Raw genomic sequence first — 57671 nt, forward strand, 5'->3', positions numbered from 1 at the left:
ATACTTGTCGTCTTAGACGTTTTGTGGGAAAATTTACGGACTATAAGTATAATTAATTAGATACAAGTAAGTTACATGCGAATATAAGAGCGGGAGATTTTTCTTTTTAGAGGAAAGGTAAACAAAAAGATTCAGAGTACCAAAAAGCAGACCCATTCTCTTCCATTCCCTATCCTGTCATTCAGGTTTTTGACTGAGCAGTTGGATGGATTCTGTAAACTCAGCTATAATCTCCGTCAAATCAGGATTGTCATTACGGAGAATTATCGTTGCAAAGTTTACGACACCTTCTTCATCAACAATCGAAGATGAAATCATTGTAAACAGAGCCTTCCGATTATAAGTGGAAAACCAATACTCAAACAACCGGTTACGCATACTTTGCCTGCTGTCACCAGTCTCGCAGATATAGAGCAATGTTGAGTTGCTATTTCTGAAAAATTCATCAACGATGGCAATAATCGTGTCACGTACTTTACGGTCACGGGGAGACTTATGGTTATTGATATTGGCTATAATCAATTGATATGAGTTCCGTGACAGTAAAATATCATCTTCCATAAAACCTACGGAATAATGTACTCCTTCATCCGTAAAGAACTGATAAAATCCATCTTCTCCAGCAGTTTCTACCGGATATGAAGAATTTTCGTTAATGTGTTTCAGTGAAAGAAGCTGTTTCATAATGCAAAAAAAGTATCTGCTTCCTTACCGGTACGTTTTTTATAGGTCTTCTTCATTGATTTTTCCAATTTAGCGAGACAAACACGTTTTTTTTCTCTTGCTGCCTGAAATTTGGCTAAAGTCTCTTCTTTCGTTGCTTTTGTTTTTACCATAACATCTGTCCTTTCCTTCTGCAAAGATAATACTTTTTATTGAGAATCAGAGGCTTTTACAGAGTCTTATCCAATATATACTTTCTCCATTTTCAATCCCCTCAAATCCTTATATATGATAAAAAGCTTGGAGCATTATTCAGCACTGCAATGAAGAGTGCGTTAGCTTCAAGCATTAATGAAAATAAATAATTACCGGGTTAACTCTAATTTCAGATAATGGTTAGAAATTTAATTCGATGGCTAGGAAATCGGGAGTAGTTGTAGCAGCTTTAGTCTCTATATACAAAACCGAACGGAATAGCGGAAAGTCAAGTCAGAGCGAGGAACTGTGACGACGGCTTTTCATTTTTTTTCTTCTCCTCCCTTCCTTGATTTCCCCTCAAAGCCTTATATATGAGAAAAGTATATAAGAGAAATAGAGAATAGAAACATAATAACTAACAATTTAAAACTAAGAGACATGGGAAATTTAATTAAAGGATTGAAGGTCGCAGCTTATGTGGCCGAGATTATCGTGGCAGGTTCCGTAGTAATCGAACTTGCAGAAAAGTATGGTGGCAAATTCGGAAAAGAGAAGATTGCCACGGGTGAAGTCAAGGCCGTTGACGCTGCGACTGAAAACTGATAGAACGTCTGTGAATGGATTATGACAAGAAAGCGGACGTGATAATAACGGTATTGGAGGTAGCAACTTCAATACTCAAAGGAATAAAGAAGCTAAGAGGTATATTCATAAAAGCAAAGAAATGACCCCTCTTGGCTTTTTGTTTTTTCACCGCATTTTATTAACCGACTAAAAAATAACAAGAGTATGGAAACAATGACTAATGAACTTACTGTCATTCCAAGAACAATCGGAATGGTAACAAGAATGATGGATGCAGTTAATATCGAAGATGCTGTAATCGTATCGGAAGAAGAACAGAAAGAGCATCCTAATTTTATTGAGAGTAATACTTCCGGCATCACACTTGAAGAACTTGAAAGGAACTGTATTGTACCCAGCTTCGGAGACAACCGGCTAACAATCAGCCACCAGAAATTTATCCACCAGGTAGAAGATGCCGCAAGAATGTATTTTACCGGTGAGAACTTTGGAAACACAGAAATCAGAGTATCACATAAGATTTTTGGCAGAGTACCAAGTGCATTGACCAAGAGGAAGGAGGAACTTAAACCTGAAGACGAGACCATCTACTACCAGAGAATGGTCTTCTGTTTTCATATCCGTTCCATGAGCAGAATGATGAACGGAGAAGAAGTACATTTATGTATCGGAGGTGTAAGAAGTCTGAATGAGGAGAACTTATATGCCCAAAAATCCCCCGAGAAATTCAAGATCTTTATCGGATGGAGAGTAAAGGTTTGCAGTAATATGATGTTGACAAATGATGGCTTGACCGGACGACTGGAAGTGATGAGTGATGCAGATATATACAGTTCAGCACTCAGACAATAAAGGGACTGTGGATGCTTCTTTTATTGAGATAACAAATTCAGATTATGAGGGTTCTAACCAATTATATAAATACCCAGGAAGTACAGCTAGTGGTGAAATAAGTCCTGACATTAAAGAATATGGTGTCGGCTTTACTGTTAATAAAATAGGTCAGACGACTCAGCGTACTTGGGGGGAAATTTATACGACAACTGCAAGAATTAAAGATAAAGATGAAGCTATAGAATTTTATCCAATGACAGGAACGAGATATAATTCAGCAGGTGGAGATAGTGGTGGCATTGTTTATTCGTATGTAAGCTCAACAGATACACGATACACAGTGGGTATTCATAAAGGCTCTATGTTAGATGCGAGTGGTAACAAATGCTCTTTTTATGTTAAAGCCAATGATATTAAAAATGCTTTAAATGTTACACGGTACTAACCATCATCTCCTTTTATGTAGCAAATAATATCTGTAATAAAAAGAGTCAAAACCGATTTACTTGGTAGCCTCTTTCATTAATTGTTCGAGATGCTTCACGATATCGGGATGCTGTGCAGCTACATCATGTTCTTCCCTGATGTCATTCTCTAGATTATAGAGTTGCATCTGTGTATTGCCTTTCCGTGTATTCGTAATGATTCCCTTCCATTTTCCCATGCGGATTGCTTTGTTTCCGATTCTGGGATTGGGATATTCCCAATATAAGTATTCGTGTTGCTTTTGCTCTTCTTTTTTACCGAGTAATGTAGGGAGGAAACTGATACCGTCTGTCGGTGGACAAGAAATCCCTGCTATCTCAGCCAAGGTAGGCATTACATCCTGGAAAGCACAAATATGATTACTTTCCGTACCAGGTTTGATATGTCCCGGCCATGTCATGATTGCCGGAACCCGGATTCCACCCTCATGCAGGAAACATTTGCCCCATCCATATTCCGACTTGAAAAGACCGCCACTGTTGAACCAGGGCGAATCACTTCCACCGTTGAATGTGGCTCCGTTGTCGGAAGTGAAAACAATAAGTGTATTCTCATATAGATTTTCTTTTTTCAATTTTTCTATCAATCCGCCTATTTGTTCATCAAAATAGCTGATCATTGCTGCATAGGTGGCGTGTGGATAACGGCAGGGCAGATAACCCGCTTTGCCAGTATAGGGTTCTTCGTCACCGAACTTTTCTACATAATACTTCACCCAACGTTCAGGAGCCTGTAGGGATACATGTGGTAGGGGAGTAGTCCACATCAGGAAGAAAGGAGTGGATTGATTGGTACTGACGAATTTTAGAAGTTCATCGAAGATTAAGTCGTTGGCATATTCTTTTTGCGTATATTTGGCATAACTGGCCGGATCGTTCGGGTCAGCATTTTTGTCTAAGGGACTTCGGTGCGGGTCGGTCACCTTGTTGGATAAATAGATACGTTCTTCATTCTTATATAAAAATGGTGGATAATACGTATGTGCCTGGCGCTGGCAGTTATATCCATAAAACTGATTGAAGCCCTGCTTGCCGGGCGTTCCTTCGGATCCCGGATAACCAAGTCCCCATTTTCCGAAACATCCGGTAGCATACCCTGCCTGTTGCATCATTCGTCCGATAGTCATCGTGTTGGCTTGCAAGGGGAACTGTCCTTCCAGTTCTTTATGCACATATACGGAATCATAGTTGTTGACGGCTCCGCGTTCGGTCATTTCATTATTGAAACGGATTTGTGCGTGTCCAGAGTGCATGCCCGTCATTAATACGCAACGTGCCGGAGCTGATACAGGCGAACCGGAATAATGCTGTGTCAGTTTGATGCCTTCTTTGCATAAACGGTCGATGTTGGGTGTTTCTATTCTTTGTTGTCCGAAACACCCAATATCCCCATATCCCAGATCGTCCATTAAAATATAAATAATGTTGGGTTGTGTATGTAAAGTCTGCCCTTGTAGATAACTGCCGCATAGGGCGGAAACACCGATAAATAAGTTCCTTTTATTCATGATATTCTTTTTTTAATCCCATTTGTAATCTTGCGGCACTTCGCTTTTTAAAGCCGGCCCGAATTCATATCCTTGCTGTTCGAACCATTCTTTCTTTTGAAGCACGTGCTCATAGAAACGGGTAAAGTCCAGTGGCTCTCCCTGATACCACATCTGTTCTGCCAGTCCGATGATGCGGGGAAACAGGCGTTGGTCTATCATGCGTTCCGTCACTACGTCGTCTGTCCATAATGCGCAGCTCATGCCGAGAATCAAAGGATTCTTTTCATTGCAGGCCTTGTTTGAAGGATTGTTCAAATACAAGTCTTTCAAGTCGAACGTGCGTTCTTTTGCATATCCCCGCCACGGAGTGAGCGGGAAGTTGAGATACGTATAGTAGTTGGAGCTGCAAATGACCGGGTAGTTGTGTTTGAGTGCATTGCGGAGCGCTAAGTCTTTATGTCCACGGTAGTTCCACCATTGGATGACTGTATTGTCGGGCAGCGGATATCCGTCCTGATATACGACATCTCCCCAGAAGATGGCTTTGCGTCCCTTTTGCTTCAAGTGGTTTGCCATCTGTGCGGAGAACCATAGTTGGAGGTCGTGACTGTCTTTCAGATTCAACGCTGCTATTCTCTTTTGGCAGTCTTCACATTTGTTCCAATTCCCCTTCGGTGCTTCGTCTCCTCCCAAATGGATGTAGGGGGAGGGGAATAGTTCACATACTTCGTCCAATACGTTTTTCAGGAAAGTCAGCACCTCATCTTTTCCGGCACAGAATATGTTTTGGGTGAATCCATGTTGAGGCACTTCGACGGGCAGCCCGAAGCAGCCCAACTCCGAATGGGCGGAAAGAGCAGCTTCCGCGTGTCCCGGCATATCTATCTCGGGCACGATGGTGATATTGCGCTGGCTGGCATAGCTGATTACTTCACGTATCTCTTCCTGTGTGTAGAATCCGTGTTGTTCTTCTGCCTTTCCTACCGAACCTCCTATTTGGGCAAGGCGCGGATACCGCTTGATTTCTATCCGCCATCCCAACCCTTCCGTCAGGTGCCAGTGGAAGTAGTTCATTTTAAGCAGGGAAGCCATGTCGATGTACTTTTTGATGGTGGATACCCGTTGGTACTGGCGTCCGGAATCCAGCATAAAACAGCGCCATTGCATACTGGGGGAGTCGGTGATGTCGGCATAGGCAAAGGTAAGTTTCCCGGCCGGGCCCGAAACCCATTGACGCAAAGTCTGCACGGCGTAGATGAATCCTCTTTCGCCGGAGGCGGTTATGGTCATCTGTTTCGGATTGATGCTTATCTTATATCCTTCGGGCGGAAGCGACGGGTCGTTCATCCAGCAGATGTGAGCGGTCGATGCGTTGGACTGCCATTTGACGGAAGAGTTGCGGAGCACTTCGCTACGCAAAAGGCTTACGTAAAATGCGGTGGTGTCCGCAGTGTACATGGAAATGTTCTTTCGTAAGGTGAGTTTGCCTTTTTTCATTTCCACTTGGTTGGGAGAGGGAAAGACGATTTGACCGCATGTGATGGCTGCATAGGATACAAGCAGGAGAAGAATGGATAATCGGTGTTTCATACAGGTTATCTTGATAATGGTTATTTGTAGGTAAAGTTAAGAATAAACTGTCCAAAGTGGCAAACACTTTGGACAGTTTTAATTGATTAAGGTCTATTTATTAATTCTCACTTTCCCAACCGGGGTTTTGTTCGAGTTGAGGGTTTAACACTCGTTCGTTGCGTGGGATGGGGTTGAGGTAATAATAGTCGGGCCACAGATGAGTCTGTTGGGGATGGAACTCAAGATACCCTTCACTACCTCCACCGTCGATGGTGACACTGACGCCGGGGAAGTCGGATGAACGTACAAATTGTCCGAGTTTCTTTTTCAGTGCATAGTGGCATTTCTTCCATCTTCTCAGGTCGTCGAAACGGAAACCTTCGGAGAAGAGCTCGATGCGTCGCTCACGGCGAATCTCCCACAACAGGGGATTTACTTCGTAGTCGCCCGAATAATCGGAGTTTCCTTTGTCACGCTTCGGGTCGAAAGAAGCATTGATATTCGTAACAATCATCGGTGCTACATTAGCACGTGGGCGCAACTTGTTGATGGTAAGGTTGGCTACGGTCTGGTCGAATTCGCCCAATTCGCACATGGCTTCCGCATAGTTCAGCATCACTTCTTCGATGCGGAAGATAGGCATATCCGTCTCCTCATTTCGTTGGCTACCCATGTCTAAGTAGCAGCAATAGTATTTCCAGTTGTTGTATCCGAAAGCTGATTTATACCACGGCTGGTTGTTCAAGAAGAAGTCGAAGTGTGGCGAGGCTCCTAAGATACCGCCGATATATCCTTGACGGAACGGTAACGTTTTCTGCCGCTCTTTGGAAGTGCCGTATCCTATTCCTATACGCGTGCTGAGGCTGTCGATGAAACTTCTGTCTTTAGGATTGTCGGTAAATTCCCATTTGTTGTCCCATGCGTCGTTCGATTTGCTACGGTCTACGGTGTAAGGCGGAGTGACGTGCAGCCATAGACGGTGGTCGCGGTTGCTGAATTCATCGTACAGGTCTTCATCGCCTTTAAACAGAACGCTTGTCCAGCGTGGCTTACCATCCGAGCAAAGATAGCTGTCTACCAAATCACGGGTAGGATTGTAGAACGATGTGGCAGTGGTTCCGCCGATACTTACAGCGTGTACCACACCGACGGTGTTCGAGTACTCTCTGTATAAAATTACACCTGGAACGTCTTTCAGTTCCAGCGAGCAGAATAAGTCGTCATAGCAGTCGGCTACGTTGGGATACTTCTCTATCAGTTCGGCAGATACCCGCTTGCATTCTCGCAGGTAGGTTTCAGCATTACCCAAACCGTGGTATTTACGCCATGTACCTTCAAACAGACAGAAACGCGACAACAGTGCTTGCACGCAGGCTTTGTTGATGGTATTTGCCCCTTCGCCGTCTACATTGATATCCCTTTCGGCATCTTTCAAATCGTTCAGGATATGTTCGGCTATTTCATCTCTCGATGCTCTCGGGCCTTCGATTAATTCTGTCTCATCATCGCTCAATACGTGGTCAATCCAGGGCACACCGCCATAGGCCGACAGGAGAGAGAAGTAGCGGTAACTGCGGAAGAAATATCCCACAGAACGCCAGTGTTTTTTCTCCGTATCCGTCATATCGCTGCCTTCGATGCGGTCGAGCATTAAGTTCACACGGCGGATATAGCTGTAGTAACTCCATACAGTATTGTCTTTTGTGTCGGGAATAGTCACTAATTTCCGAATCCAGTTACTTTCGCTCGAACCTCTTGTCTGGTTGTACGAGATGTCGTCCGTAGAGTTTTCCGAACCGTATCCCAATGAAGGCAAGGTTTCGTACAGTCCCCAGGCGTAAGCCTTGAAGTTGTCGTATGTTTTAAAAGCTGTTTCGGCGGTCGGGTCTCCCAAAGGATACCTTTCCAGGAAATCATTATTAAGACAGCCGGTTAATAAAACCGTACATATCAGATATAAATATTTTCTCATAATGCATGGGTTATTAGAATGTAACATTGATACCAAGAGAGAATTTTCTCATAAACGGATATTCCCAAATGCCTTTTTGCAACATATCGGTTTCCAATCCTTCGGGCAAGTGGTCCCAAGTATAGAGATTTTCTCCACTGAAGAATACTTTCATTTCATCAAAATAGATGCGTTGCGACCACGTTTTGGGCAGCGTGTACGAAAGTGTGATATTCTGTAATTTCAAGTAAGATGCATCTGCCAGATACTTGGTTTGTTTCCAACGGTTGTAGGAGGTATTTACTGCATCGTTGGCATATACGCGCGGAAAGTGTGCGTTCGTGTTTTCGGGTGCCCAGAAGTCGAGCGTTTCTTTAAACAAGCTACCCCAGTTTCCGGTAGGCCATGCAATCTGGTCGGTACGCCAGTAATCGCGTTTGCCCACACCGCGTAGGAAAATAGACAAGTCAAATCCTTTCCAGCTTATTCCTGCGGTGATACCGTAGTGGAAGCGCGGTGTTGAGTTACCGATGATGCGTTGGTCACCTGGGTTGTCTGCCGTTCCCCGTCCACTCCAGATGGTTTCTGTATCATCGTCGAAGTTTTTGTATAGGATATCTCCTGGATACACTTTTCCGGCTCCTTGCGGTTTAGGAATACCGGCTTTCAATGTTCCGTCTTCGTTGAAGTCGTCTACGGTGTAGAAACGGTCGGTGACGTATCCCCATATTTCTCCCATTTTCATACCTTTACGATAAATGTTGTCACCCAACAGGTTGGTTTCGTTGTTGTACTTCGTAATCTCGCTTTGTGAGTCGTATAGGTTGAAGCCAATCCGGTAACTCCAGTCTTTGTTGATGCGGTCTCTCCAGTTCAATTCCAATTCCCAACCATAGGTTTTCAGGTCGGCGGCATTCTGTTTGGCGGCAGTAGCACCGATTACCCACGGAAAGTCCATACCGGGAGCCAACATTCCTTTGGTGTCGCGGCGATACCAGTCGAAAGTACCGTTCAGGCGGTTATTGAAGAATCCGAAGTCGACACCGAAGTCCAGTGTATATACTTTCTCCCATGAGAAATTGTTGCTTACCATTACAGGAACTGCCAATGTAGTGGCTTTCTGTCCGTCTACTAACCATTCTGTGAGATAAGGCGCCATGGAAGGAATGTACGGATAATTGTCGGGGGTATTGTTAGGCTTCAGGATAATTTGGTTTCCGATAGAACCCCACGAAGCGCGCAGTTTCAGGTTGGAAAGAATGTCTCTTGTTTTTTCCATAAATGGTTCTTCAGAGATTCTCCATCCGGCTGAGAAAGATGGGAAGAATCCGAAACGGTTCTTCTTCGGGAAACGGGAAGTTCCGTCGTAACGTCCGTTGGTTTCCAGCATATATTTGCCGGCATATGCGTAATTGACACGGTAGAACAAACCTCTGATGGCATATTCGTCAAAGCTATCGCTGACAGAAGCCGTACCGGTCGAGCCTGAAAGAGAAGGCAGATTTTCCAACAATACGTCCGTACGTTGCGACCATTGGGACTCCTTGTGGCTCTCTTCCTGGTTATATCCTCCCATGATGGCAATGTCGTGTTTGCCTATGGAGAAGTCGTAATTGGCAAATACGTTGATGGCATTGTAGTTGGTGGTTCCTTGTGTCAGGGCATAACTAGAGTTTTCCACATTGTTCAGGACTCCCGTAAAGTTGAAACCGATGTATCGGTATTTGTTGATATACATCCGGTTGTATTCGGTAGTGCGGTTAAATGTATATTCACCCGTTATTTTCAATCCTTTTAACGGAGATATGATAACACGGCCCAATGTGCGCAGGTCATTTTTCTTGATAACTCTCGGTTCGCCATAACGTACATAAGTAGCCGATGTTTCGGCCGGATATACTACACCGTCTTGTTCATACGGCAGGATGTTATGGTAAGATGGCAAAGCCATCGCACTTCCCCACACACCGTTGCGGCCGCCTTGCTCTACTTTATTTTGAGTAGAGTTGGCATATCTGATATCCAACTGAGTGGTAAGCCATTTGTTGACATCCACGCTGAGGAAGCTGGACATATTGATACGGTCAAACTTGTCTTTGTCTGTTATCAAAATTCCGTCTTCACCGGTATATCCTAAACTTAAGCGGTAATTGGTGCGTTCGCTACCTCCCGATACGGAGAAACTGTGGTTCTGCATGAAGCCGAATTCTTCCATCATGTCGGCAAACATATCGTTTTCCCGCATTAAAAACAAATTGCCTTTGTCGTCAAATATATAACCGTTAGGATATTTGGAAGGGTCGCTTTGGTAGTCGCGTATGTATGATTCCCACTGGGTGATGTTTTTTCCGTCCACATACGTGTCATTCGCCCATCCCATCTCCTTGTAGGCCAATACCGACTCCAATGGACTGGCTTTTTGCGGCAACTCCAATGCTTTCGAGAAGGAGAAGTTGTTATTATAGTTGAATTTGGGAGCCATATCTTTTTTACCTTGTTTTGTCGTTATCAAGATAACACCGAAAGCGGCACGCGCTCCATAGATAGCTGCCGAAGCGGCATCTTTCAGGATAGATACGGTTTCAATATCTTGTGGGTCAATCATATTGATATCCATCGGTACGTTGTTGACCAGCACCAAGGGCTCACCTCCGTTGATGGAAGTTGTTCCACGGATATTATATGTCATATTATCGCCGGGAGCACCTGTGGCCGATTCAATTTTCAAACCAGGCACAACACCTTGCAAAGCTGCCGATACATTGGTTATAGGACGGTCACCTAAGGATTCCTTAACGTTTACGGCTCCTACGGCTCCGGTCATATTCACTTTTTTCTGTGTACCGAATCCGATAACTACAACTTCCTCCATTATTTGTGTGTCTTCCTGCAACTGTATGTTGAAGGATGTCTGGTTTTTCACAGGAACTTCTTGTGTGGTGTATCCGATATAAGTGATTCGGAGTTTACCATTTGCCGGAACTTCCAATGAGAATTCTCCGTTGAAGTTGGTAATAGTAGCTTGCTTGCTACCCTCTACAAGAACGTTGGCACCAATCAAAGGCTCGCCTTGCATATCTGTGACGATCCCCCTTATTTTTATATTCTGTTGAGTTGTATTATTGGAAGGCATTTCCGCTTTTGTCGGAACAGGGACTATGATGATATGTTTCCCTTCCGGTCTGTAAGTGAATCCGGTTCCTTTTAATATCGAGTCCAGAACAGAAGAAACTGTTTCTTTGGTGAAATTGACGGTTACCTTTTGTTTGACGTCCAGTTTCGTCTGATTATAAGCAATACTTAAATCTGTCTGGGCTTCAATACTTTCAAATACTTTTAATAGAGATTGGTTTTTCATAGATACCGTTATTTGCTGTTTTTGCCCGAAGGCTGTGTTATAAAAACATAAAGCAAACAACAATATATAAATTTTATGAATTTTTACGGGGTAATTCTTACCCGATAACTTATAAAGTTTCATACTTTTGTGAGTTAATCATTAATACTAATTTAAGTGTATGCTACAAATTGAATCAAGTAATTTTGATTGATTTAGGGGAGTTGGTATCCGCGAAGTACCGGCTTCCTTTTTTCTGCCTATCTGCCTCCTTTCTTGTTTTGAGGTGAATAAATTAAAAGCACGTTCTCGTCCTCTACTTTATAATCGATGCTTCCTATCGTTTTTGTTACAATATTCATGATATCTTTGATAGGAACTTTATGTTTGAATTTAATCGTATATACATCCGTAGTGGCTAGATGTGGAGGAACGATGATATGTATATTATATATTCTTTCTATTGTAGTGAAAATGTCTTTGAGAGTCATTCCGGCAAAGTTTAATTCACCTTTGGTCCAACCGGAGTATAAGGAAGCGTCAATGATTTTTTTATTGAATTCTCCGGTTGGATTCTCATATTCGAGTTGCTCATCGGGTGACAGAGTAATGATGTCCTCATCGTTCGATTTCTGAACAACAATTGAGCCTGATTCAAGAGTAGCGATTGTTTTTTTATCTTCCGGATAGGCGTGTACGTTGAACTTGGTTCCCAAAACTTTAACTTTCAGATGGCTGGTCTTGACAATGAATGGATGTTGGCTATCTTTCTTTACATCGAAATTTGCTTCTCCCATCAGATATACGGAACGCATGTCATTAGCAAATTTCTGTGGATATATTAACAATGTCCCTGAATTGAGATGCGCTATGGAACCGTCGGGCAAAGTGATTTGCCTCTGTTCTCCCTTAGGCACAAAGTATTCTACCAATTCTACAGGTTTTTCGTCGGGTTGTATATACAAGTAAGCTATCCATATGGACAGCAGGGGGATGAGTAATGCTGCCGCTACTTGTCCCCATTTGCGCAACGTATAAGAAATGGCTGTTTTTTGTGAATGCGGCAACTTCTTGCGGAAATTCTGATAAGAGCATATGGTGCTTGCATCGGTTTTGAATTCTTGTTCTTCCCATACCTGCATCATTGCTTCTTCCTTCTCGTCCTGTCCTGCGGAGTCAATGAGCCATCTCCACATCTTTTCCTTAAGTTCGGGACTGAACTTGTCGGAAACAAAATTTTTAATTATTTTATAGGTATTCGACATATTAATGTTTTTATGGTGATGGTTTCTTATATAAGATACGTAACTGGTCAACTACGCACGGTCTGAATTCATATTTTTTTTAGAAAAATAGAATAAAGGCAATAAATAGCACTTTCCGTATGTCTGTGAGGGCTTGTGAAAGATGGTTCTCGACAGTCCGTTTATTGATGCCTAACGTTTGGGCTATTTCATCGCTGCTCATTCCTGATTCCCGGCTCATCTTATATATTTTCTTCCGTTGCGGAGGCATTTTTTCCACAACCATTGCTACCAGTAGTTCGAGTTCCCTAAGTTGTATCTTGTTGTCAGTTTCGTTGTTTTCCGGTGTGGAAACAATCTTTTCGGCTTGTTTTTGCTGGTAGTTTTTGAATAGTAACGCACGTTCGATATGCCGGTATGCCGCATTTTTGCAGACACGGAAAAGATAAGATTTGAAGTTGTTGATTGTATTGAGGGATGAGCGGTTGCCCCACAGCATTAGAAATATATCCTGCGATATATCTTCCGCTTCTTCCGGTGATTGTAATAATCCGGTGATAAATCCTTTGACTTGTGGGTAATAGTGCAGGAAGAAAATTTCAAAAGCCTTTTCGTTTCCTTTACTGATAGCCTCTAAAAGTTGTTTTTCATTAAAAGGTTGCATGCAGTTGAGATTGGGTGAATACTATCAATTGTGCAAAAATAACCCGTTGGCGGAATTAAATTGATAAAAGATTTATGTATAAAAAATTGTGCATATTGTTGATATTTGGTAAATTAAAGGTGACCAGACTTTTAATAGACAAATATCGTATGCACAACCTATATGCAATATTCGCAAAATTTCTGAACATATGCAAGCAAGTAGCCGTTAATTAAGTCAATGAATCAGGGAATGTGCCAAGAAGAGGAGTAGTTTCCAGATTCTCAGACATTGGAATAGTGGCATTGAATATGGCGTCAGAAGCTGTTGGTATTGACAGTGAGTCATTGTTGTTTGCACAGTTACAAGAGTATAAGATTGAAATTCCCAATCTTATATCCCGCAGACAATACACAATACAATGACAGACGTAAAATCACTTCATCCCTCTGCAATACAATCCGGGAAAGAATGGCCGCGGAAATGGATGGAGGCGAAAATTGTTTCTGCATTGACTTGAAGCCGATAGAGGTATGTCGTTTTTTCCGTTCCAAGCGTTGCGGTATGGGGAAGAAGGATTTTGAGAAAGCACCGGGGTAGGATACTGTGCGTCATAAGGAGTGTATTATTGCGGATATAAATTCCATGCATTCTGTGGATTAAGTGGAGTCATCCATTCCTTTGACCTCACCAAGGCAAGTGTACATGATATTCATTATCTGAAGGATGTGAAGGTGGACTATAGTAATCCGGTTTTTGCAAAAGCTAGAAAAAGAATTGAAATCCTATTTTCGCAGTTGTGTGACCGGTTTATGATTATAAGGAATTATGCGAAAGATACAGACGGATTGTTTACCCGGATTGTCGGGAAGATTAGCGCACTTACAATACTGCAATATATTAACTGTAAGAATGGAAGCCCCATTGGCAGAGTCAAATATGTGCTAATTTAATTCCGCCAACGGGTTTTGATATATATTATACTGATATTGGGTCGGGAATATAGCGCAGGCATACCTTTTAAAGATAGAGAAGAACATGAATGACTGCATGGATTCTTATTTTTTAACTAAGCCTCCCGGTTGGCTTCTGCTGCACAGTCCGGACAAATGCCTTTCAGTACATAGTTGATGCTGTTCAGCGTAAATCCTTGAGGCAGTTTCACCACCGGAGTGGGGCTGTTGGTGAAGCAGAAGGTTTTGTTGCATTTCTCGCAATGGAAATGGGTGTGCAGGTCGCTTACGGCGCAAGAGCAACTGTCGCTGCACACAGCATACTTGAAGGAGCCCGTCCCGTCATCTATACTGTGTATCAGATGATGGGAGAGGAATAGGGTAAGGGTACGGAAGATGGTGGATTTGTCTACCGTATCCAGCATGGTTTCAAGGTCGAGCAATGAGACGGAACAGCCTGCCTGCATCATGGTGCGCAATATCAGGATGCGGATAGCGGTGGGTTGTATTTCTCTTTTTGCCAATAGGTCCAAATATTTCTTTTCTTCCATTTTTTCTATTTAATAAGTTTCTGTATGCGTATGGCGTTCACTATCGCAATGAGGGCGACGCCTACGTCGGCAAAGACAGCTTCCCAAAGTGTGGCGATTCCACCGGCACCGAGGATGAGGACAAGCAGCTTCACTCCGAAAGCCAGCGAGATGTTCTGCCAGACAATCCGGCGGGTTTGCTTGCCTGCACGAATGGCGGTGGCCACTCTCGAAGGCTGGTCTGTCTGTATCACTACATCGGCGGTTTCGATGGCGGCATCGCTGCCAAGTCCGCCCATGGCAATGCCCACATGGCTAAGAGCAAGAACTGGGGCATCATTGATGCCGTCGCCCACAAAGGCTATCCGGTTGGCAGGGTTGCTGCGAAGTGCTTCGATGTGCTTCACTTTTCCGTCCGGCAGCAGGTCTCCGTATGCCTGGGTGATGCCTAGCTTTTCTGCAAAGTTAGTAACAATGGCTTGTTTGTCTCCCGATAATATCTGAATATTATTGATATTTAAAGCTTTTAATTCTTTGACGGCATTGACGGCGTCTTCTTTTAATGTATCTGATAATAACAGATAACCGACATATTTTGTTCCGATGGCGCAGACCACAATCGTATCGACAATTGATGACAATTCATCAGGATATTCTATCCCGAATTTAGTCAGCAGGCGTGTGTTGCCTACCAGGACGCGCGTTCCATCCATAGTGGTTTGCAGTCCGTGGCCGGCAATTTCCATAACGTCCGTTGTGGCAATCAGCTCTATATTTCTTTGTTTGGCATAGCTTGCGATGGCTTTGGCTATGGGGTGCGTACTGTTTCGCTCTGCCGAGGCGGCAAGCTGTATCAACTTCTCTTCCGGAACTCCCGGTTGTGTCTGGCAGGATTGTACATCGAAGGTGCCTTTGGTCAGCGTACCCGTCTTGTCGAATACCACCGTGTTGACTTGGGTGATGGCATCGAGGTAGTTGCCGCCTTTGAAGAGTACGCCAAGGCGGGAGGCGGCGCCGATTCCTCCGAAGTAGCCTAACGGAATACTTACGACGAGGGCGCACGGGCAGGAGATAACCAGAAAGACCAATGCCCTATATAGCCAGTCATTGAGGATGAACGAGAATTGTGTATTTGCCAGCGAATAGAGGAAGGGGAACAGTACAATCAACGTCGCCAGTCCGGTGACGGCGGGTGTGTAGATACGGGCAAACTTACGAATGAAAAGTTCTGCCGGTGCTTTGCGCTCGGCAGCATTCTGCACCAGTTCCAATATGCGGGAAAGAGCACTTTTCTCGAAGGGTCTGGCGACTTGGATGCGTACGACCTTGTCGGTCGCAATCATTCCGGCAAGCACTTCTTCGTCCTGGCGGATGTTGCGGGGAACACTTTCTCCCGTCAGTGCGGAGGTGTTGAAGGCGGCAACTTCGTCCAGCATCGTTCCGTCCAGGGGGACGCGCTCTCCGGCTTTTACTTCGATGGTTTCGCCTACCTGTACGCGTTGGGGAGCTTCGACAAGCGTACTGCCGTTTCTGATGACCGTTGCCGTTTCGGGACGTACGTCGAGCAGGGCGCTGATGTTACGCTTGGCTTTGTCTACGGCTTTGTCCTGAAAGAGCTCTCCCAAGGAGTAGAAGAGCATGACGGCAACGCCTTCGGGATATTCGCCTATATAGAAGGCGCCGAGGGTGGCGATGGACATAAGGGTGAATTCGCTGAACACGTCCTTTTGCAGGATGCTTTCCCAGGCTTCCCTCATCACCGGGAGGCCTACGGGGAAGTAGGCGAGTAGGTACCATATCAAAGATACATATTCTCCCTTGAAGAAGGTAGCGTCAGTAGCATTCAGGATGATACCTCCGAAAAGTAATAGAGCGGAGAGGATGATTCTCCAATAATCTTTCAGCAGACTGTTTCTTTTTTCTTGTATTGCTGTATGTTCATGTGTGCAGCAGCATTTGCAACTCATTTTGTTTCCTCCTGTTTTAATTTTCTGTTGCAAAGGTAGCGTAAAGGGGATGCAACTTGGTTGCAAAATGAAAATGGTCAGTCTGCTGAATGTCTTGGCTTTTGGCTATCCGGCTGTTGGCTTGGATTACCCGGTTGCATGGATTTTTGCAGATTTCTTTTTGAAACCTGAATTCATTTATGTTTATCGGCAGATACTTTGCACAAGAAAATGGTGTATATTTGCACCGGGAGTTGGAAGATGATGAACGAGCGTAAAATCATACATATTGATATGGATGCGTTCTACGCCTCTGTAGAACAGCGCGATAATCCTGTACTGCGGGGCAAGCCCATAGCTGTGGGTTACGCAGAGGAGCGGGGAGTGGTGGCGGCAGCCAGTTACGAGGCACGTCGTTTCGGGGTGCGTTCTGCCATGTCGTCGCTGAAGGCAAAGCGGCTGTGTCCCCAACTTATCTTTATTCCGGGACGGATGGAAGTCTACAAATCCGTTTCCCGTCAGATACACGAAATTTTCCATGAATATACGGATATCATCGAGCCCATCTCGCTGGACGAAGCTTTTCTGGATGTGACGGAGAACAAGCCGTGCATTCCTTTGGCTGTGGACATTGCGAAGGAGATAAAGCAGAAGGTGCGGGAGAGATTGAATCTGGTGGCTTCAGCCGGCATATCCTATAATAAGTTTCTTGCCAAGATAGCCTCGGACTACCGCAAGCCGGACGGGCTTTGTACCATCCATCCTGCTCAGGCATTGGACTTTGTTGCCCGGCTGCCCATTGAAAGCTTTTGGGGAGTGGGACCGGTAACGGCAAAGAAGATGCACTCTTTGGGGATTCACAATGGGGAGCAGCTGCGCATGCAGTCTTTGGAGATGCTGATGCGCGAGTTTGGCAAAGTGGGGACAATCTATTATGATTTTGCCCGTGGCATCGATTCCCGTCCGGTAGAGGCTGTCCGCATTCGCAAGTCTGTGGGGTGTGAACATACTTTAGAGAAGGACATCAGTAAGCGTTCATCCGTCATTATAGAGTTGTACCATATTGTTGTAGAGTTGGTGAACAGGCTGGAACATATCGGTTTTCATGGGAATACGTTGACGCTGAAGATAAAGTTTCATGATTTCAGTCAGATAACTCGTAGCATTACTCAAGGAAGAGGGCTAATGTCTATTGATGTCATTTTGCCTTTATCCAAACAGTTGTTGCAGGAAGTTGATTATGAGCACCGTCCCATTCGTTTGATAGGGATTTCCGTTTCCAATCCCCGTGAAGAGAGTGAGGAAAAAGGTGTCTGGGAACAGCTTAGTTTCGAGTTTAGTGACTGGGAGGTGAATCATTGGAAGAAATAATCGTATATTTGCATTACATTGTTTATTAGTAGGAGAATTAATCTGGAGTTAGAATAACTCCTTAAACAGATAGGGCGTATGGGCTGTTTTATGAATATTTTATGGCTATTGTTTGGAGGTATTCTCACGGCAGTGGAGTATCTCATAGCTAGTTTGTTGATGATGATAACCATCATCGGCATTCCTTTCGGCATGCAAACCCTGAAGATGGCTGCACTTGCTTTGTGGCCTTTCGGCAAGGAGGTGCGTAGTGGTGAACGCTCCGGTGGTTGTCTTTATGTGCTGATGAATATTCTTTGGATATTTTTGGGTGGCATTTGGATCAGTCTTTCTCATTTGGGGTTTGGGCTGTTGCTGTGCATTACTATTATCGGTATTCCGTTTGGCTTGCAGCATTTTAAACTGGCCGGATTGGCATTGACTCCTTTTGGGAAGGATATTGTAGAGGCTTGAATGATTCAAATGCTGGAGCCGGAGAGTGTTCAGGGGCTTTACTTCCTGTAAAGAAAAGGGGATGTGTCAAAACACCAAAAATATGAAAATCACCCCTGTCACAGATATCTGTAGCAAGGGTGATTTTGTTAAAAAGAGGGTTTTGATACACCCCCTTCATTCATTGTATTTAAAGGTGTTTTTTACATGGTTACAAGGACTGCTTTGCAAGCAGTTTTTGTAGTTTACCGTTCAGTGTTTGGCACATTGTTCCATTACCCATTGCTTGATAGCGTTTGATTTGGTACTGTAACATAAAAATTTCATTTGCATTCTTTTTCATAATTCTCATCTTTTTGTGCTCTCCGCGTTTCGGAAAGCGGGTTTTACATCTTTTCTTTTATCTTATAACGTTGCAAAGATACGAAATGTTTGCGAAAAATGTGTTTTATAACATAAAAAGTGGCTGTTCATCCTTTATTTTCTCCAGAAATACTATATTTTGCAATCTATATATGACAAAGATGTTACGCAAGTTTCGTAAACTCTTATCCGCAATTATAGGAATCATTATCTGTTGTCCGGGACGGATGATAACAATCGCATGTATTGGGGGAAACATGATGCTGTCGGGAATTGTTGGGCGATACACACAGTTGCCCGAGAACTACTGTCTGGTGCGTCGGTCGCAGTTGATGTCGGAAGTATGTATGCAGTACAATTGGGGCGTTCAGTACGACAATGAAGGGCGTTTCTGTAAAGCTGAACTTTATTATTTATGACCATCTGGCGTTGGAAGAAACAGATGCCGATACGAAAGTTGTCTTGCTTCCAGCGACCATTTTTTCTATGTAGGAGAGTATGTGACTTTAGGTAAGAAGACCGCCTACGATGTATCCAATTTTTAGACAATGACCTTTTTAAAATGAACAAAGATGAAAATGATGATTATTTTTTTAGTATTTTCGGTGCAAAGTGCCGCCCAGCTGCTCTTTGCCTAGAATCTGACTATTGAAGTGTGTGACATTGAAAAGGTGGAAGGGCATCTCTATGTCGCCATCTACAATTCGGAAGAAACATTCATGAAGAAACCTTTGACCGCCTTCCGGATAGATGTGAAAGATACGCCGCTCTCCATTCCCTGCCAGGGGTTACCTGCGGGTACGTATGCCATTTCGCTTTTTCAAGACGAGAACGGAAATGGGAAACTGGATACTGCCGTTTTGGGCATTCCTACAGAGAAGTACGGATTCAGCAATGATGTCCGAGGTGTTATGGGCCCGCCGTCTTATGACAAATGCAGCTTCACTTTCTCCGGGGATACGATTTTAGTGATACATCTGAAGTAAAAATTGAAATATTATCCTTATTTTTGTGGCTCAACCTCAATAAAAAGTATTATGAAACGAGTTGCACGACTTCTAGAATTTCTTGGACTAGTATGTTTACTGACCTCTTGTGGCGGACGTTCTTTCATTACAGACGCTTCTTACCACCAACGTGTGGAGCAGGACTTCAATCAAAAAAAAGAGAGATTGCCGCAAGGCGATTTGTTTGCCATATTCGATACGGACTTGACGCCGTACGAGCGTGAAGCTTTGGAGTTCCTTTATGCCTATATGCCTCTGGCAGATATTACCGATTATCCCGGAGAATTTCATTTGATGAACGTGCGCGCCTCCCAAAAGGCTGCAGATGAGATGCCTTGGGGAGAAGTTATTCCTGAGGATTTGTTTCGTCATTTTGTACTTCCGGTGCGGGTGAACAACGAGCAACTGGACAGCGCGCGGGTAATATTTTACGATGAGCTGAAAAATCGTGTGAAATCCCTTTCCCTTTACGATGCCATTTTGGAGGTGAACCATTGGTGTCATGAAAAGGCTGTCTATACTCCTTCTGACGCCCGTACCAGTTCGCCGTTGGCAACGGTACGCACAGCGTACGGACGTTGTGGGGAAGAATCCACTTTGTTGGTTGCCGCCCTGCGTTCGGTAGGCATTCCTGCCCGTCAGGTCTATACGCCCCGTTGGGCCCATACGGACGACAATCATGCGTGGGTAGAGGCATGGGCAGATGGGAAATGGTATTTTTTGGGTGCTTGTGAACCGGAACCGGTACTCAATCTTGGTTGGTTCAATGCTCCGGCCAGCCGTGGCATGTTGATGCATACCAAAGTTTTTGGACGTTATGAAGGAGCAGAAGAAGTAATGTCAGTCACTTCCAATTATACGGAAATCAATGTAATCGGTAACTATGCACCGACGGCCAAGGCCATCGTTACGGTAACGGATGGGCAAGGCAATCCGGTGTCTGATGCTTGTGTGGAGTTCAAACTCTACAATTATGCAGAGTTCTATACCGTGGCTCGGAAGCAGACGGATGCGGAAGGAAAGGTGTTCCTGACAGCCGGTAAGGGTGACATGATGATATGGGCTTCCAAAGACGGAAAATTCGGTTTTTCCAAGCTTTCTTTCGGTAAGGATAATGAACTGACCGTGACGCTGGACAAAGCTGCCGGTGATACTTTTACTGCCGATTTTGAGCTGGTGCCTCCTCCCGAAAGTGCCGAAATGCCGGAAGTCACCCCCGAACAACGTGCTGCGAACGACTGCCGCATGGCTCATGAAGATTCTATCCGCCATGCTTACATGGCTACGTTTATGACGGATGAGGCGGCACGCTACTTTGCACGGCAGTACAAACTCGACGAGGATGCCGTTTCCCGGATTCTGATAGCTTCCAGAGGGAACCACCAGGTTATTGCTGACTTCATGGCACGGTTGCGTTCTGAAAAGTCAAAGAGGGGAGGAATAGACCTGCTGCAACGGATTTCGGCAAAAGACCTTCGTGACGTTACGCTGGAAGTGCTAATGGACCACATGCAATCCGACATGTGCAAGAACCCCGACTATTTCCGCAGATATGTGCGCAATCCGCGTGTAAGCAACGAAATGCTGACTCCCTACAAGGGCTTTTTCAAGAAGGCCGTTTCAAAGGAAGAGGCTGAGGCATACAGGGCAGAGCCGATGAAACTGGTGGCATGGGTTGCCCGGAATATCCGTGTAGACAAAGAGTGTAATCTGGGCGGAGCTCCTATCTCTCCGGAAGGTGTTTGGAAAGCTCGTGTGGCTGATGCCCATAGCCGTGACATCTTCTTCGTCTCTATGGCACGTAGCATGGCAATCCCAGCCCGTATCAACGAAGTGACCGGCAAGGTGCAGTTGATAGGGGATGATGGTGCGGTGGACGTGGACTTGGATGTACAGTTTCAGGAAGAGAAATTGGGACAAAGGGGTAGGCTGGTGGCTTCCTATAACCCTATCCGCTCGTTAGACAACCCGAAATACTATTCTCATTTCACTCTTTCCAGACAGATTCCGCAGGGAAATTTGCAGTTGCTTTCCTATGACGAAGGCGATACGGATATGGGCGGTGGTATTACGTGGAGCAACCTGCTGAAAGAAGGGACGCCTTTGGATGCCGGTGATTATGTTTTGGTGACCGGTACGCGCCTTGCCAGCGGTGCGGTACTTTCCCGAATCTCTTCTTTTTGCATTTTGCCGGATAAGACAACGGACATCGAGCTGGTGATGCGCGAGAGCAGGGATGAAGTGCAGGTTATCGGAAACTTTAATTCAGAGTCTCTCTTCACTCCGTTGTCAGATGACGGTTCCGTAATCCAGCAAAGCCTGTTGCAGGCTTGCGGGCGCGGTTATTTTGTCGTAGGTATTCTGGGTGTCAATCAGGAGCCTACCAATCATGCGTTGCGCGACATAGCTTCGTTTAAGGCCGATTTGGAGAAGTGGGGGCGTAAGATGGTGTTGCTGTTTCCTGATGAAGCCAAAGCCGGCAAGTTCGCCCGCGAGTCATTCCCCGATTTGCCTTCTACCATTATTTATGGTATAGATACGGACGGTATCGCTGCGCAGATTGCAGAAAGCATGAAGTTGAAGCATAAAGAGAGCCTGCCGATATTCATCATAGCCGATACTTTCAATCGGGTGGTCTTCGTATCGCAAGGATATACCATCGGACTGGGAGAACAACTGATGAAGACAATCAAAGGAATATAGAGTTGACGGTAAGTCACAGCGTTTTGTGCCTTGCTTATAGCACAACTGTGCCATCCCATTGGCAAACTTGTGCCATAGGCAAGGCACAACTGTGCCAGTATGGTGGCACAGCTTGCAATCTATAGTGTGGATTATGGGTGTGTTTTTACGTCCATAAATAGTCGTAGTAGTAGGAATCGAATTTCATTGGGGCGGTTATTCCGCACTCTTTGAGGACATTCAGTATGGATTCTTGCTCTGCGGGGGATAAGGCGCGTTCTCCGCTACGGACCCGGTAGTAGGTTCGGCGGCTGGAGTTGCTTATAAGTCGCTGGGCGAAGAAGCGTACCTGCTTGGCCGTGAGGTTTTCCAATATGCCGAGAAATCCTTTGGCATATTGTACTTTTGTGCTGGAACAGTAGTAGGGACATTCTCCTCCCAGACTAGCTATATGCTTGGGACTGACGATGCTATATTGTACAAGGTCTGTGGGGGCAAGCCTTTCTGCCACTTGCCTGAGGCAGGTTCCGGACTTGGGACATTGCCGGTCGATGCACCAAAGGAAATTATTGGGGACATCGGAAAATTCAAGTTCTTTTTCTTTCATCTTAACGGGATTTCTTTTCTTTACGTTTGATATGCTTTTCTTGTTTGCAACGTATGCAGTAATTGCATGCTGTGGGAGGTATAGGAAAGCTTTTGCAAAAGTAAACATATTCTTCTGAATATGAAGCATGGTTTGCAGTTAATCATTTGCCAGGATTTTATCTTGTTTATTAAGTGTTCTATAAACGTTATATCGCAGATATTTCGTATTTTTGCATACAAATTCAGTTCTTAGATGGGGAAATGAATCCGGTACCATGAATTGTTTATGTTAGAATGTTTAATTTATAGTTTGTTGCACATGATGAAGGTCGCTTCTAGATTGTCGTTTATCTTTCCATATCAGATAACAAACGAAAAAACTAACATGTTCTTATCCTCCAATACGCCTAACGTAAGGATTGAATGCAAAGGGCGGCTATTGGATGCGGTTTTTGATACCGGCAATGTGAAATCTGATTTTGGAAATAAATTTGTGCAAATGTTCCCCGAAGCATTGTCAGGATTGGTGGAACATGAGGGTTGCCGAGGAGAATCCAACTATGAGAATATGTTTGTCCGTGGAGAGCGATAAAAATATTCTCCGCATGTAATATAATATATGGCTGTTATCGAAATATCATCATTAACTCATCCCGGTGTGGAAGTGTTCAGCACTCTTACCGAAGCCCAGTTGCGCAACCGTATCGAACCAGACAAGGGACTGTTCATTGCAGAAAGTCCCAAAGTTATCAAAGTGGCTTTGGACGCTGGTTATGAGCCTTTGGCTCTTTTGTGTGAGCACAAGCACATCTATGGGGATGCTGCCGAAATCATTGAGCGCTGTGGCGATATACCCGTCTACACAAGCGACAGGGAATTGCTTGCCGAACTGACCGGTTACGTCTTGACACGGGGCGTTCTTTGTGCCATGCGCCGCCCTGCTCCGAGGAGTATGGAGGAAGTCTGCCGGGGAGCCCGGCGTATTGTGGTTATCGACGGGGTGGTGGATACCACTAATATCGGAGCCATCTTCCGTTCGGCGGCGGCTCTTGGCATGGATGCCGTGCTGTTGACTCGGAATTCCTGCGACCCTCTGAACCGTCGTGCAGTCCGGGTATCTATGGGGACGGTCTTTCTTGTGCCATGGACGTGGATGGACGGTCCTCCCGGTGTGCTTGGTGAGTTGGGCTTCCGCACGGCGGCCATGGCGCTTACGGACAATTCCATTTCCATAGACAATCCCGTTTTAAAGGCCGAGTCCCGGTTGGCTATTGTGATGGGTACTGAGGGAGATGGTCTTTCGCACGAAGCGATTGCAGGAGCCGACTATGTGGTTCGCATCCCTATGTCGCACGGGGTAGATTCGCTGAACGTGGCGGCCGCGGCGGCCGTTGCTTTCTGGCAACTTCGCGTTTGAAGTGATAACTCAAAAAAAGCATATATTATGTTGGCATATACTTATATTGAACACGGAAAGTTCGGATTGCTTGAGAAACCGATACCGGTGTTGGAAGATGCGCGCGATGCTATTGTGCGGGTGACACTGGGTAGCATATGCACCAGTGACTTGCATATAAAGCATGGAAGCGTACCGCGTGCTGTACCCGGAATTACGGTAGGACACGAAATGGTGGGCATCGTAGAGCAGGTGGGTGCCGAAGTTGAGTCGGTAAAGCCCGGTGACCGTGTGACTGTGAATGTGGAGACTTTTTGCGGTAAATGTTTCTTTTGCCGTCACGGATATGTGAACAACTGTACCGACGCCAATGGCGGTTGGGCTTTGGGGTGCCGTATTGATGGCGGTCAGGCGGAATATGTACGTGTGCCCTATGCCGATCAGGGACTGAACCGTATTCCCGATACGGTAAGCGACGAGCAGGCACTCTTGGTAGGCGATGTGTTGGCCACCGGCTTCTGGGCTGCCCGTATCTCCGAAATAACCGAGGAAGACACTGTACTCATCATCGGTGCCGGGCCGACGGGTATTTGTACCCTGCTTTGTTCCATGCTGAAGAAGCCCCGTCGCATTATTGTCTGCGAGCAGTCGGCCGAAAGAATCCGTTTTGTCCGCGAGCATTATCCGGAGGTGCTGGTCATTGGGCCGGAAAACTGCAAAGATTTTGTGAGGAAGCATAGCGGTCATGGTGGGGCAGATGTCGTACTTGAAGTTGCCGGCACGGAAGATACTTTCCGCTTGGCATGGGAGTGTGCCCGTCCCAATGCCATTGTCACCATTGTGGCGCTTTATGACCAGCCTCAGTTATTGCCCTTGCCGGAGATGTATGGCAAGAATCTTGTCTTCAAGACCGGTGGTGTGGATGGGTGCGATTGTGCCGAGATACTGCGCCTGATAGCGGCGGGACAGATAGATACCACACCGCTTGTCACGCATCGTTTCCCGTTGAAGGAAATTGACGAAGCCTACCGTATTTTTGAGAATAGGCTGGAGGGGGTAATCAAGGTGGCGATTATGGGCGAGAGGAATTCCTGATGGGGTTAAGGTCGCAGTCTTATTTGTGTGAGAACTGCACAGAACTCTTGGCTGTTACAAGCGAGGCCTGTCATCTGGTAAGGCACATTGCCAAAGAACTTTATGTGTTGTAATTTAATCTGCCCTCTCTTATAGCTTTTTCTTGGTTCAGGCGTTCCTGCTGTTTCCTTTTTTCTTCTAAAGTAGAATAGGACTTCACTTCATCAAGAATGCGATGCGATGAAGCGAAGTCCTATTGAGAATGATTAGGTTGGAGAAACTTTCTTATAGATTAATTTCTACATTTGAAGTTACTGTTCCTTGTACTTGTGCACCTGCGGGAATTTCTGCTTTTCCACCTTTGATGAGAAAACCGAACAGACAGCAAATCGTCAGAACAATAGATAACGCGAGTTTATTGCTACCTTCATCGGATAAGTTGTTTCCTGACAAGTAAACAGTAGTTCCGTCAACAGCTTTTACGCTTTTGATAGCTATTTCCAGTTCTCCTTCAGAACCCAGTAAACCTCTCTTTTTGGCTCTTGTAATCTGTCCTTGTGCAATAGAACCTGCTGAAATGACGATTTTTCCATTAGCCTTGACATCACTCAATACTCTGAAATCTACCATTTGTCCGCTTTTGACATTGCTGCTGGATAATGTTGATACCAACTCTAATGGAATGCTGGTTCCGGCTCTTAATATAACCACTTCGCCAGGCATTGTAAATGACATTGTCAACATTGCAATGGCCATTAATAACACTGCAGGTTTGAAATAAACCTTTTTTGTTAATTTTGTAAACATAATAAAAATGATTTAGTTAATAAAAAATGTTGTTTATCCTTTCTAATTTTCTGATTTGTTCGTTCTTCTTTTTTGAATTGTATCGAATGGCACTTCTGCCTGCTCCGTTTATATTTCCTATATAGAATGACAATGATAAGAAACCGCAAACTCCTGCTACTCCATAGTTTTGCTTTTTTATGCTGGTATAGGTAGCGTAACCTAATAAGGAGTTGACTAAGAAAGCTGTCAGTGCACTTCCTTTATGCTTGGTATATAAGTATCCTGCTCCGGGAATTATTGATAGCATTCGGGCCATTGTAGGATTCTTCTTTTTCTGTTTCATCATTTGTTTGATAATATCAATGCTTTGCTGATTGAATGATGAAGTCCCTGCATTTTGATTGAAGCAACTCAAAGAGTTTTCGTATTCTTCGTTTTGTGCGGAAAGAATACCGTATAATGCATTTGCTTTTTGAACATCGGGAAATGAAACTGTATCACGTCTTATTTTCTCTGTCAAGTTTATAGCATTGCTGAAATTATTTGTGCAATAATATAAGATAGCTGCCTGCATTTGAAGCTCAGTGTTTTTCTTGATAGTGTCAGGAAATGTAACTTCGTATTCAAAAATGCCTTCTTCGTATTCTTTCAGTCCTCTGTGGCATAGAAGCTTTAGTTTATACAGCTGATGGTCTCCTTGGTTGGAAAAAAGTAGTCGTTCTATTTCCAATAGTGCAGGATAATACTCCTCTTTGTTGATTAATTGGTTGATAAAAAGTATATTGCTGTCTCTGTCGCTTCTCCATTTTAAGATATCTGTATGAGGCGCTTGATAACGATTATGGATTATTTGTGTAGGAAAATTGTCTTGCGGATAATCTATGAGACTTCTGTTTCCCGATTGGTAAGTAATGTCATAGTAACGTGCATCGTGGCTGCATCTTATAATTCGGTCACAAGTCAGGGTTATGGCTTTGGGAAAAGTGAAATTCTTAAAGGCCATTTTTCCGTATTGAGAGCAGGAGGGATACATGGCGCATCTGCTGTTTTTTTGACTGCTGAGAAAATCCTGATAAAAGCCAATGTAGTCATCTGTGGCTATGTTTTGTGTAAAACTGGCAGATGCTTGTATGAGTAATAGTATTATATAGATATATCGTTGCATAACTTATATACGAGTAAGTGATATCTTTGCTATCTGTTTGTTTTTTCTAATGACAATGAAATAAGCCTCAACTATAGTGTCATATTGATTCTTCTTTATAAATAGGTTGGCAATGTATTTTCCTTTCTTTTTGAGGAAAACATCGTCCTTTTCAACTGATTTGTGGAATGAGATATTCTTTTTGTTGGCTATGATACATATATGATATTACCTTCATCGGATAATGATATTTCTTTATTATTATTATGGCTGCGAAATATGTGATTGATGATGTGAGTATATAATTTGTTGGAACATCGGTATTTATCGATTCTGAAATTTTCTCCACATAGTTTTGCGGAAAAGGATAATAAAAATAGAATGTATATGATGATTCTCATTTTTTTTCTGCAAAGATAGGGCGGCAGATGTTTGCATATCATTTTGGAATGATAGTATAATTCACGAATGTGTTGAAGAAAAATCACGCTTTTCTTGATTAAGCCGGGACTTAATTGACCTGTTTCCGGTCTAATTCGGTGAGGTAGTGTTGAAAGAAATTGTGTTGCAGCACGATGGAAATGCGCAGCAGTAGGGCGGTGTCGATACTGGTACGCTTGAAGATGGAATACACATTTATCCGTTCGCAGCAGAGTTTTTTGGCGAACCAGCTCACAGAGCGTTCTTGGCGGTGAAGCTCTTCCTCTATCAGTTTTCCAATGTGTATTATACAGAAATAAAAAAGGCGGAACCATTCGTGACTTATTTCAATCTGAGGCACCGCCAAGCACCTTGTTCACAAATAAGCACAAACAGTTCACGCCCAAACAGGACGTGAACTTTCATCGACTTATTCTCGTGAACTTCAAATTGGCGGTTTTCAGATTGAGAGAATAAGAGCTAAAAGCTCAAATATCTTTTAATAAGTAATGGAATGGAAACGCTTTTCCAAAAGTTTTTGTTTTTAATAAAAAATAGGAGAGTACTTAAAAAAGTACTCTCCATATAAATAATTTCAATATTATTTGCTCAAAGCAGTAGCCACGTCCACAGCGCAAGCCACTGTACATCCTACCATCGGGTTGTTGCCAATTCCCAGGAATCCCATCATCTCTACGTGAGCGGGAACTGAGGATGAACCAGCGAACTGAGCGTCTGAGTGCATACGACCCATAGTGTCTGTCATACCGTAAGAAGCCGGTCCGGCAGCCATGTTGTCCGGGTGCAGAGTACGGCCAGTACCACCACCGGATGCTACTGAGAAGTACGGCTTGCCAGCCAATACACGTTCTTTCTTGTAAGTACCTGCAACCGGATGTTGGAAGCGGGTCGGGTTCGTAGAGTTACCAGTGATGGATACATCCACGCCTTCTTTCCACATGATAGCCACGCCTTCGCGAACATCGTCTGCACCGTAGCATTTTACTTTGGCACGAGGACCGTCGCTGTATGCGATTTCACGAACAACGTTCAGTTCGCCTGTATAGTAGTCGAATTGAGTCTGAACGTATGTAAAGCCGTTGATACGAGAGATAATCTGTGCAGCGTCCTTGCCGAGACCGTTCAGGATGCAACGCAGGGGTTCTTTACGTACTTTGTCAGCTTTAGCAGCAATCTTAATTGCACCTTCGGCAGCAGCGAATGACTCGTGACCTGCTAAGAAAGCGAAACACTTAGTTTCTTCGCGCAGCAACATGGCTGCCAAGTTACCATGACCGATACCAACCTTGCGGTCGTCGGCTACAGAACCCGGGATGCAGAATGCCTGCAGACCGATACCGATAGCTTCAGCAGCCTCAGCAGCGTTCTTGCAGCCCTTCTTGATGGCGATGGCGCAACCTACAACGTATGCCCATTTTGCATTTTCGAAACAGATGGGCTGAGTTTCTTCACAAGTCTTATAAGGATCGAGACCATGAGCTTCGCAGATAGCATTGGCTTCTTCGATGTCTTTGATACCGTTTGCGTTCAATGCAGCAAGAATCTGCTTGATACGACGGTCTTGGCTTTCAAATTTTACTTCTCTAATCATATGTCTTTCCTCCTTATATTATTCGTGACGTGGGTCAATGTGTTTAACTGCACCTTGCTCTTCAGTGAAGCGGCCGTATGTACCGGTAACTTTCTTCAATGCTTCATTGGCGTCTGTACCTTTCTTGATTTCATCCATGAACTTGCCCAGATGAACAAATTCGTAACCGCAGATTTCGTCGTTCTTGTCCAAAGCGATAGTCTTGATGTAACCTTCTGCCATTTCCAGATAACGAGAACCCTTAGCCAAAGTTCCGTACAGTGTACCTACCTGGCTACGCAGACCTTTACCCAAGTCTTCCAAGCCAGCACCAATCATCAAACCGCCTTCAGAGAAAGCCGACTGAGTGCGACCGTAAACGATTTGCAGGAAGAGCTCGCGCATAGCTGTATTGATGGCGTCGCAAACGAGGTCAGTGTTCAATGCTTCAAGGATAGTCTTTCCCGGGAGGATTTCTGATGCCATGGCAGCAGAGTGAGTCATACCGGAGCAACCGATAGTCTCAACCAAAGCTTCCTGAATAACGCCTTCCTTTACATTGAGGGTTAATTTACATGCACCTTGCTGAGGAGCACACCAGCCAATACCGTGTGTCAGACCAGAGATGTCAACAATTTCTTTCGCTTTTACCCATTTACCTTCTTCGGGAATAGGAGCCGGTCCGTGGTTAGGACCTTTCTTCACAACACACATGTGTTCCACTTCGTGTGAATAAGTCATAATTAGCTCTTTTTTAAGTGATATAATTAAAAAAACGTAGTCCTCTTTTATTAGTCGGGTGCAAAGTTAGTTGTTTTCCCCGTTTCTGCCAACTGTTCAATTTGACTTTTTTATTAAAAAGAAGTAATGAGAAGTTGAATTTCTGCGGAATGTAAAGTAGAGTTTGCAGTTGACTGTTTTTTCGTCTCTGATAGGGCTTGTGAATCAATAAGGTATGTGCTTGTTAATCAGGAAGAGTCTTTTTAAAATTCCTTGCTTGCGTCTTGGTGATTTTTTGCCATGCCTATGGCACAGTTTTGCCAACACGGTGGCACAGTTTTGCCAATGGTAAGGCAAAATCTTGCCAACTGGTTGGCAAGACGAAGAAAATAAAGAGGAGTCCGTGTTTGACTATGGTTGCAAAGTCTTACCTTTGTGGCATAATAAATAAAAAACAAACTATGATAGAAGTTACAGATGTGGCATTGCGCCAGGCTGCCGGCGAAGGGATGGATGCGTTTATCGGCGTATTCACTGATGCTTATAAGAAAGAAATAGGCGGAGAAATGACTGCAGGGACGATGTCTTTGCTTACCGGTGAACAGCATTCTTTGTTGGCCTATCAGATATTCCGTGATGAAGTGATGGAGGGAGGCTTCTGCCAACTGATTCAAAATGGTTATGGCGGTTATATTTTCGACAATCCGTTTGCCAAAGTGATGCGTTTGTGGGGAGTGGGCGATTTGAGTAAGTTGGTTTATGCTGCCAGGAAAATATACGATAGCCATCGTGACGACTTGGAGCGTGAACGCACAGACGAGGAGTTTATGGCAATGTACGAGCAATATGAGGCTTTCGATGAACTGGAAGATGAATTCTTGGAGAAAGAAGAGGAATATACAGCTTTGGTTGCCGGCTATGTGGATGAACATTTGGAACTGTTTGCCAAGATTGTGTAGTGTGGATTAACTGATATAAATGTTAAATATTACTGTGACATGCAGTATTTAGATTAATCTTTCATTTAATCTTAAAAACAATGAAAAAACGAGGAGAGTATTATATTACTCAATTCTTTTATTTAAATTTGCAAACTCTAATATTTATAGGAAAGATGAAACAATTTAAATTCTTGATGGTTGCCTTTAGCTTATTAATGGGCGTTTCTTTAACTTCGTGTCTGAATTCTGAAAGTGATCCTAACAGTTACGGAGGTGGTATGGTTAAAGTTCAGAGTTATACGGGCTATACCTCTTTTAAAGGCGAGGGCGGCATAACTATTACCCCAACACTGGCTTCTATTTCTGTTTTAGAGGCTAATGGCCTCAAAATATCAGAATTGAGTGATAAAGTGGTGAATATAGCCTATCGTTGGGATCCTACCCAAGTGGATATACCTAAAGATTCCAAAGATATCAAAGGTGTTGAGTTGTATTCTATCGAATCTTTGGATAATCCGGTGGAAATCGTAGAAGAAAAGGGTGTGTCTGCAAACGACTCTCTTGCACACTCTAACAATGCTGCCATTATTTCAGTGGGATATGATGCAAGTGGTATGAAATATGAACCGCAATTCTTCTATGATGATTATACGATTGTTGTTCCGATGAATTATTATATTAATAACAAGAAACATTTCTTGTCGTTGATGTATTATCCGAATGAGGACAATGGCCCTGAACTGACATTGTATTTGGCTCATAATTCAAATAAAGATTCTGAATCCGCTAACAGTACTTCTTGGAATTTGACTGCAAATACAGGTGGCTATTATGGATTGGGATTGTTCTATAAGGCATACGATTTGAGAAGTGTGATTAGTCGTTATAAAAGAGAAACCGGCTTTTTTGAAAATCCTCCTGTTGTTAAGATTGTAGCGAACGTAAATCAATATTCAATGAAGCTGGATGATTCTCAGACAGAAGAGAAGACATATACAGTAACAAAGAAAGAAGCAGATAAATAAGATTTGAACTACAAAGAATTATTTCATATAGCAATACTACTGATTTCCTCTCCGGCTCGTGCTTGGGAGGAAATTAGTTTAGAGGATAGGCGAAAAGTTTTTACTGCTTTTGTCTATCCTATGATTGGTTTATGCGGGTTGTCCGTCTTCATTGGCTCTTTGATGAAGATGGGATGGGACGGACCGCAAAGTTTTCAATATGCCATGACACAATGCTGTGCGGTGGCTGTATCCTTGTTTGGAGGATATTTTTTGGCAGCCTATCTCATCAATGGGTTGCGTGTCCGCATGTTTATGCTGGACAGTGATATTCCTTTGGCGCAACAGTTTGCAGGTTATGCATTGGTAGTAGTGTTCATGCTGAAAATTGTCATCGGCATATTGCCGGACTTTGGCATTATGGCTCTGTTGCTCCAATTCTATATCGTGTATGTAGTGTGGGAAGGAAGCAAAAAGGTGATGCAGGTAGAAGAAAAAGACCGTTTGCGTTTCACTATTCTTTCTTCAATTTTCTTAATAGTTTGTCCGGTAGTGATTGAATGGATATTCAATAAGCTGACGGTAGTGCTAAACTGATAAATGTAATGAAACAAGCTCCTGTAAATATAAAGAATAAGCGTGCTACGTTCGACTACGAGCTGACGGACACCTATACGGCCGGCATTGTGCTTACGGGCACAGAAATCAAGTCCATCCGCTTGGGCAAAGCAAGCTTAGTCGATACGTTCTGTTACTTTGCAAACGGTGAATTGTGGGTGAAGAACATGCACGTGGCCGAATACTTCTATGGTTCGTACAACAATCACAATGCACGCAGGGAGCGCAAGCTTTTGTTGAATAAGAAGGAACTGGAGAAACTGATGCGCGGCACGAAAGACCCGGGTTTCACCATTGTTCCCGTGCGCTTGTTTATCAATGAAAAGGGGTTGGCCAAACTTGTGGTGGCACTAGCCAAAGGTAAGAAGCAATATGATAAGCGCGAATCACTGAAGGAAAAAGATGACAAACGCGATATGGCGCGTATGTTTAAAAGATAATATGAGTAAACTTGGTAGTTTGGTGCGTGAGCGCATCCTTATTCTGGATGGTGCAATGGGCACCATGATACAGCAGTACAACTTGACAGAGGAAGATTTTCGGGGCGAACGCTTCTCGCAGATTTCCGGACAGATGAAAGGTAACAATGACCTGCTTTGCCTGACACGCCCTGATGTGATACAAGATATTCACCGCAAGTATCTGGCGGCAGGTGCGGATATTATCGAAACAAATACATTCAGTTCCACCCGCATCAGTATGGCCGACTATCATGTGCAGGACTATGTGCGTGAGATGAATCTTGCCGCAGCTCGTCTGGCCCGCGAAGTGGCGGATGAGTTTACCTCTCTTACTCCCCACAAACCCCGTTTTGTGGCAGGCTCCGTAGGACCGACGAACAAGACCAGTTCCATGAGTCCTGATGTGAACAATCCGGCTTTCCGCGCCTTGAGCTACGATGAACTTGCCGATGCCTACCGTGAGCAGATAGAAGCATTACTCGAAGGTGGTGTGGATGCCTTGTTGATAGAAACTATTTTTGATACGCTGAATGCGAAGGCTGCTATTTTTGCCGCCGGGCAGGCAATGGAAACTGTAGGAGTTCATGTACCCTTGATGCTTTCTGTGACTGTTTCTGATATTGGAGGGCGTACTTTGTCGGGACAAACTTTGGATGCTTTTCTCGCCTCCGTGCAGCATGCCGATATTTTTTCCATTGGGCTGAACTGCTCTTTCGGAGCCCGCCAACTGAAGCCTTTCTTGGAGCAACTTGCCGTCCGTGCACCCTATTATATCAGTGCTTATCCCAATGCCGGACTGCCTAACAGTCTGGGAGAATACGACCAGACACCTGCCGACATGGCACTGGAAGTGAAAGAATACATTCACGAAGGACTGGTGAATATTATCGGTGGTTGTTGCGGAACGACAGATGCCTACATTGCCGAGTACTCCTCACTGATTGCCGGTGCAACGCCCCATCAGCCGGCGCCCTGCCCGGAAAATCTTTGGCTTTCCGGGCTTGAACTTCTGGAAGTGAAACCGGAAAATAACTTCGTGAATGTGGGTGAACGTTGCAATGTGGCGGGTTCGCGCAAATTCTTGCGTCTGATTAATGAAAAGAAATATGACGAGGCGCTCAGCATTGCCCGCCAGCAGGTGGAGGACGGTGCGCAGGTCATCGATATAAATATGGACGACGGACTGCTGGATGCTCAAGTGGAGATGACGACTTTCCTCCATCTGATAGCTTCGGAACCGGAGATTGCCCGTGTTCCCGTCATGATAGACTCCTCTAAGTGGGAAGTGATTGTGGCCGGATTGAAATGCTTGCAAGGCAAGTCCATCGTCAACTCCATCTCTTTGAAGGAGGGAGAAGATAAATTCCTGGAGCATGCGCGTACCATCAAGCAATATGGTGCGGCAACTGTGGTGATGGCTTTTGATGAAAAAGGGCAGGCAGACACGTACGAACGTAAGATTGAGGTTTGTGAACGGGCATACCGTCTTTTGGTGGACAAGATAGGATTCAATTCCCATGATATAATTTTCGACCCGAATGTACTGGCTGTTGCCACGGGTATGGACGAGCACAATAACTATGCGGTGGACTTTATCCGTGCCACCGGATGGATACGCAAAAATCTGCCCGGTGCGCATGTCAGTGGGGGAGTGAGTAACCTTTCCTTCTCTTTCCGCGGCAATAATTACATTCGCGAGGCAATGCATGCCGTATTCCTTTACTATGCCATCCGCGAGGGCATGGATATGGGTATCGTCAATCCGGCTACTTCTGTTCTTTACACCGATATTCCCGCTGATATATTGGAACGCATAGAGGATGTGGTCTTGAACCGTCGTCCCGATGCTGCCGAGCGCCTGATAGAAACTGCCGAGCGCTTGAAAGCGGAAGCAGAGGCGGCAAAAACTTCCGGAGGAGAGCGGCAGGCTGCCGCTCATTCCCAACTTGCCTGGAGAGAGGGGACTTCTGTGGAAGAGCGGTTGAAGTATGCCTTGACAAAGGGTATTGGCGATTATCTGGAAGAAGACCTTGCCGAAGCGTTGAAACTGTATCCCAAAGCTGTTTCTATCATTGAAGGTCCGTTGATGGCGGGCATGAATCATGTTGGCGACTTGTTTGGGGCAGGCAAAATGTTCCTGCCGCAAGTAGTGAAGACGGCACGCACCATGAAGAAAGCGGTTGCCATCCTCCAGCCCGTAATCGAGTCGGAGAAAGAAGAGGGTACAACTGCTGCCGGGAAGGTGCTGTTGGCTACGGTAAAAGGTGATGTGCACGACATTGGCAAAAATATAGTCTCGGTAGTAATGGCCTGCAACGGGTACGATATAGTGGACCTTGGCGTCATGGTGTCTGCCGAAACCATTGTGCGGCATGCCATAGAGGAAAAGGTAGACATGATAGGATTGAGTGGTCTGATAACTCCTTCGCTGGATGAAATGGTGCATGTAGCCATTGAGCTGGAAAAGGCAGGTCTGGACATTCCTCTGCTGATAGGTGGTGCCACGACTTCACCGCTTCACACTGCTCTGAAGATTGCTCCGGTCTATCATGCTCCCGTAATCCATCTGAAGGACGCTTCGCAAAATGCTACAGTAGCAGCCAAACTGATGAATCCTAAGACAAAGGAGGAGCTGGAAGAAGAACTGCATGAGAAGTATCGGCAGTTGTGCGAGAAGAACTGGGGAACACAACTGCAAACAGTTTCTCTGGAAGAGGCGAGAAAAAATAAACTGAGGCTGTTTTAAGAATAAAAAATGAAGGATTAAGGATTAACCTGCGGTATATATTCCTAATATTATGCGCAATTCATTAATCCCTAATCCTTATTTTCTTCTTGTATTGTTCAAATCGTGAGGTAATATCCCTTACAAAATTATAAGTTTCGATGCCACGGAAATAACCGTTTTTGCAGACGGGGTCTGTGAAGTATTCCTCGTTGCTTTTTAGTAGAATGAAGTTTTCTACATTATCACGCCAGACATATTTGTTTTTGCCGTATTTTTCGGCCAGTGCCATGGCATCCAGCACATGGCCGATTCCGGAATTATAAGATGCCAGCACAAAGTTGATACGTTCTTCTTGGGGTATCTTGGAAAAACTTTTGGCTGTGGCACCTATGTATTTCACGGCAGCCTTTATATTCTCTTCAGGATTCTGTTCCTTTCCTTCGGGCACCCCCATGGCTCTGGCTGTGGCGGGCATCAGCTGCATAAGTCCTTTGGCACCTGCCCAAGATACTGCGGTAGAGTCGAAGTTGGATTCTGTATATGCCAAGGATGCCAGCAGACGCCAGTCCCAATTTATCTCGGGAGCATATTTCTTGAACAAATCGTCGTAAAGGGAGATTTTCCCTTCTCGCAGGGAGAGGATGGGGGAGTGGGGAACGGCCTTGCCGATTTCAAAATATCGTTTCATGCTTGCCGTGTAGGCAGGCGAAGTCATATTCACCTCATGCCATTTGTTGGCGGCTGCTGCTAATTGCGGACAGTCTTTCCTGACTGCCCATGAGGCACGCTGGTCAAAGCTGATGGAAAGCTTGATATTCAGATTGGAATAATAAGTGGTATTGAGCTGTGCCACGTCATTGTCTGCTACAGTGTAGGAGATTTTCCCTTGCGCCACTTGAGTGATGAGGTCTTCTGCACTGATACTGTCGTTGGTCACTTTATGAATGTGGATACCTCCTCCGAGTTCCTCGTCCAGATTGACTAGCCGTTCATAATATTTTCCGGGCTTCACATACACATCTTTCCCGATAAGTTCCGTCACGTCCTTCAGTGGTTTGGTACGTCCGCCGTTACGTTGCACGATGACTTGGTGGGTGATGACTTCCTCACCGCAATAAAGCAGGCTATCTTTCCACTCTTTGGTGATGGGCAGGTTGTAGGCAATGAGATCTCCTTTGCCTGCCAACAACTTCTCTATGAGCTCGTGTACATTCCGGGCCACCTCTATTCTCAGCTTCACTCCTAGGCTCCTGGCAAATTGTTCGCTGAGTTCGTACTGGAATCCCATGTCTTGGCCACGGTAGATGAAATAGGAAGTGGAACTGTACAGTGTCAATACAACCAGTTCTCCGCTGTCCTTTATCTGTTGCAGGTCGTCCGCTTCTTCTTTTTCGGCAGGATGTCCTCCTCGGCATCCTGCCATGCAACACAACGACACCAGTAGAATCATTGATAACGGATTATTGATAATGGATAATGTATGCTTGGCGAGAGAAAATAGGTTGTTCATATTTCATAGGTTTAGTGCGTTCTTAATTATCCGTTATCAACTCTCCGTTATAAATTAATTCCCCAAATGCTTCTTGATATACATGGTCAATATATCAATAGCCACTTGGTTGTTTCCGCCTTCCGGTACAATGAGGTCGGCGTATCGTTTGCACGGCTCTATGAATTGCTGGTGCATGGGTTTCAGTATGCGAGTATAGCGCTCCATGACGGCTTCGGCTGTACGTCCGCGTTCCACCACATCGCGCTGGATTACACGAATCAGTCGTTCGTCGGGGTCAGCGTCTACAAATATCTTTAAATCCATCATGTTTCGTAGTTTCTTGTCGCACAAGGCAAGGATACCCTCGATGATGATGACTTCCCGAGGTTCGATATGGATGGTTTCGGGCTGGCGTGTACATGTCAGGTATGAATAGGTGGGCTGTTCTATGCTTTTTCCTTCGCGCAGCATGGCGGCATGCATGGAAAGAAGGCTCCACTCAAAAGCGTCGGGGTGATCAAAGTTAATGTTCTGCCGTTCTTCCACGGGCACATGGCTACTGTCCTTGTAGTAAGAGTCTTGTGGCAATAATACCACTTCACCAGCCGGTAGGCTTTCGATAATTTTACGTACGACGGTGGTTTTTCCCGAGCCGGTTCCACCTGCAATTCCTATTATTAACATCCGTTTAAGTGTATATTTGAAACAAAACCAGTATTTTTGCAGTTGTTAAGACAGCTGCTTAGGCTGACAAATATAAGGATAAATCATTTAAATAGCAAAGTTATGGTAAAGCACATTGTATTATTTAAGTTAAAAGATGAGGCACCGGCTGACGAGAAGTTAGCTGCAATGAACAGTTTCAAGTCGGCTATTGAAGCACTTCCTGCTAAAATATCCGTTATCCGCAAGATTGAAGTCGGACTGAACGTCAATCCTGCCGAAACTTGGAGCATCGCTCTTTACAGTGAGTTTGATACGTTGGATGACGTGAAATACTATGCTACCCATCCCGATCATGTGGCTGCCGGTAAGCTCATCGCTGCTGTGAAAGAGAGCCGTGCCTGTGTGGATTATGAGATAATCGAAAATTAAAATCAGAGAACATGAAAAAATTACTGTTCCCTTTCGTTCTGTTGCTCTTCGCTGTGGCGGTGCAGGCACAGATACAAGACCCCGTCAAGTTCAATTCCGAACTGAAGATTTTGGCTGCCGATGAAGCGGAGGTCGTTTTTACGGCTGCTATTGACAAGGGCTGGCATGTCTATTCCACCGACTTGGGCGATGGAGGGCCTATCTCGGCGACTTTCAATGTGGAGAAAATTTCCGGAGCGGAAGTAGTGGGTAAACTAAAGCCCATGGGCAAGGAAATTTCTACTTTCGACAAGCTGTTCGAAATGAAGGTGCGTTATTTTGAGAATGCAGCCCAATTTGTGCAGAAGCTGAAATTGACGGGTGGTGCCTATCAGCTGGAAGGGTATCTGGAATATGGTGCCTGCAACGATGAAAATTGTCTGCCGCCCACACAAGTGCCTTTCCAATTCTTTGGTAAGGCAGAAGGGGCTGCAAAAGAAGCTGTCGTTGCTGGGGCTGAAACGAAAGTCGAAGAGCAGCCAGCAAAGCAGGAAGCTGACACCGATGCAGCTTCTGGGGTTGCCATCGCCAGTGTGGACGGTCTGACAGAGATTAATGTAACGGACAAGGTAGACCTCTGGAAGCCGGTCATCAATGAACTGCAATCTTTGGGCGAAACTACTTCGCAGGAAGATATGTCCTGGATTTATATCTTTATTACCGGATTTGTCGGTGGATTGCTGGCGCTCTTCACTCCTTGTGTATGGCCCATTATCCCGATGACTGTCAGCTTCTTCCTGAAGCGTAGTAAGGATAAGAAGAAGGGTATTCGTGATGCATGGACGTATGGTGCTTCCATCGTAGTGATTTATGTGACGCTCGGACTGGCCATTACGCTGATTTTCGGAGCCAGCGCACTGAACGCACTCTCTACGAATGCAGTATTCAATATCCTTTTCTGCCTGATGCTGGTGGTGTTTGCGGCTTCCTTCTTCGGAGCGTTCGAGATAACGTTGCCCTCCAAGTGGAGTACGGCTGTAGACAGCAAGGCCGAGGCGACAAGCGGTTTGCTCAGCATCTTCTTGATGGCGTTTACCTTGTCGCTGGTATCTTTCTCCTGCACGGGACCCATTATCGGATTCCTGCTGGTGCAGGTTTCCACGACGGGCAGCGTGGTGGCTCCCGCCATCGGCATGCTGGGCTTTGCCATAGCTTTGGCATTGCCTTTCACGCTGTTTGCTTTATTCCCGTCTTGGTTGAAGTCCATGCCCAAATCCGGCGGATGGATGAACATCATCAAGGTGACGCTCGGCTTCCTGGAGCTGGCCTTTGCCCTGAAGTTCCTTTCAGTAGCCGATTTGGCTTACGGTTGGCGTATCCTCGACCGTGAAACGTTCCTTGCCTTGTGGATTGTACTTTTTGCGCTGCTTGGTTTCTACTTGTTGGGCAAAATCAAGTTCCCGCACGATGATGACGATACGAAGGTCAGCGTACCCCGTTTCTTCATGGCGTTGGCCTCACTGGCATTTGCGGTGTATATGATTCCCGGTTTGTGGGGAGCTCCGTTGAAGGCAGTCAGTGCTTTTGCGCCGCCCATGCAGACGCAGGATTTCAATCTTTACAATAATGAGGTACATGCCAAGTTTGATGATTACGACCTCGGTATGGAGTATGCCCGCCAGCATGGCAAGCCCGTGATGCTCGATTTCACCGGTTACGGTTGCGTGAACTGCCGTAAGATGGAGCTTGCCGTATGGACAAACCCGAAGGTGAGCGATATTATCAATAACGACTATGTGCTTATCACGCTCTACGTCGACAACAAGACGCCGCTTTCTTCTCCCATAAAGATTGTGGAGAATGGCACGGAACGCATGTTGCGCACGGTAGGAGACAAGTGGAGCTACTTGCAGCGCGTCAAGTTCGGTGCCAATGCACAGCCCTTCTATGTGCTGATTGACAACGAAGGCAAGCCGGTCAACAAGTCCTATTCCTACAATGAGGATATTCCTGCATACATTGAATTCCTTCAGACCGGGTTGGAGAATTATAAAAAAGAGAAATAGATAGAATCGGAAAAGGATGCTTGTAAAAAGGCATCCTTTTTTCACTAAATCCCCTTTTTGTATGAAACACATTATAGACATTGATGCTTGGGAACGCCGGGACAATTATGGCTTTTTCCGTGGATTTGCAAACTCTTGGTATTCTGTCACCACTGAGATTGATTGCACAGAAGCCAGTGCTTCCGCCCGAGCGATGAAGCGTTCCTTTTTCCTTTATTATCTTTACGCAGTGTTGCGTTCGGCCAATGAAGTTGATGAGCTGCGTTACCGTACAGACAAGGAAGGCCGGGTGGTTTTTCACGACCGTGTGGACATCATCTCTCCGATAGCCGTTCCTGGAAAGATCTTCTATACTGTGCGCATTCCCTATCACGAGGATTTTGAGCGTTTTTATGCCGAGGCCTTTGCTCTGATAACGAATATACCTGAAGACGGTGACCCGTATGGAGCTGAAAAAGTGCTGGCAAGTCAGGGTGATTACGATGTAGTCCATCTGAGTGCGGTTCCAAAAATGTATTTCACCTCCATTAGTTACACGATTGCCGAAGTCGGTAATGGTTGCAGTTATCCTCTGATGACTGCCGGAAAAGTTGTGACTCGCGAAGGACGTCTGGTATTGCCGCTTTCCATCTACGTCAACCATGCTTTTGTAGACGGTTCGCATCTTACCTCCTTCTTCGGAAAGGTGGAGAAGTATTTGAAGGAAATCAATTCTCCTATGCCAAGATTATTTAATTAATTACTAACTTGTCCCGATTTTAGTGGGGCACTAATGCCTATCGTGCCGTACATTGGGACACAAAACATCATCTGGGCCGGCTATAGGAATAGATAGAATAACGTTTTCTGTTTGAAGCGAGTAACGTGTTTTTTCTTCCTTGATTTATATCTGAAAAGTAAGCGTATATTAAATTCTTCATTGAAATTTAATATGCGCTTTTTGGTGTATGAGAAAAGAAAAATCTATCTTTGTCCATAGTCGTTAATTTGAATGCAAACAGAAGATTTTGTATAATTGAACAAACTTCGACAGCATTATAATCCAATTATCAGAGATATGGGAAAGAACCTCTTTGTGCACATAAAGGTATTTGTTTTGTCGGTTTTTCTGCTGTTTGTTTCGTCTTTTCTCCTGCATGCACAGAAAAAAGATTTTACTACTTGGACGAATCTCGGTTTTGAATATAAATTGCGTTCGGCATTTGCTGTTTCCGCTGCTCTGGAGTGGCGCACGAAGGATGATTTTGGGAAAACAGACCGATGGGGATTGCAGGTGGGAGGAAGCTACAAGCCGCTGTCCTTCTTGAAGTTCGGAGCAGGATATGAGACACATTATCGTAACCGGGGAACGGATGGATGGAAGTTTCGGCATCGCTACCATGTAGACGGAACCTTGTCTGCTCGTGTGCAAAGGGTAAAACTGTCCTTGCGTGAGCGCTTTCAGCATACGTTCGATGGATATGAGGACGAGTTCCGCATGCGCTCGTGTGCGAAGGTGGCATATGACATTCCGAAGTGTAAGTTGGAGCCGTATGCTTCGGTCGAAATGTATAATGGTTTGAATAGGACAGAGCATTTTGGAGTAAAGCGGATGCGTTATCGCGGGGGAATCACGTTGCCTTTGTCCGAGCGCTGGGAGGCGGACCTCTTTTATTGCAGGCAGTGGGAGCAGGATAAGCGGAAGAATATAGTAGGAGTGGAGTGTGCTTATAGCTTCTGAGAGTGGAGCCTGTCAGTATCGACAGCCCATCCCAGGAATATCCAACGCCATCCGAAGTAAGCGCCTGTCTTGTTGTGCGGGTTGGGCGAGAAACGGAGCCGCTGGTCGTCATTACCTACGGAGTAGTATTCGTAATTGGTGAAATGGTCGAGCATCAGGGCGTAATTGTATTGGTTGGGGCTGATATAGGTGGTGTCGAAGTCGCTGAAATTGAGGAATTTCTTCAGTGATTTTCCGAAGGTGTTCTTATGCACGACGCTGTCGTACGCAATAGGATTGTTCTCCTTGTTTTGTGCAAACAATGAGAATGTAAATAATATCCATAAGCAGAAAAAGCCTCCTCTTTGCATCTTATTGTTCTCTCTCATCTATACAAAGCTAAATAGAATAACCGGTTTTAAACAGTATCTCGCTAATTTTTCTCTGAAAAAGGTATTAATAATTTGTAGTTTTCAATCGGAATGACTAATATTGAACGTTTTATTAAGCGAGTTTATGAGTCAGAACCAGATAAAGGAGAATACTATATGAAGAAGATTATCAATCCGTGGAAAGATATGGAGGGGTACAACTGTTTCGGTTGCTCTCCCGACAATGAAGCAGGTGTGAGAATGGAGTTTTATGAGGACGGCGACGAGGTGGTGAGTATCTGGAAGCCGCGTCCGGAGTATCAAGGATGGCTGAATACGTTGCATGGAGGCATCCAATCCGTATTGCTGGATGAAATCTGTGGCTGGGTAGTGTTCCGCAAGTTGCAGACCGGTGGGGTAACATCGAAAATGGAGACCCGATTCCGCAAATCCATATCAACCAACGACGCGCACGTGGTACTACGGGCTTCGCTTCGGGAGCAGAAACGGAATATTGCCATTATAGAAGCGCATCTGTACAATAGCATGGGAGAACTTTGTACGGAAGCTACATGCACCTACTTCACCTTTCCGAAGGAGAAAGCGGAAGCGGAAATGCATTTTCATAGCTGCGAAGTGGAGCAGGAGGAAATATTGCCGTTGATTTAATTGTTTCACCACAGATTACACAGATTTGCATAGATTGGAATAAAAATAATCTGTGTAATCTGTGGTGAACTAAGATGAATTTGAAAGAAAAAATAAACTTTTTGTGATAAATTTTTTGGAGTTTCAAACTTTTAGTTTACTTTTGTCGCATTAAAATCCAAAAAATATGAAGAATATCGTTGCACATCATCACCATCATCATCCTAACGAATAACTCGGTGGGCGTATGAGTGTATATGTACAACAGATGACATAACAGACGAGGCTTGCCGAATATTGGTAAGCCTCGTTTTGTTTTCTGTCATCTCATTCAAAATAGTAAATAGTAAATAACCTTATGTTAAGAATTGCAGTACAAGCTAAGGGTCGTCTGTATGACGAGACCATGTCTTTTTTGGGAGAATCGGATATTAAGTTGAGTGCCATGAAGCGTTCGTTGTTGGTGCAGTCATCAAATTTTCCTCTTGAAGTGTTGTTCCTGAGGGATGACGACATTCCGCAGTCTGTGGCTACCGGAGTGGCTGATATAGGAATTGTGGGTGAGAATGAATTTGTTGAGAAGAATGAGGATGCAGAGATAATCAAGCGTCTGGGATTTAGTAAGTGTCGTTTGTCTCTCGCCATGCCGAAGGATATTGAGTATCCGGGGGTGAAGTGGTTTCACGGAAAGAAGATTGCGACATCTTATCCGGGTATCCTTTCCGGCTTTTTGAAAGAGAATGGGGTGAATGCGGAGATACACGTCATTACGGGGTCGGTAGAAGTGGCGCCGGGCATCGGTCTGGCAGATGCCATTTTCGATATTGTAAGTTCCGGTTCTACGCTGGTGAGCAACCGCCTGAAGGAAGTGGAGGTTGTGATGAAGTCCGAAGCCCTGCTGATTGGTAACAGGAACCTGAGCGAGGAAAAGCAAGAGATATTGAGGGAGCTGTTGTTCCGTATGGATGCTGTGAAGACAGCCGAAGATAAGAAGTATGTGCTGATGAATGCCCCGAAAGAGAAACTGGATGAGATTGTCTCTGTACTTCCGGGCATGAAGAGCCCCACGGTGATGCCTTTGGCACAAGAAGGCTGGTGCTCAGTACATACCGTACTCGACGAGAAGTGTTTCTGGGAGATTATCGGAAAGTTGAAGGCATTGGGGGCGGAAGGCATTCTGGTGCTGCCGATTGAGAAAATGATAATTTAAAGCCTCGAGGATGTGTCAAAAGTATATAAACGCTTTCTTTATGTTACGACATTAGGTACGAATTACGCGAAATAGCGCGGAATCGGTAAAATGAATCCGTGAAATCCGCGTAATCAGCGCCTAATAGAAAGCCTTCAGAGAGTTTTGACACACCTCCAATAATATCATGGTTTATGCATAAATCTTTAAAAACATGTCATTATGATATTGATTAGTAATCCCGATAAATCCCAGTGGCAAGAGATCCTGAAACGTCCGGTGATGAATACGGAGAATCTGTTTGATACGGTACGGAGCGTTATTGACCGTGTGAAGGCAGAGGGAGACCGTGCTGTACTGGATTATGAAGAAAAATTTGATAAAGTGGTACTGGCCTCGCTGGCAGTGTTGGAAGAGGAACAGCAGGAAGCGGAAAACCTGGTGAGTGAAGACTTGAAAGCGGCCATTCGCTTGGCAAAGCAGAACATCGAGACTTTCCACGCCGCACAACGTTTTGAGGGCAAGAAGGTGCAGACCCAGCCGGGAGTGACCTGCTGGCAGAAAGCGGTTGCCATAGAAAAAGTGGGATTGTATATTCCCGGAGGAACTGCTCCGCTGTTCTCTACGGTACTGATGCTAGCTGTTCCTGCCAAGATTGCCGGATGCAAGGAGATTGTTCTCTGCACCCCTCCGGGACGTGACGGAAAGGTACATCCCGCTGTGCTGTTTGCCGCAAAAGTGGCAGGTGTCAACCGGATTTTCAAGGCTGGCGGCATACAAGCCATTGCCGCTATGGCATACGGAACGGAAAGTGTACCTAAGGTTTACAAGATATTCGGTCCGGGAAATCAGTATGTTACGGCTGCCAAACAGCTTGTGAGCTTGCGTGATGTGGCGATAGATATGCCGGCAGGACCTTCGGAAGTAGAAGTATTGGCTGACGAAACTGCTAATCCGGTTTTTGTTGCTGCCGACTTATTGAGCCAGGCGGAGCACGGAGTGGACAGCCAGGCTATATTAATCACTACCTCTGTCGAATTGCAACAAGCTGTAAAGGTGGAAGTAGAACGCCAACTAGCCTTACTGCCACGTAAAGAGATTGCCGAAAAGTCTCTTGCCAACAGCAAACTGATTGTTGTGGACAGTATGAAAGAAGCCATCGAACTGACCAACGCATATGCTCCCGAGCATCTTATCATAGAAACCAAAGATTACCTTTCCTTGGCAGAACGTATTGTGAATGCCGGTTCCGTATTCTTGGGTTCCCTCACTCCGGAGAGTGCGGGAGATTATGCTTCGGGCACAAACCACACCTTGCCGACAAACGGCTATGCCAAAGCATACAGCGGTGTCAGCCTCGACAGCTTTATCCGCAAGATAACCTTCCAGGAGATAAAGCCGGAAGGGCTGAATAGCATCGGTCCTGCTATTGAGTTGATGGCTGCCAATGAACAGCTGGATGCGCATAAGAATGCCGTGAGTGTGAGACTTCTTTAATTGATAGTTGATAATGGATAATTATTGTTGTCATTATCTATTATCAATCGTCAATTATCAATTATCAATCGTTAATTATCCATTATCAACTAATAAAGTGAAAACATTACAAGAACTTACCCGTCCGAATATCTGGCGTCTGAAGCCTTATTCTTCAGCACGTGACGAATATAATGGTGTTGCAGCATCCGTTTTTCTTGATGCAAACGAGAATCCTTATAATATGCCGCACAACCGTTATCCCGATCCTATGCAGCGGGAACTAAAGACAGAATTGTCTAAAATTAAAAAGGTGAGTCCCGATTCCATCTTCTTGGGGAATGGCAGTGACGAAGCTATCGATTTGGTGTTTCGTGCTTTTTGTGAACCCCGTGTGGACAATGTAGTAGCTATAGACCCTACCTATGGCATGTATCAAGTCTGTGCAGATGTCAATGATGTGGAGTATCGTAAGGTACTGCTTGATGAGGATTTCCAGTTCTCTGCCGACAAGCTTCTGACAGCTGTGGATGAGCATACCAAACTGATTTTTATCTGCTCCCCCAACAATCCCACCGGAAATGATTTGCTCCGTAGCGAGATTGAAACGCTAATCCGTCAGTTTGACGGGCTGGTGATACTGGATGAGGCATACAATGACTTCTCCGAGGCACCTTCCTTGCTCGAAGAATTGGTCAATTATCCAAACCTCATTGTGCTGCAAACCTTCTCCAAAGCATGGGGATGCGCTGCCATCCGTCTGGGTATGGCATTTGCTTCACCGGAGATTATCGGCATCCTCAATAAAATAAAGTATCCCTATAACGTGAACCAGTTGACGCAGAAGCAGGCGATGGAAATGCTTTACCGTTATTATGAAATAGAACGTTGGGTGAAGACGTTGAAGGAAGAACGGGAAATCTTGGAAGCGGAGTTTGCCGTATTGCCATGTACGGTGAAGATGTTCCCCTCTCATGCCAATTTTTTCTTGGCCCGTGTAACGGATGCTGTGAAAATTTACAATTATTTGGTAGGCAAGGGCATTATTGTCCGCAACCGTAATTCTGTTTCACTCTGTGGAAATTGCCTGCGGGTGACAGTAGGAACGAGAGGTGAGAATGAAAAGTTGATTGAAGCGCTGAAAGCATTTACGATTTGAGCATTTATCATTTATGAAGAAAAAAGTTCTTTTTATAGACCGTGACGGAACATTAGTCATTGAGCCGCCGATTGATTATCAGTTAGACTCTCTGGAAAAGTTGGAGTTTTATCCGAAAGTGATGCGTAATCTTGGTTTTATCCGCAGCAAGCTGGATTTTGATTTTGTGATGGTGACCAATCAAGACGGGCTCGGTACAGTTTCCTTTCCGGAAGAGACCTTTTGGCCGGCACACAACCTGATGATGAAGACATTGGAAGGCGAAGGCATCACCTTCGACGATATCTGCATAGATCGAAGCATGCCTGACGACAATGCACCGACCCGCAAGCCGCGTACCGGAATGCTTACCAAGTATCTCGATAACCCGGACTACGATTTGTCCCACAGCTTCGTCATCGGCGACCGATCTACGGATGTGGAACTGGCAAAGAATTTAGGCTGCCGCGCCATTCTTCTGCAAGATGACACGGCATCATTGAAACCCGTTTCCGAAGGTGATGGTGCTGCTTGTGATGGGCTTGAAGATTACTGTGCCCTCGCCACCAAGGATTGGGATAAGGTGGCCGAATTCCTCTTTGCCGGTGAGCGTACAGCGGAAGTACGTCGCGCTACCAAGGAGACAGATATATACGTATTCTTGAATCTGGATGGCGATGGGCATTGCGACATCGCGACCGGACTGGGATTCTTTGACCACATGTTGGAACAGATAGGCAAGCACGGTGGCATAGACCTTACTATCCGTGTGAAAGGTGACCTCGAAGTGGACGAGCATCACACCATTGAAGATACTGCCCTTGCTCTGGGTGAGTGTCTATACCAAGCCTTAGGCAATAAGCGGGGCATTGAACGCTATGGTTATGCCCTTCCTATGGACGACTGCCTTTGCCAGGTGTGTCTTGACTTTGGTGGACGCCCGTGGCTGGTATGGGATGCCGAGTTCAAGCGCGAGAAGGTAGGAGACATGCCTACAGAAATGTTCCTGCACTTCTTCAAATCCTTGAGCGATGCTGCCCGGATGAATCTTAATGTAAAAGCCGAAGGACAGAACGAACATCATAAGATAGAGGGTATTTTCAAGGCGCTGGCACGTGCATTGAAGATGGCGGTGAAGAGGGATATTTATCACTTTGAACTGCCAAGCTCGAAAGGAGTGCTGTAAAAAGGAAATAGAGGATGAACTGTTCCTCCATCTTCTACATCTTATTAAACTTTTCCGTATCTTTGCCGACGAAAAGGTATACAGACGAAGAATTATGTCACACTTGGCTCCCCTCATAGCTGATTTAGCTCTGATATTGATTTGTGCGGGGATTATGACCCTGCTTTTTAAGAAGTTGAAGCAACCGCTGGTATTAGGATATGTAGTTGCAGGATTCCTTGCCAGCCCTCACATGGCCTATACACCGTCGGTGATTGACACGGCTAATATACAGACTTGGGCGGATATAGGTGTTATTTTCCTGCTGTTTGCACTGGGATTGGAATTCAGTTTCAAGAAGATTGTGAAAGTGGGAGGGGCAGCGATTATTGCTGCGTGTACTATCATCTTTTGTATGATATTGTTGGGTGTGGCTGTAGGTACCGGTTTTGGCTGGAAACGGATGGACTGTATCTTTCTGGGCGGTATGATTGCCATGTCGTCCACCACCATTATCTATAAGGCGTTTGATGATTTAGGGATGCGCAAGAAGCAGTTCACGGGATTGGTGCTCAGTGTGCTTATTCTAGAGGATATTCTTGCCATCGTATTGATGGTGATGCTCTCCACGATGGCAGTCAGTCATAACTTCGAGGGTCTGGAGATGTTGGAGAGTATTGCCAAATTGCTGTTCTTTTTGATACTTTGGTTCGTGGTGGGTATTTATCTCATTCCCGGATTGCTGAAGCGGTGCCGGAAGCTGATGAGCGAGGAAACCTTGCTGATTGTATCTCTCGGACTCTGTTTCGGTGTGGTGGTGATGGCTGCTCGTACGGGGTTCTCGGCTGCTTTCGGCGCATTTATTATGGGCTCCATTCTTGCCGAAACAGTAGAGGCGGAGAGCATAGAGCGGTTGGTGAAGCCGGTCAAGGACTTGTTCGGTGCCATCTTCTTCGTATCTGTCGGCATGATGGTAGATCCGGCTATGATTACAGAGTATGCTGGACCTATTATCGTGATTACTTTGGCGGTCATTCTCGGACAATCCCTCTTCGGTACATTGGGTATGTTGCTGGCAGGGCAACCGCTGAAGACGGCCATGCAGTGCGGTTTCAGTCTGACGCAAATAGGTGAGTTTGCCTTTATCATAGCTTCGCTGGGTGTATCGTTGCGCGTCACCAGTCATTTCTTGTATCCTATCGTGGTGGCGGTGTCTGTCATCACTACTTTCCTAACTCCTTATATGATTCGTTTGGCAGATCCAGCTTCCAATCTTGTGGATGCGCATTTACCGGAAAAATGGAGAAAGTTCTTGACCCGCTATGCTTCTGGTTCTCAGACCATGAATCATGAAAGTCTGTGGAGGAAGTTGATTTTTGCATTGGTCAGGATTACGGTTGTATATTCCATCATTTGTGTGGCGGTGATAGCTTTGGCATTCCGTTTTTTGGTGCCTTTTGTACATGAGGGTCTGCCCGGTGGATGGGGCTCTTTGCTGGCTGCCTTTATCATCATTCTGTGTATAGCTCCGTTTCTGCGTGCTATCATGCTTAAAAAGAATCACTCGGAAGAGTTCATGACTTTATGGAGGGATAACCGTGGGAACCGGGCACCGTTGGTGGCTACCATTGTACTGCGTTTACTGCTGGGTGTCTCGTTTGTCATGTTCGTTATAGCTGGTTTATTCAAGATGTCTGTGGGGTTGGTATTTGGAGTGGCGGTGTTATTGGTGACTTTGATGATACTCTCCCGTCAGTTGAAGAAGCAGTCTATCATGATAGAGAGGACATTCTTCCAGAATCTGCGGTACCGCGACATGCGTGCCGAGTATATGGGAGAGAAGAAACCGGAGTATGCGGGGCGTCTGCTTTCACGCGACCTGCACTTGACGGATTTTGAGATTCCCGGTGAGTCGGAATGGGCAGGCAGGACATTGGCAGAGCTGAATTTTGGAAAGAAATACGGCATCCATGTGGTCTCCATTCTTCGGGGCAAGAAACGGATTAATATTCCCGGGGCGTCTGTCCGTCTTTTCCCGCAGGACAAGATACAGGTTATTGCTACGGATGAGGAATTGAACACCTTCGGTCTGGAGATGGATAAAGTATCTGCCATGAATGCGGATGTGATAGAGAAGAGTGAAATGATTCTACGCCAGTTCTATGTGGACGGGCAATCTCCTTTCTTGAACAAGACCTTGAAAGAGGCAGGAATACGGGAGAAATATCACTGCTTGATTGCCGGTGTGGAACGGGGAGGGGAGACCTTGCATGCTCCCGACCCGCATGAACCTTTTGTAGAGGGGGATGTGGTATGGATTGTAGGCGAGAGTGCCGATGTGTACAAACTGGTTGGTCTGAAATGTGAAGGTTTCGACATGGGGTAAGGTGTGCCTCATGAACACTAATCAGAGTTTGTTCAATATTTTGTCCATTACCCAGTTGGTAAGAGTAGCGCTTTCGCCGTCACAGTTGCAGATTGACTTGCCCAGTAGGTGGTCTACCACTGCTTGAATAAGCGGTTGTTGGACGTAGGTGGGATTTTTGACAATGATTTCTTCACGTCCTCTTTCTGTGTGTAGCGCAATGGGGGCATAAGTAAACACGGAGAAACAAATCATGCCTTTGTCTCCAATGATTTCTATACGATCTTCGCGGGCAGATTCGTGGGCGACAAAACACCAAGAACCGCTGCCCACCAGTCCGTTGTCAAACTGGAAACATGCGCTTAGGGTGTCCTCGGCAGGATATAGTCCGCCACGGTTGCTCTTGTATCCGCTGGCTTCGAGGATGCATCCGAAGATTTCCTGTAACAAATCTATCTGGTGGGGTGCTAGGTCATAAAAGTATCCTCCACCGGCAATGTCCGGTTGCACACGCCACGGTAGGTTTTCCTTGTTATGGTCGAGGTCGCGGGGAGGCTGGGCAAAACGGATTTGAATGTTGATGACGTTGCCAATGTGCCCCTCCTCGACCAGTGACTTTACCTTTAGGAAGTAGGGCAGATAGCGGCGGTAATATGCAACAAAACATGGAACACCCGTTTCTTTGGAAATGCGGTTGATGCGGCAGCATTCTTCGTAGGTAACGGCCATCGGCTTCTCTATGTAGACTGGTTTTCCTGCCTTCATGGACATGATGGCGTATGTAGCATGTGAAGAAGGAGGAGTGGCAATGTACACAGCGTTCACCTCATCGTCATCAATCAGCTCCTGGGCATCGTCATACCATTTGGGAATTCCTCTTTCTTTGGCATAGGTCTTGGCCTTGTCGCCATTTCGGCTCATGACGGCTACTACTTCAGAGTTCTCTATTTTCTGAAATGCCGGTCCACTTTTGTATTTGGTCACTTCTCCGCAACCGATGAATCCCCATTTTATTATTCTCTCGTTCATAATCTTTCTCTTATTTTACTCTTCCTCAAAATCGAATTCAAAGTCGAAATCATCCAAAAATTCCGGCTCCGTAAATTCTTCCAGACTCCGGCGGTCTTTTTTCGTTGGCCGTCCAGTACCTTTGGCGCGGTTGACAAAACCGCTGACACGGCTCATCTCCAGCAGTTCATATTGTTCCGGAGTCGTTACATTCTCCATCATTTCGGCCACTAATTTTGCGCCGACACGCTTTTCGATGGGTTGCAGTACTTTGAAAGAGTAGGTGACGGGGGGCTTGCGCACCTGGATGATGTCTCCCGGTTTCACTGTACGGGCAGCCTTTGCTAGTGCGCCATTGATGCTGATGCGTCCTTTTTTGCAAGCTTCGGCGGCTATGGTACGCGTCTTGAAGATGCGTACGGCCCACATCCATTTGTCAATTCTGGCTTCGTTCATTTCTTGTTATATTGATTCATGGTGATATCTATGCCCGCCAAGCAGAAACTTTTGATGATTTCTCCGGCTGTTTCCAATCTCTCGTCCATTGTTTTCCAATCTTCATCGGTAAAATGTCCCAACACATAGTCAATCTGTCCGCCACGGGGAAAGTCATTGCCGATGCCGAAACGCAGGCGTGCATAATTCTGGGTTCCCAGAGTTGCTGCAATATGTTTAAGGCCGTTATGTCCCGCATCGCTTCCCTTACTTTTTAGGCGCAGTGTGCCGAAAGGTAGTGCAAGGTCATCTACTACTATCAATACATTCTCCAATGGAATGTTTTCCTTTTGCATCCAGTAGCGTACGGCGTTGCCGCTGAGGTTCATAAAGGTAGAAGGCTTCAGCAGTAACAGTTGGCGTCCTTTGACTGACAGCGTTGTGGTGAAGCCATAACGTCCGTCGGTAAAAGTGGCACCTGCTGCTTTGGCTAGAGTATCTGCTACCATGAATCCGATGTTGTGGCGGGTCTCATGATATTCGGGGCCGATATTGCCCAATCCTACAATTAAATATTTCATTATCAGTGATTCAAGTCAATTATCTTTCTTCCTTAAGAGGGAAATGAGCAGTAAAAAAGAACGCGGACTATCGCAACTCTCCGCGGAAATCAGTATGAAATCTGCGTTGGCTGCGTTAATCCGCGTTCCCGAATATTTAGTCTTTTTTGGAAAGAATCGATTAGTTACCTGCAGCAGCGGCGGCACCTCTTGCAGCACGAGTCAGCTTAACGGCGCATACAACAGCCTCTTTGGCATTCAGCAATTCCAATCCTTCGTATTGCAATTCGCCAACTTTGACAGTCTTACCAAGTCCCAAGTGAGCAACGTTGATAGTCAGTCTTTCAGGAATTACGTTATACAAAGCTTTTACTTTCAGCTTGCGCATCTGGAGTACCAGCTTACCACCGGCCTTAACACCTTCTGCCAAACCTTCCATCTGCACTGGAACTTCCATGACAATGGGCTTAGCCTCGTCGATTTGATAAAAGTCAACGTGCAGGATAGTGTCCTTTACGGGGTGGAATTGGATATCTTTCATAATGGCATTTACTTTTTTGCCATCAATCACCAAGTCTACTACGTAGATGTGCGGAGTGTAAACCAAGTTACGCAGACCTTCTGCAGGTACAATAAAGTGAACATTTTCACCTGCACCATAAAGTACACAAGGTACACCGTTGTTTTTACGGATAGCTTTCAAAGCTCTTGCTTGTTCCGAAGAACGTTCTGCAATTGTTCTTGCAGTTCCTTTTACTTCAATTGATTTCATTTTTTAATTGTGTTACTCTAAATTAAGTATTTTTTTGCTTAATTCACCATCACACGATGTGGCTTGCCACACGATGTTGCAAAAAAGCGGTGCAAAATTACAGCTTCTTTTTGAATTTTCAAAAGTTTATAACTTAAAATTCAATGTCTATTTTGATTTCTTCATCCAGAGGATAGGTTTTTTCTTCTTGCGGCACTTCTTCTTTGGACGTTTCGGGAGCTTCTATCTCGTCGTCAGCGGCATGTCTTGTGTAGCAGCCCTGCTGTTCCTGGATAAAGCCGATGGCCTGCTGGAGTCCGTTCATGAACTTTTCAAAATCTTCTTTGTATAGAAAGATTTTGTGCTTTTCGAAACTTACTTGCGAGTCGTCTCCCTCGCCCATCACGATTTTTTTGCTTTCCGTAATGGCGAGAAACATTTCGTCTTTTCTGTTTTTCTTGACGTCTAAATAGTAGATGCGCTTACCTGCTTTGATGGATTGGGAGAATACAATCTCCTTGTCGTTCATGTCCGGTGCGTTTTTCTTCTTAAAGTCTTCCATATTATAATAGATCTCAAATTTGATATTATCACCTTAAAACTTGTATCTCGTAGCTTTTAGCTCTTTATCGGGCTCAAAATTGACGATTTTTTTTAAACTGTCAAAAGAAAAAGGCCGGATATTCAATATCTGCATTAAAAAATGTGATTTATTTATGTAAACTCATTAAAATTGTCTACTTTTGCACCTTGTTAAAACACTAGTATTTACTTTAGAATTATGATCAACAGAGTTCTTATTCGTCTTAAGATTATACAGATTGTATATGCTTATTATCAGAATGGCAGTAAAAATTTAGACTCAGCGGAGAAAGAATTGTTCTTTAGCCTTTCAAAGGCATACGACCTCTACAACTACCTGCTGATGCTGATGATAGCTTTGACGAACTACGCACAAAAACGCATTGATGCGGCAAAAGCTAAGCTGGCTCCTACTGCTGAGGAGTTGTATCCCAACATGAAATTTGTGGAAAACAAGTTCATAGCCCAGTTGGAAGTGAACAAACAATTGACGGAATTCATCGCCAACCAAAAACGTACATGGGCCAATGATGAGGATTTCGTTAAGGGATTGTATGAGAAAATTGTGGAATCTGATATATATAAGGAATATATGGCTTCTTCGGACGATTCTTACGAATACGACCGTGAATTGTGGAGAAAGCTGTATAAGACTTTTGTCTTCAACAACGAAGCTTTGGACAATGTGCTCGAAGACCAGAGTCTCTACTGGAATGACGACAAGGAGATTGTGGATACTTTCGTGCTGAAAACTGTCAAGCGTTTCGAAGAGAAGAATGGTGCCAACCAGGAGCTTCTGCCAGAGTTCAAGGATGAGGAAGACCAGGAATTTGCACGTCGTTTGTTCCGCCGTACTATTTTGAACTGTGACTATTACCGTCACCTTATCAGCGAGAATACCCGTAATTGGGACTTGGACCGTGTAGCCTTTATGGATGTTGTAATCATGCAGAGTGCCTTGGCCGAAATATTAAGTTTCCCGAACATTCCGGTGAGTGTTTCGTTAAACGAATATGTGGATATTGCCAAAGTTTACAGCACGGCCAAAAGCGGTAGTTTTGTAAACGGTACATTGGACGGAATAGTTAATCAATTGAAAAAAGAAGGTAAGTTGACGAAAAACTAATACCTTTGTTTAATAATAGAAACCAAAACTGAGTATTTATGAACTTAATGACTGTATTTTTCCTGCAAGCTCCCGTTGCAGGCCCAGCTGCTAATGGTAGCATGATGTGGATTATGCTGATAGCCATGTTCGTTATCATGTATTTCTTTATGATTCGTCCTCAAAACAAGAAGCAAAAGGAAATCGCGAACTTTCGTAAGTCACTTCAAGTGAATCAGAAAGTAATCACAGCCGGTGGTATCCATGGCATTATCAAGGAAATCAACGACAATGACGTGGTACTTGAAATTGCTTCCAACGTTAAGATTCGTATAGACAAGAATTCTATTTTTGCCGCAGCTGCTGATGCGAACAGCAGTCAGGCATCTAAATAATAGAAATGTGAGCCTATGTTTGAACGTAGGAACATACAACGTACATATCTGAAGATATCAAGAGAAGTGAAGGACTTTCTGCTTAGCGATAAAAGCAGGGAGTTCTTCATTTTTTTGTTTTTCTTCTTTGTAGCCGGTGGCTTCTGGCTCTTGCAGACCTTGAACAACGACTATGAGGCGGACTTTTCCATACCGGTGCGACTGAAGGGAGTGCCTAATAATGTGGTGATTACCTCTGAACCTGCTTCAGAACTCCGCATCAAGGTAAAGGATAAGGGAACGGTACTGCTCAACTACATGTTGGGAAAGAGCTTTTATCCCATAATTCTCGATTATGCCGATTATAAGGGCGTGGATAATCAAGTAAGGATATATCCCCCGCAGTTTGAAAAGAAAGTGCTGAACCAGTTGAATGCCTCTACCCGCTTGCTTTCCATGAAGCCGGACACATTGGAGTATATCTATTCGACGGGAGCTTCCAAACAGGTTCCGGTGAAGTTGCGCGGCACATTGAGTGCTGGGCGTGAGTATTACCTTTCGGATACGATATTCAGTCCCGATTCCGTATTGGTGTATGCACCGCAAGGCGTGTTGGATACGATTACTGTTGCTTATACGCAACCGGTGAAGCTGGAAGATATATCGGATACCTTGAGGCAGCAAGTCTCTCTGCGTATTCAGAAAGGTGTGAAGTTTGTGCCTTCTTCCATCGAGATGATGCTTCCGGTGGATATTTATACGGAAAAGACAGTGGAGGTGCCGTTGCGTGGCGTTAACTTTCCTGCTGATAAGGTGCTACGTGCTTTCCCTTCCAAGGTACAGGTTACGTTTCAGGTCGGTCTGAGTCATTTCAGGCAGATTAACGCTGATGATTTTCATATTTACGTGTCTTATGAGGAACTGCTTCGTCTGGGGTCCGACAAGTATACGGTAAAGATTAAGAATCTGCCGAAAGGGGTGAGTCAGGTGCGCTTCAATCCGGCACAGGTGGATTTCCTGATAGAGCAAGTTTCTCCTGATTATGGCGATTAAAATAGGTATAACCGGTGGTATCGGTAGCGGAAAAAGTATGGTATCCCGGCTGCTGGAAGTACTGGGTGTTCCCGTCTATATCTCGGACTTGGAGACGAAAAGGCTGATGGCATCCGATTTATTTATCCGTGAGGAGTTATCTGCCTTGCTTGGTGCGGAAGTGTATGCCGGTGGCACGCTGAACAAGCCTTTGTTGGCGTCTTATCTTTTCAGCAGTCCGGAGCATGCCAAAGAAATCAACGGTATCGCTCATCCTCGTGTAAAGGAGGATTTCAGGCGGTGGGCACAATGCCACGCTGCTTCTGCCATTGTCGGCATAGAATCGGCCATCCTGGTTGAAGCGGGTTTTACGGGTGAAGTGGATGCCATTGTCATGGTCTATGCACCCGAAGAGGTGCGCATTTCACGCGCCGTCCGGCGGGATGCTTCCTCGCGTGAGTTGATAGAAAAGCGTGTCCGTAGCCAGATGGACGACGAAGAAAAGCGTAAATATGCAGATTTCGTCATTGTAAATGATGGTGAAACTCCATTGATTCCGCAAGTTTTAGAGCTAATCGGTTCTTTCTCTGAAAAAATGCACTATCTGTTACGAAAATAGGTATCTCCTTCATGATAAAAATAAGCACGCTTATTTTGTATTGTCTTCGGCTTACATTATCTTTGCTCCCCGAAAAAATAACTACTAATCATCAAAACAGAATATATTATGTTGAAGACAATTTTGACTATTTCCGGTAAACCGGGATTATATAAGCTTGTTTCCCAGGGAAAAAATATGTTGATTGTAGAGTCGCTTGCAGACAAGAAGCGTTTCCCTGCCTATGGTAATGAGAAGATTACTTCTTTGGGCGATATCGCCATGTATACAGATACGGAAGATGTTCCTTTGAAGGAAGTGTTTCTTTCCATGAAGAAAAAGGAAAACGGTGCTGCCGTAGCGATGGATTTGAAGAAAGCTACTGCCGACGACTTGCGTGCTTACCTGGCGGAGGTGTTGCCTACCTTCGACCGCGACCGCGTATATCCGTCCGACATCAAGAAACTGATTGCTTGGTATAATCTGCTGGTGGCAAGCGGTATGACGGATTTTGAAGGAACTCCTGCAGCAGAAACGAAAGAGGAAAGCAAGGCCGAGTAACCGGAGAAGGATTGAAATACAAAATAAAAGAGGCGATTCCCAATAGTCGGGAATCGCCTCTTTTATTTGAGGATACGGATTGTTTTCAATTTCTGAAAATCAGTCCGTCGTCAGTGGTATTGGCATCCACTGTAATAGGCTTGCTGCGGTCTACTTCCTGAGACAGTAGTTTCTTCGACAAATCGTTCAGTAAATAGTGCTGTATGGCACGCTTCACCGGAC

54 protein-coding genes and 3 pseudogenes (1 of these 57 running past the window's edge) are annotated in these 57671 nt (G+C 45.0%); 31 read left to right on the top strand and 26 right to left on the bottom strand.

Annotated features, from left to right (window positions below):
• Window positions 1-177: 177 nt before the first annotated feature.
• Both M1B78_RS06615 and M1B78_RS06620 read right to left on the bottom strand, forming a co-directional pair.
• A complete protein-coding gene (locus M1B78_RS06615; RefSeq protein WP_257940224.1) occupies window positions 178-684 on the bottom strand; it encodes a DUF6169 family protein in 507 nt (168 codons plus the stop codon).
• Window positions 681-836 (bottom strand): hypothetical protein, encoded by a 156-nt coding sequence (locus M1B78_RS06620; RefSeq protein ID WP_257940225.1) that lies wholly within the window; start codon window positions 834-836, stop codon window positions 681-683. Before M1B78_RS06620 ends, M1B78_RS06615 begins: the two co-directional genes overlap by 4 nt.
• A 463-nt stretch (window positions 837-1299) precedes the next feature.
• On the opposite strand from M1B78_RS06620, the gene M1B78_RS06625 reads away from it, so the two are divergent.
• From M1B78_RS06625 to M1B78_RS06635, 3 genes and pseudogenes are all read left to right on the top strand, one after another.
• Window positions 1300-1464 (top strand): hypothetical protein, encoded by a 165-nt coding sequence (locus M1B78_RS06625; RefSeq protein WP_257940226.1) that lies wholly within the window; start codon window positions 1300-1302, stop codon window positions 1462-1464.
• A gap of 186 nt (window positions 1465-1650) precedes the next feature.
• Window positions 1651-2292: pseudogene (locus M1B78_RS06630) on the top strand (DUF3871 family protein); the annotation flags it as partial.
• Between the two features lie 13 nt (window positions 2293-2305).
• Window positions 2306-2725: a S1 family peptidase gene (locus M1B78_RS06635; RefSeq protein ID WP_257940228.1), complete on the top strand. Its 420-nt coding sequence runs from the start codon at window positions 2306-2308 to the stop codon at window positions 2723-2725.
• Between the two features lie 57 nt (window positions 2726-2782).
• Here the strand turns inward: M1B78_RS06635 and M1B78_RS06640 are convergent, their stop codons facing one another.
• The 6 genes from M1B78_RS06640 to M1B78_RS06665 all read right to left on the bottom strand — a co-directional run bounded on the left by M1B78_RS06640 (window position 2783) and on the right by M1B78_RS06665 (window position 13023).
• Window positions 2783-4273, bottom strand: a complete 1491-nt coding sequence (locus tag M1B78_RS06640) for an arylsulfatase (RefSeq protein WP_257940229.1) — start codon at window positions 4271-4273, stop codon at window positions 2783-2785.
• 12 nt (window positions 4274-4285) lie between these two features.
• Entirely contained in the window at window positions 4286-5845 is a 1560-nt protein-coding gene (locus M1B78_RS06645) for a beta-N-acetylhexosaminidase (RefSeq protein ID WP_257931748.1), read from the bottom strand.
• Between the two features lie 100 nt (window positions 5846-5945).
• Window positions 5946-7799, bottom strand: coding sequence for a RagB/SusD family nutrient uptake outer membrane protein (locus M1B78_RS06650; protein WP_136010542.1), 1854 nt, complete (start codon window positions 7797-7799; stop codon window positions 5946-5948).
• A gap of 13 nt (window positions 7800-7812) precedes the next feature.
• Window positions 7813-11259, bottom strand: coding sequence for a TonB-dependent receptor (locus tag M1B78_RS06655; protein WP_257931749.1), 3447 nt, complete (start codon window positions 11257-11259; stop codon window positions 7813-7815).
• 116 nt (window positions 11260-11375) lie between these two features.
• Window positions 11376-12380, bottom strand: coding sequence for a FecR family protein (locus M1B78_RS06660; RefSeq protein ID WP_257931750.1), 1005 nt, complete (start codon window positions 12378-12380; stop codon window positions 11376-11378).
• Between the two features lie 79 nt (window positions 12381-12459).
• On the bottom strand, window positions 12460-13023 hold the full coding sequence (locus M1B78_RS06665; protein ID WP_257931751.1) for an RNA polymerase sigma-70 factor: 564 nt from the start codon (window positions 13021-13023) through the stop codon (window positions 12460-12462).
• A 74-nt stretch (window positions 13024-13097) separates the two neighbouring features.
• On the opposite strand from M1B78_RS06665, the pseudogene M1B78_RS06670 reads away from it, so the two are divergent.
• Window positions 13098-13955 (top strand): annotated as a pseudogene (locus M1B78_RS06670) (transposase).
• Between the two features lie 116 nt (window positions 13956-14071).
• On the opposite strand, the gene M1B78_RS06675 reads toward M1B78_RS06670, so the two are convergent.
• A complete protein-coding gene (locus tag M1B78_RS06675) occupies window positions 14072-14506 on the bottom strand; it encodes a Fur family transcriptional regulator (protein WP_257931752.1) in 435 nt (144 codons plus the stop codon).
• A gap of 5 nt (window positions 14507-14511) precedes the next feature.
• Window positions 14512-16452, bottom strand: coding sequence for a heavy metal translocating P-type ATPase (locus M1B78_RS06680; protein ID WP_257931753.1), 1941 nt, complete (start codon window positions 16450-16452; stop codon window positions 14512-14514).
• A 243-nt stretch (window positions 16453-16695) separates the two neighbouring features.
• On the opposite strand from M1B78_RS06680, the gene dinB reads away from it, so the two are divergent.
• The gene (gene dinB / locus M1B78_RS06685) at window positions 16696-17802 is read left to right on the top strand and encodes a DNA polymerase IV (protein ID WP_257931785.1); all 1107 of its coding nucleotides are present in this window, start codon (window positions 16696-16698) and stop codon (window positions 17800-17802) included.
• A gap of 78 nt (window positions 17803-17880) precedes the next feature.
• The gene (locus tag M1B78_RS06690; protein WP_136010547.1) at window positions 17881-18255 is read left to right on the top strand and encodes a YccF domain-containing protein; all 375 of its coding nucleotides are present in this window, start codon (window positions 17881-17883) and stop codon (window positions 18253-18255) included.
• 190 nt (window positions 18256-18445) lie between these two features.
• On the opposite strand, the gene M1B78_RS06695 is transcribed toward M1B78_RS06690, so the two are convergent.
• Window positions 18446-18577, bottom strand: a complete 132-nt coding sequence (locus tag M1B78_RS06695; protein ID WP_255260542.1) for a hypothetical protein — start codon at window positions 18575-18577, stop codon at window positions 18446-18448.
• Between the two features lie 181 nt (window positions 18578-18758).
• Here M1B78_RS06695 and M1B78_RS06700 point away from each other — a divergent pair, with 181 nt between their 5' ends.
• From M1B78_RS06700 to M1B78_RS06710, 3 genes are all read left to right on the top strand, one after another.
• Entirely contained in the window at window positions 18759-19016 is a 258-nt protein-coding gene (locus M1B78_RS06700; RefSeq protein WP_246866942.1) for a hypothetical protein, read from the top strand.
• Window positions 19017-19250: 234 nt separating this feature from the next.
• Entirely contained in the window at window positions 19251-19583 is a 333-nt protein-coding gene (locus M1B78_RS06705) for a DUF2141 domain-containing protein (protein ID WP_419180050.1), read from the top strand.
• A gap of 51 nt (window positions 19584-19634) precedes the next feature.
• Entirely contained in the window at window positions 19635-22307 is a 2673-nt protein-coding gene (locus M1B78_RS06710) for a transglutaminase domain-containing protein (RefSeq protein ID WP_257931755.1), read from the top strand.
• A gap of 145 nt (window positions 22308-22452) precedes the next feature.
• On the opposite strand, the gene M1B78_RS06715 is transcribed toward M1B78_RS06710, so the two are convergent.
• Entirely contained in the window at window positions 22453-22893 is a 441-nt protein-coding gene (locus M1B78_RS06715; RefSeq protein WP_176469356.1) for a DUF6078 family protein, read from the bottom strand.
• A 600-nt stretch (window positions 22894-23493) separates the two neighbouring features.
• Between M1B78_RS06715 and M1B78_RS06720 the strand changes: the two genes are divergently transcribed.
• Both M1B78_RS06720 and M1B78_RS06725 read left to right on the top strand, forming a co-directional pair.
• A complete protein-coding gene (locus tag M1B78_RS06720; RefSeq protein ID WP_257931756.1) occupies window positions 23494-24291 on the top strand; it encodes a TrmH family RNA methyltransferase in 798 nt (265 codons plus the stop codon).
• Between the two features lie 27 nt (window positions 24292-24318).
• Window positions 24319-25365, top strand: a complete 1047-nt coding sequence (locus tag M1B78_RS06725; protein WP_257931757.1) for an alcohol dehydrogenase — start codon at window positions 24319-24321, stop codon at window positions 25363-25365.
• A gap of 264 nt (window positions 25366-25629) precedes the next feature.
• Here the strand turns inward: M1B78_RS06725 and M1B78_RS06730 are convergent, their stop codons facing one another.
• From M1B78_RS06730 to M1B78_RS06750, 5 genes are all read right to left on the bottom strand, one after another.
• Entirely contained in the window at window positions 25630-26151 is a 522-nt protein-coding gene (locus M1B78_RS06730; RefSeq protein ID WP_257931758.1) for a hypothetical protein, read from the bottom strand.
• A gap of 16 nt (window positions 26152-26167) precedes the next feature.
• Window positions 26168-27298 (bottom strand): membrane protein insertion efficiency factor YidD, encoded by a 1131-nt coding sequence (yidD, locus tag M1B78_RS06735; protein ID WP_016272863.1) that lies wholly within the window; start codon window positions 27296-27298, stop codon window positions 26168-26170.
• 490 nt (window positions 27299-27788) lie between these two features.
• Window positions 27789-28058: an XRE family transcriptional regulator gene (locus M1B78_RS06740; protein ID WP_328516892.1), complete on the bottom strand. Its 270-nt coding sequence runs from the start codon at window positions 28056-28058 to the stop codon at window positions 27789-27791.
• Window positions 28059-28298: 240 nt separating this feature from the next.
• Window positions 28299-29309 carry a GGGtGRT protein gene (locus M1B78_RS06745; RefSeq protein ID WP_016272859.1) on the bottom strand — a complete coding sequence of 337 codons (1011 nt, stop codon included), beginning with the start codon at window positions 29307-29309 and terminating at the stop codon, window positions 28299-28301.
• 18 nt (window positions 29310-29327) lie between these two features.
• Window positions 29328-30029: an iron-sulfur cluster assembly scaffold protein gene (locus M1B78_RS06750; protein ID WP_005831848.1), complete on the bottom strand. Its 702-nt coding sequence runs from the start codon at window positions 30027-30029 to the stop codon at window positions 29328-29330.
• Between the two features lie 440 nt (window positions 30030-30469).
• On the opposite strand from M1B78_RS06750, the gene M1B78_RS06755 reads away from it, so the two are divergent.
• From M1B78_RS06755 to metH, 5 genes are all read left to right on the top strand, one after another.
• Window positions 30470-30967: a DMP19 family protein gene (locus M1B78_RS06755; RefSeq protein WP_016272858.1), complete on the top strand. Its 498-nt coding sequence runs from the start codon at window positions 30470-30472 to the stop codon at window positions 30965-30967.
• Window positions 30968-31047: 80 nt separating this feature from the next.
• Window positions 31048-31974 carry a hypothetical protein gene (locus M1B78_RS06760; RefSeq protein ID WP_257931760.1) on the top strand — a complete coding sequence of 309 codons (927 nt, stop codon included), beginning with the start codon at window positions 31048-31050 and terminating at the stop codon, window positions 31972-31974.
• Window positions 31975-31977: 3 nt separating this feature from the next.
• Window positions 31978-32550, top strand: coding sequence for a Yip1 family protein (locus tag M1B78_RS06765; protein ID WP_016272856.1), 573 nt, complete (start codon window positions 31978-31980; stop codon window positions 32548-32550).
• Window positions 32551-32558: 8 nt separating this feature from the next.
• Window positions 32559-33011, top strand: a complete 453-nt coding sequence (smpB, locus tag M1B78_RS06770; RefSeq protein ID WP_005831836.1) for an SsrA-binding protein — start codon at window positions 32559-32561, stop codon at window positions 33009-33011.
• Window position 33012: 1 nt separating this feature from the next.
• The gene (metH, locus tag M1B78_RS06775; RefSeq protein ID WP_257940230.1) at window positions 33013-35778 is read left to right on the top strand and encodes a methionine synthase; all 2766 of its coding nucleotides are present in this window, start codon (window positions 33013-33015) and stop codon (window positions 35776-35778) included.
• Between the two features lie 64 nt (window positions 35779-35842).
• Here the strand turns inward: metH and M1B78_RS06780 are convergent, their stop codons facing one another.
• Both M1B78_RS06780 and udk read right to left on the bottom strand, forming a co-directional pair.
• Window positions 35843-37210, bottom strand: a complete 1368-nt coding sequence (locus tag M1B78_RS06780) for a transglycosylase SLT domain-containing protein (protein WP_176468406.1) — start codon at window positions 37208-37210, stop codon at window positions 35843-35845.
• A gap of 114 nt (window positions 37211-37324) precedes the next feature.
• Window positions 37325-37936 (bottom strand): uridine kinase, encoded by a 612-nt coding sequence (gene udk / locus M1B78_RS06785; protein WP_257940231.1) that lies wholly within the window; start codon window positions 37934-37936, stop codon window positions 37325-37327.
• Between the two features lie 102 nt (window positions 37937-38038).
• Here udk and M1B78_RS06790 point away from each other — a divergent pair, with 102 nt between their 5' ends.
• The 4 genes from M1B78_RS06790 (at window position 38039) to M1B78_RS06805 (ending at window position 42112) form a co-directional block, all read left to right on the top strand.
• Window positions 38039-38347, top strand: a complete 309-nt coding sequence (locus M1B78_RS06790; RefSeq protein WP_136010558.1) for a Dabb family protein — start codon at window positions 38039-38041, stop codon at window positions 38345-38347.
• A gap of 11 nt (window positions 38348-38358) precedes the next feature.
• On the top strand, window positions 38359-40392 hold the full coding sequence (locus M1B78_RS06795; RefSeq protein ID WP_257940232.1) for a protein-disulfide reductase DsbD family protein: 2034 nt from the start codon (window positions 38359-38361) through the stop codon (window positions 40390-40392).
• Between the two features lie 61 nt (window positions 40393-40453).
• Complete coding sequence (locus M1B78_RS06800) at window positions 40454-41131, top strand: chloramphenicol acetyltransferase (RefSeq protein ID WP_257940233.1); 678 nt, start codon at window positions 40454-40456, stop codon at window positions 41129-41131.
• Window positions 41132-41449: 318 nt separating this feature from the next.
• On the top strand, window positions 41450-42112 hold the full coding sequence (locus M1B78_RS06805; RefSeq protein WP_257931765.1) for a DUF2490 domain-containing protein: 663 nt from the start codon (window positions 41450-41452) through the stop codon (window positions 42110-42112).
• Here the strand turns inward: M1B78_RS06805 and M1B78_RS06810 are convergent.
• A pseudogene (locus M1B78_RS06810) lies at window positions 42106-42480 on the bottom strand (DUF4421 family protein); the annotation flags it as partial. The gene M1B78_RS06805 and the pseudogene M1B78_RS06810 sit on opposite strands and share 7 nt — an antisense overlap.
• A gap of 159 nt (window positions 42481-42639) precedes the next feature.
• Here M1B78_RS06810 and M1B78_RS06815 point away from each other — a divergent pair.
• The 6 genes from M1B78_RS06815 (at window position 42640) to M1B78_RS06840 (ending at window position 50464) form a co-directional block, all read left to right on the top strand.
• Window positions 42640-43131 (top strand): PaaI family thioesterase, encoded by a 492-nt coding sequence (locus M1B78_RS06815; protein ID WP_136010562.1) that lies wholly within the window; start codon window positions 42640-42642, stop codon window positions 43129-43131.
• A 337-nt stretch (window positions 43132-43468) separates the two neighbouring features.
• Window positions 43469-44320: an ATP phosphoribosyltransferase gene (gene hisG, locus M1B78_RS06820; RefSeq protein WP_005832724.1), complete on the top strand. Its 852-nt coding sequence runs from the start codon at window positions 43469-43471 to the stop codon at window positions 44318-44320.
• Window positions 44321-44521: 201 nt separating this feature from the next.
• Window positions 44522-45796, top strand: coding sequence for a histidinol dehydrogenase (gene hisD / locus M1B78_RS06825; protein WP_176468391.1), 1275 nt, complete (start codon window positions 44522-44524; stop codon window positions 45794-45796).
• Between the two features lie 97 nt (window positions 45797-45893).
• Window positions 45894-46934, top strand: a complete 1041-nt coding sequence (gene hisC, locus M1B78_RS06830; protein ID WP_136010564.1) for a histidinol-phosphate transaminase — start codon at window positions 45894-45896, stop codon at window positions 46932-46934.
• A gap of 13 nt (window positions 46935-46947) precedes the next feature.
• On the top strand, window positions 46948-48099 hold the full coding sequence (hisB, locus tag M1B78_RS06835) for a bifunctional histidinol-phosphatase/imidazoleglycerol-phosphate dehydratase HisB (RefSeq protein WP_176468390.1): 1152 nt from the start codon (window positions 46948-46950) through the stop codon (window positions 48097-48099).
• 94 nt (window positions 48100-48193) lie between these two features.
• Entirely contained in the window at window positions 48194-50464 is a 2271-nt protein-coding gene (locus M1B78_RS06840; RefSeq protein WP_257940234.1) for a cation:proton antiporter, read from the top strand.
• 21 nt (window positions 50465-50485) lie between these two features.
• On the opposite strand, the gene M1B78_RS06845 is transcribed toward M1B78_RS06840, so the two are convergent.
• From M1B78_RS06845 to M1B78_RS06865, 5 genes are all read right to left on the bottom strand, one after another.
• The gene (locus tag M1B78_RS06845) at window positions 50486-51472 is read right to left on the bottom strand and encodes a Gfo/Idh/MocA family protein (RefSeq protein WP_257940235.1); all 987 of its coding nucleotides are present in this window, start codon (window positions 51470-51472) and stop codon (window positions 50486-50488) included.
• Between the two features lie 15 nt (window positions 51473-51487).
• On the bottom strand, window positions 51488-51907 hold the full coding sequence (locus M1B78_RS06850; RefSeq protein ID WP_016272842.1) for an RNA-binding S4 domain-containing protein: 420 nt from the start codon (window positions 51905-51907) through the stop codon (window positions 51488-51490).
• Window positions 51904-52467, bottom strand: coding sequence for an aminoacyl-tRNA hydrolase (pth, locus tag M1B78_RS06855; protein WP_257931771.1), 564 nt, complete (start codon window positions 52465-52467; stop codon window positions 51904-51906). Before pth ends, M1B78_RS06850 begins: the two co-directional genes overlap by 4 nt.
• 160 nt (window positions 52468-52627) lie before the next feature.
• A complete protein-coding gene (locus tag M1B78_RS06860) occupies window positions 52628-53218 on the bottom strand; it encodes a 50S ribosomal protein L25/general stress protein Ctc (protein WP_257940236.1) in 591 nt (196 codons plus the stop codon).
• A gap of 133 nt (window positions 53219-53351) precedes the next feature.
• Window positions 53352-53759, bottom strand: coding sequence for a PUR family DNA/RNA-binding protein (locus M1B78_RS06865; protein ID WP_016272839.1), 408 nt, complete (start codon window positions 53757-53759; stop codon window positions 53352-53354).
• Window positions 53760-53978: 219 nt separating this feature from the next.
• Here M1B78_RS06865 and nusB point away from each other — a divergent pair, with 219 nt between their 5' ends.
• The 5 genes from nusB (at window position 53979) to M1B78_RS06890 (ending at window position 57449) form a co-directional block, all read left to right on the top strand.
• On the top strand, window positions 53979-54905 hold the full coding sequence (nusB, locus tag M1B78_RS06870; RefSeq protein WP_257931773.1) for a transcription antitermination factor NusB: 927 nt from the start codon (window positions 53979-53981) through the stop codon (window positions 54903-54905).
• 38 nt (window positions 54906-54943) lie between these two features.
• Window positions 54944-55279 (top strand): preprotein translocase subunit YajC, encoded by a 336-nt coding sequence (gene yajC, locus M1B78_RS06875; RefSeq protein ID WP_257931774.1) that lies wholly within the window; start codon window positions 54944-54946, stop codon window positions 55277-55279.
• Between the two features lie 15 nt (window positions 55280-55294).
• On the top strand, window positions 55295-56311 hold the full coding sequence (locus M1B78_RS06880; protein ID WP_257940237.1) for a CdaR family protein: 1017 nt from the start codon (window positions 55295-55297) through the stop codon (window positions 56309-56311).
• Window positions 56301-56909 carry a dephospho-CoA kinase gene (gene coaE, locus M1B78_RS06885; protein WP_257940238.1) on the top strand — a complete coding sequence of 203 codons (609 nt, stop codon included), beginning with the start codon at window positions 56301-56303 and terminating at the stop codon, window positions 56907-56909. Before M1B78_RS06880 ends, coaE begins: the two co-directional genes overlap by 11 nt.
• Window positions 56910-57017: 108 nt before the next feature.
• Window positions 57018-57449, top strand: a complete 432-nt coding sequence (locus M1B78_RS06890; RefSeq protein WP_016272833.1) for a DUF5606 family protein — start codon at window positions 57018-57020, stop codon at window positions 57447-57449.
• Window positions 57450-57534: 85 nt separating this feature from the next.
• Here the strand turns inward: M1B78_RS06890 and clpB are convergent, their stop codons facing one another.
• Window positions 57535-57671 carry the final stretch of an ATP-dependent chaperone ClpB gene (gene clpB, locus M1B78_RS06895; RefSeq protein WP_136011073.1) on the bottom strand. 2458 nt of this gene lie beyond the right edge of the window, so only the last 137 of its 2595 coding nucleotides appear in the window; the start codon falls outside the window, past its right edge; it ends in the stop codon at window positions 57535-57537.

The sequence above is a fragment of the Bacteroides muris (ex Fokt et al. 2023) genome, from assembly GCF_024704895.1.
Taxonomy (GTDB): Bacteria; Bacteroidota; Bacteroidia; order Bacteroidales; family Bacteroidaceae; genus Bacteroides; species Bacteroides muris.

What these genes read in the sequence shown, in the direction of transcription:
- M1B78_RS06615 (WP_257940224.1), bottom strand. Translation starts at nt 684, where the DNA reads ATGAAACAGCTTCTTTCACTGAAACACATTAACGAAAATTCTTCATAT.
- M1B78_RS06620 (WP_257940225.1), bottom strand. Translation starts at nt 836, where the DNA reads ATGGTAAAAACAAAAGCAACGAAAGAAGAGACTTTAGCCAAATTTCAG.
- M1B78_RS06625 (WP_257940226.1), top strand. Translation starts at nt 1,300, where the DNA reads ATGGGAAATTTAATTAAAGGATTGAAGGTCGCAGCTTATGTGGCCGAG.
- M1B78_RS06640 (WP_257940229.1), bottom strand. Translation starts at nt 4,273, where the DNA reads ATGAATAAAAGGAACTTATTTATCGGTGTTTCCGCCCTATGCGGCAGT.
- M1B78_RS06645 (WP_257931748.1), bottom strand. Translation starts at nt 5,845, where the DNA reads ATGAAACACCGATTATCCATTCTTCTCCTGCTTGTATCCTATGCAGCC.
- M1B78_RS06650 (WP_136010542.1), bottom strand. Translation starts at nt 7,799, where the DNA reads ATGAGAAAATATTTATATCTGATATGTACGGTTTTATTAACCGGCTGT.
- M1B78_RS06655 (WP_257931749.1), bottom strand. Translation starts at nt 11,259, where the DNA reads ATGAAACTTTATAAGTTATCGGGTAAGAATTACCCCGTAAAAATTCAT.
- M1B78_RS06660 (WP_257931750.1), bottom strand. Translation starts at nt 12,380, where the DNA reads ATGTCGAATACCTATAAAATAATTAAAAATTTTGTTTCCGACAAGTTC.
- M1B78_RS06665 (WP_257931751.1), bottom strand. Translation starts at nt 13,023, where the DNA reads ATGCAACCTTTTAATGAAAAACAACTTTTAGAGGCTATCAGTAAAGGA.
- M1B78_RS06675 (WP_257931752.1), bottom strand. Translation starts at nt 14,506, where the DNA reads ATGGAAGAAAAGAAATATTTGGACCTATTGGCAAAAAGAGAAATACAA.
- M1B78_RS06680 (WP_257931753.1), bottom strand. Translation starts at nt 16,452, where the DNA reads ATGAGTTGCAAATGCTGCTGCACACATGAACATACAGCAATACAAGAA.
- dinB (WP_257931785.1), top strand. Translation starts at nt 16,696, where the DNA reads ATGAACGAGCGTAAAATCATACATATTGATATGGATGCGTTCTACGCC.
- M1B78_RS06690 (WP_136010547.1), top strand. Translation starts at nt 17,881, where the DNA reads ATGGGCTGTTTTATGAATATTTTATGGCTATTGTTTGGAGGTATTCTC.
- M1B78_RS06695 (WP_255260542.1), bottom strand. Translation starts at nt 18,577, where the DNA reads ATGAAAAAGAATGCAAATGAAATTTTTATGTTACAGTACCAAATCAAA.
- M1B78_RS06700 (WP_246866942.1), top strand. Translation starts at nt 18,759, where the DNA reads ATGTTACGCAAGTTTCGTAAACTCTTATCCGCAATTATAGGAATCATT.
- M1B78_RS06710 (WP_257931755.1), top strand. Translation starts at nt 19,635, where the DNA reads ATGAAACGAGTTGCACGACTTCTAGAATTTCTTGGACTAGTATGTTTA.
- M1B78_RS06715 (WP_176469356.1), bottom strand. Translation starts at nt 22,893, where the DNA reads ATGAAAGAAAAAGAACTTGAATTTTCCGATGTCCCCAATAATTTCCTT.
- M1B78_RS06720 (WP_257931756.1), top strand. Translation starts at nt 23,494, where the DNA reads ATGGCTGTTATCGAAATATCATCATTAACTCATCCCGGTGTGGAAGTG.
- M1B78_RS06725 (WP_257931757.1), top strand. Translation starts at nt 24,319, where the DNA reads ATGTTGGCATATACTTATATTGAACACGGAAAGTTCGGATTGCTTGAG.
- M1B78_RS06730 (WP_257931758.1), bottom strand. Translation starts at nt 26,151, where the DNA reads ATGTTTACAAAATTAACAAAAAAGGTTTATTTCAAACCTGCAGTGTTA.
- yidD (WP_016272863.1), bottom strand. Translation starts at nt 27,298, where the DNA reads ATGCAACGATATATCTATATAATACTATTACTCATACAAGCATCTGCC.
- M1B78_RS06745 (WP_016272859.1), bottom strand. Translation starts at nt 29,309, where the DNA reads ATGATTAGAGAAGTAAAATTTGAAAGCCAAGACCGTCGTATCAAGCAG.
- M1B78_RS06750 (WP_005831848.1), bottom strand. Translation starts at nt 30,029, where the DNA reads ATGACTTATTCACACGAAGTGGAACACATGTGTGTTGTGAAGAAAGGT.
- M1B78_RS06755 (WP_016272858.1), top strand. Translation starts at nt 30,470, where the DNA reads ATGATAGAAGTTACAGATGTGGCATTGCGCCAGGCTGCCGGCGAAGGG.
- M1B78_RS06760 (WP_257931760.1), top strand. Translation starts at nt 31,048, where the DNA reads ATGAAAAAACGAGGAGAGTATTATATTACTCAATTCTTTTATTTAAAT.
- smpB (WP_005831836.1), top strand. Translation starts at nt 32,559, where the DNA reads ATGAAACAAGCTCCTGTAAATATAAAGAATAAGCGTGCTACGTTCGAC.
- metH (WP_257940230.1), top strand. Translation starts at nt 33,013, where the DNA reads ATGAGTAAACTTGGTAGTTTGGTGCGTGAGCGCATCCTTATTCTGGAT.
- M1B78_RS06780 (WP_176468406.1), bottom strand. Translation starts at nt 37,210, where the DNA reads ATGATTCTACTGGTGTCGTTGTGTTGCATGGCAGGATGCCGAGGAGGA.
- udk (WP_257940231.1), bottom strand. Translation starts at nt 37,936, where the DNA reads ATGTTAATAATAGGAATTGCAGGTGGAACCGGCTCGGGAAAAACCACC.
- M1B78_RS06790 (WP_136010558.1), top strand. Translation starts at nt 38,039, where the DNA reads ATGGTAAAGCACATTGTATTATTTAAGTTAAAAGATGAGGCACCGGCT.
- M1B78_RS06795 (WP_257940232.1), top strand. Translation starts at nt 38,359, where the DNA reads ATGAAAAAATTACTGTTCCCTTTCGTTCTGTTGCTCTTCGCTGTGGCG.
- M1B78_RS06800 (WP_257940233.1), top strand. Translation starts at nt 40,454, where the DNA reads ATGAAACACATTATAGACATTGATGCTTGGGAACGCCGGGACAATTAT.
- M1B78_RS06805 (WP_257931765.1), top strand. Translation starts at nt 41,450, where the DNA reads ATGGGAAAGAACCTCTTTGTGCACATAAAGGTATTTGTTTTGTCGGTT.
- M1B78_RS06815 (WP_136010562.1), top strand. Translation starts at nt 42,640, where the DNA reads ATGAAGAAGATTATCAATCCGTGGAAAGATATGGAGGGGTACAACTGT.
- hisG (WP_005832724.1), top strand. Translation starts at nt 43,469, where the DNA reads ATGTTAAGAATTGCAGTACAAGCTAAGGGTCGTCTGTATGACGAGACC.
- hisD (WP_176468391.1), top strand. Translation starts at nt 44,522, where the DNA reads ATGATATTGATTAGTAATCCCGATAAATCCCAGTGGCAAGAGATCCTG.
- hisB (WP_176468390.1), top strand. Translation starts at nt 46,948, where the DNA reads ATGAAGAAAAAAGTTCTTTTTATAGACCGTGACGGAACATTAGTCATT.
- M1B78_RS06840 (WP_257940234.1), top strand. Translation starts at nt 48,194, where the DNA reads ATGTCACACTTGGCTCCCCTCATAGCTGATTTAGCTCTGATATTGATT.
- M1B78_RS06845 (WP_257940235.1), bottom strand. Translation starts at nt 51,472, where the DNA reads ATGAACGAGAGAATAATAAAATGGGGATTCATCGGTTGCGGAGAAGTG.
- M1B78_RS06850 (WP_016272842.1), bottom strand. Translation starts at nt 51,907, where the DNA reads ATGAACGAAGCCAGAATTGACAAATGGATGTGGGCCGTACGCATCTTC.
- pth (WP_257931771.1), bottom strand. Translation starts at nt 52,467, where the DNA reads ATGAAATATTTAATTGTAGGATTGGGCAATATCGGCCCCGAATATCAT.
- M1B78_RS06860 (WP_257940236.1), bottom strand. Translation starts at nt 53,218, where the DNA reads ATGAAATCAATTGAAGTAAAAGGAACTGCAAGAACAATTGCAGAACGT.
- M1B78_RS06865 (WP_016272839.1), bottom strand. Translation starts at nt 53,759, where the DNA reads ATGGAAGACTTTAAGAAGAAAAACGCACCGGACATGAACGACAAGGAG.
- nusB (WP_257931773.1), top strand. Translation starts at nt 53,979, where the DNA reads ATGATCAACAGAGTTCTTATTCGTCTTAAGATTATACAGATTGTATAT.
- yajC (WP_257931774.1), top strand. Translation starts at nt 54,944, where the DNA reads ATGAACTTAATGACTGTATTTTTCCTGCAAGCTCCCGTTGCAGGCCCA.
- M1B78_RS06880 (WP_257940237.1), top strand. Translation starts at nt 55,295, where the DNA reads ATGTTTGAACGTAGGAACATACAACGTACATATCTGAAGATATCAAGA.
- coaE (WP_257940238.1), top strand. Translation starts at nt 56,301, where the DNA reads ATGGCGATTAAAATAGGTATAACCGGTGGTATCGGTAGCGGAAAAAGT.
- M1B78_RS06890 (WP_016272833.1), top strand. Translation starts at nt 57,018, where the DNA reads ATGTTGAAGACAATTTTGACTATTTCCGGTAAACCGGGATTATATAAG.